Source organism: Pseudomonas floridensis (assembly GCF_002087235.1).
In the GTDB taxonomy this organism is placed as follows: Bacteria; Pseudomonadota; Gammaproteobacteria; order Pseudomonadales; family Pseudomonadaceae; genus Aquipseudomonas; species Aquipseudomonas floridensis.
On the sequence record NZ_MUIO01000096.1, the window covers coordinates 1 to 55,955 of the forward strand.

Genomic DNA, 55,955 nt, shown 5'->3' on the forward strand with positions numbered 1-55,955 from the left:
CAAACCAACCTGCTGGCGCTCAATGCGGCCATCGAGGCTGCGCGTGCGGGAGAGCAGGGCCGTGGTTTCGCCGTGGTCGCCGATGAAGTACGCAGCCTCTCGCAACGCACCCAGGCGTCGACGGCGCAGATTGCCGGCACCGTAGACAGCCTGCGCTCCACCGTGACCCAGGCCGTCGATCTGATGGAAGCCGCTTGCGGCCAGGCCGTCAACGATGCCCGCTCCGTGACCGGGCTCGGCGAACGACTCGGCGAGATCGCCACGGCGGTGCAGGGCGTGACTGACACCCTGGTGCAGATCTCGACCGCCGTCGAAGAACAGGCATCCACGGCCGACGAAGTCAGCAGCAACATCCAGCAGGTCGATCAGGCAGCGGGGCGCTTGCTTGAGGGGGCTCGAGCGGTGAATCGGGCGGCGGATACCTTGAGTCAGGGGAGCCAGGCGTTGAGCGGTAATACGGCGCGGTTTCGGTTGGGGTGAGTGCGCAGGTTCGTATGTGACACCTGTATTGGAGAGCCGGGCCCAAGACATTCAGCCCGGTTTTTCTATATGCGTCGCTGCTTGAAAACATGACAAGAACATGAAACTTCGATCAGCGGTGACACTGGGCGTAATCTATTGGCTGACGGAAGTCCGGGCAGAGCGTAAAATTCCGGGCTTTTGCAAGTGAAGATTTTTTTGAGAACCCAGTTTACCGAGAAAGACATGATCAGAAACGCAACTCAGGTTGAGGCACAGCTCTTTGAACAGGGTGCTGTCCGTCAGCCACACGTTGCGATCCTGATGTGCACCTACAACGGTGGCGCCTATCTCAAGGGGCAGTTGGACTCATTCAATGACCAGACCTTCCAGGACTGGACGCTGTACGTATCTGACGATGCGTCCACTGACGAAACGCGAAGTATATTGAGCGACTACCAGCGCCGCTGGGGGGCTGATCGCCTGATCATGTTCGACGGACCGTGCAAGGGCTTCGCGGAAAACTTCATCTCGCTGGTTCGCCGTCCGGAGCTCAAAGCCGACTACTTCGCTTTCAGTGATCAGGACGACATCTGGTTCAACGACAAGCTGACACGCAGTGTCGGTCGCCTCGAATCGCTCAGCGGAAAGAAGCCGGCGCTCTATTGCTCCACCACTCGACTGGTCGACGCTGACCTGAATGTGATCGGCGTGTCGAAGCTTTTCACCAGGCCCCCGTCCTTTCAAAATGCGCTGGTCCAGAGTATCGCGGGTGCCAACACCATGTTGATCAACCGTGCTGCCCGTCAGCTTCTCTTGCAACTGCCTGACCGAGCCCCCTTGATCGCCCATGACTGGCTGGCCTACCTTTTGGTCACAGGGTGTGGCGGCAAGGTGATCTACGAGGCTGAGCCGACCCTGGATTATCGCCAGCACAGTGGCAATCTGATCGGGGCCAATGCAAGCTCCCGGGACCGTTTGATCCGCCTGCGCAAGATGTTGTCTGGGCGCTTCGTCAAATGGAACGATGCCAACATCGTCATTCTCAAAAAAATGGAGCCATTGTTGACCGAGGAAAGCCGGGAGGTGCTTGCCTGTTTCGATCACGGCCGCAAACAGCGCTTTTTCAAACGCATGCGTATGCTTCGAAAGTCCGGTATCTATCGGCAGACGGTGCAGGGCAACTTGAGTCTCATTCTGGCGTCCTGCCTGGGAAAGGTTTGAGCTCGTCTGCCCCTTTGTTCTCATGAGTGCTGACGAGGTCGTACAGTGTGCGACCCCGTTTCGTCTGGGTGCTTTGTCTAGTCCGCTCCCTGCGCTCTGTAGATCTGGTAAGCAGGGTTGGGTGAGTTCGGGACCGCTATAAAGTGAGAGCGAATATAGTCATTGATCAACCGATGTGAGTTCGAAAATCTCAGCTCTTCCCGCCCGTCCATGGCCATGTCGAAGATGAGCACGAAGCCTGGGTCGGACTTTTTGATCCGTTCAATTTCTGCTCGTTGAAAATCGTCACTGCGCGGGGACAGCGCGTAAATTTCCCAAAGCGGTGCGTGGCGTTCCAGTAAAGGGTAAGCCCCGGGCCAGAAAGGCAATACCAGTACGGCTCTTCCATTCGGTGCATAGCTGTCGGTAAGGCTTCTCAAAAGATCCACCGCTTCGGCAGTGCTGGGGTCCATAGAGAGAGTCGAGCCGGAGACTGTGACCTGTTTCCAACCGTCCTGGGTCCGAGAAAGTACGCCAGGTTGCCAAGCAGCAAGAATGAACAGGCTGGCTGAAGCTGTAAGAATGCCTAGCGCCATTTTTGATGCTTGCGATCTGACAGTTGCCAAAATAACGAAGATACCGAGAAGTAACGGGTAGATACCTTGCGCCAGATGCCCCACATCCGGACGAGCGAAGGCAAAGTGAGCGTAAGGTAACGCAGCGCAGGCAACAGCCACTACTTCCGGGCGCGCTGTGCGGTTACAAAGACGTTCTCTGAACACCCAGGCGAGCGCCCCCACGCCGAATACCAAAATCGCGATGAAACAGATGCCTATCAAAAACCATCTTGTTTCGATCACTACGCCGGCGGTACCGAAGCCTACGGTCCAGGGCCACGGTACAGGCAGGGGCAGATTGGTATTGCCCTGCTCTAACATGAAAAGAATCGTGTCGATGAAGGCGGCAAAGTAACCCGGTATGATCAGGCACATTGCAAGTACTGGCAGATAACCTACCACCACACCGGCGACCCAAATTGCTATGCCTTTCCAACGGTAGTCGGATTCCGGGGCTTTTATCGCGAGCCATCCCATGGCTGTGCAACTGGCGGCTGCAGCATAAACGCCATGGTTTCGGCCAAAAACGGCTGCGAGGCCCACAAGAACACCGAGTAAGAAATACCGTTTTGCCGAAGGCTTAAGCAGAAGGCAGGTCACCCCGGCAACAACGATCATTGATATAGACATATCAATGATCTTGTGGCGCGGGTACATCCAAACCATGAGTGTGACGGCCGCAACACACAGATAAATGATATGCCTGGCAGCGGTTTGCTTCAACGCTATGGATATCGTCCACAGCCCGGCATAGATTCCCAGAAATTGAAACAGTGCCACTGATGCACGCAGGGCAATGATGCCTGAATCGCCCCATAATGAAAAAAAGCTTGCGGCCCAGTAGTACCGGCCAGGGTCATAAGCCATGAAATCTCGAATCGGAATTTCCCCAGCAGCGAGTTGCCTGGCACCGTACCAAAGATACCCCTCGTCCCACAGGTTGAAACCGTCATGGCCTTGCCATAAAAAATTAGCGATGACGAATAAGGCCGATATGACCAAGAGCACGAAGCTGTTGACCATTCGGTCTTTTTTAACATCATTCATGGTGTGTTCCGCATCGTATCCTGATGGCACGCCTATGCCTCTTAAAAAGCCTGGAGATAGGCATGCAGGTTCATGACCCTGGCCGGGTGTCAGCGTGCTGTTTGCTTTGCAGAGAAGGCCAGCTTTGACAGTAGAAAAGTCACCGGCAATGTGAGCGCGATGGCGACCAGCGGCGCGAGCCGGGCATCAAGTTCAAGCTTTTCGACCCAGCACCACAGAATAACCAGACTCAGGCCGTATTGAATGAGGTAAATCAGCGGAAGCATGATGACAGAGCGCAGGCCCTGGTGGCTCTTGAACACAAAGAATCTGTTCAGTACGTAAGCAAGCGCAATACCTGTTACATAGGAAATGGTGTAGCTGACGGTGTAAGACAGGAACGTCAACAAAACGAGATAAATGCCGTAGGTCAAGGCGGTATTGAAACCGCCTGACATCAGGAATCGCGCAAAGTCTAGCTTGAAGAATTTTGAGACACCCTGATTCATCATCGGATCACTGTTCAGTGTTTTCGATCAGTGATTTGAACTCTTCATAGTTACGTACGTAATCGGCAGCATCGTAATAATGAGAAGCGAACACCAGCAACACCGCGTCCTGGGAATAACGGTATTGAATGCCCCACGTCATGGGAGGTAGATGAATACCTTTGTTTGGCTTATCCAGAACGAACTCTTCCCGGTTGACACCATCATCAGCGACTACATGAACCGAGCCCTTGACGGCTATCAGAAACTGGTGGCACTGGCGGTGGGCATGCTCGCCTCGGGTTTCAGCCGTTGGTACGTCATAAACCAGAAAGTAGCGCTCGGACTTGAACGGAATCGAACGCTCGAATTCACCAGCAGACAAGCTTCCTCGAATGTCTGATACCTCATTCATGGTGTGTAGGGTAACGTTCTTCACCGAAGTAGTGGCGACGCCGATAACTGCTTTTTCTGCGCGTGCCTCACTACCGGCGTTGACCGGTTTGGCATCCACGTAACCGATGATCTTCGCCGGATTGCCCACCACTATGGCATTTGGCGGTACTGACCGGGTCACTACCGCACCCGCACCGACCATCGCATTGATCCCGATTGTGATACCAGGAAGAATCGTGCAGTTGGCACCCAGCGAAGCGCCCTTGCGAATGATGGTGCGAGCGAAACTTTGTGGATAGACCTTGCTGCGAGGGAACAGGTCATTGGTGAAGGTAGCGTTCGGGCCGATGAAAACATCGTCTTCTATAGTGATCCCATCCCACACCTGTACGCCGCATTTCAACGTGACCCGATCACCGATGATGACATCGTTTTCGATGAACACGTTGTCGCATACGTTGCATTCACTGCCCAGTCGGGCACCCGGCAGGATATGGGCGAAAGCCCATACACGGGAGTCCTTGCCGATGTTTTCCGACTCGCACAATGCGTGGCTGTGAACGAAAAAATCCTTACCGCTGCTCATTTGTCTCTCCAAATCCCTCTATCCGCATAGGAATAGCCAAGGGTCTGTTTTTTGTATTTTCGTAAGTGCGCCACGCGTAAGAGCCGACGATTCCCAAGCCCATAAGGTTAAGACAGCCGAGGAAGGTAATCGCCAGCATGATCATTGCGTAGCCGGGTACTTCAATCATGCCTTCAAGCTTCGCGATAAGCGTGAAGATGCCAAAAATAGCTGCCAGCCCCGCGCCAAAGGCTCCGACCCGCGTCAGTATCCTGATAGGCATGTCCGTGAACGAGAACACGCTGTCCATGAGGTAGTTGACTTTCTTGCGGAAGGTCCAGGCCGATGTGCCGTGGACGCGCTCCTGCCGGGTGTAGGTCACCACTTCACGACGATAGCCCATCCAGAAAATCTGCGCGATCAGTGAGCTGTGACGCTCCTCAAGGGTCAGAAGGGTATCTCTGAATGCCTTATTGCAGGCGAACATATCGACGCCACCCGGCGGAATCTCTGGGATGACGTAGCGCCTGTAGAAACCCCAAAACAGTTTCGATGCGGTGCGGGTGGCCCAAGGATCCTGACGACCCTCGCGTACACCTACCACCACATCGATATCACCGCGGGTCAGAACCTGATTCATTTCAAGAACCAGCTCAGGCGGTTCCTGCAAATCCGCCGCCATCACGGCATAGTGATCACCGGTGCCATGTTGCAGACCGGTACGAATGGCCATGAACGAACCAAAGTTTCTCGAAAGCAGAATCAGCTTTGAGGTGAAAGACTGCGAGGGCAGTTGTGCTCGCAGAATCTCGTAACAGCGGTCAGGACTACCGTCTACCACGAACACCACTTCGAGTGCATGCTCAAGCTGCACATCCAGTGCCGTCACAGCAGCAAGCAGGTCTGGAAGATTGCTCTCGTTGCGATAAACGGGAATGACCAACGTCAGCAAAATCATTGCTCCTTGGAAAAGTAAGCAGTCACCGCTTCGATGACGCGTTCGACTTCTTCAGCGGTGAGGCCGGGGAAGCATGGCAAGGAGATGACGGTATCACATGCGCGCTCGGTTACGTCCAGCGCCACCGACGGGGCGGCCTCGTAAGCCGGTTGCTTGTGGTCGGCGATTGGATAGTGAATATCGGTGCTGACCTGCCTTTCTTTTAGGGCGGCAGCGAATGCAGCCCTGTCTTTGACACGAACGACGTACAGATGGCCCACATAATCCTCAGCTACTGAACACGGCAGTTGCATGTCCAGACCCGCGAAGGCATCGCTGTAGCGCTTGGCAATCGAGCGGCGCTGTTCGTTCCAGTTGTCCAGGTGCGGCAGTTTTATGCGCAGTATCGCGGCCTGCATTTCATCGAGGCGGCTGTTGCGACCACCTGGGATGGCAACCCGGTATTTCTGATCCCAGCCGTACTGGCGCAGTTGACGAATGCGGGCCGCAAGTTGGTCGTCGTTGGTTGCCACCGCTCCGCCGTCACCCAGTGCACCCAGGTTCTTGGTCGGGTAAAAACTGAAGCAGGCAATCGTGCCGAAACTGCCTGCCTGCTTGCCATTGCGACGTGCGCCATGAGACTGCGCGCAATCTTCAAGAACAGGAATGCCTGCCGCGGTAGCAATTCGAACGATTTCTTCGATGTTCGCCAACTGACCGTAAAGGTGCGTCACGATGATGACCGATGGACTCGACTCGGCGAGTACAGCGGACAGCGACTTTGTGCATAGGGTAAGAGTGCCTGGATCGACGTCCGCATAAACAGGTTCTGCACCTACGGCATGGATCGCCGTGCTGCCGTAAAAGCCAGCGTTTGCGACAGCTACTACACGATCACCCTTGGAAACGCCCAGACCTCTGAGGGCCAGTTCAAGCGCGTCGGACCCATTGGCTACGCTGATGCAGTGCGAGACGCCAACGTACGTAGCAAACTCTTCCTCGAACAGTTTTACTTCGTTGCCCAGCACGTACCAATGGCTGTCCAGAACGGATTTCAGCGGGGTAGCGAAATCGAGCCCTGCGTTGGCTTTGACGGCGGAGAAGAGAGGAATGTTTTCCATGAGGGCTTCCATAATCAGTGAGGCGAACGATTGATAAGTTCGCACGCATTAGGCATCGCGAAAATTTTGAAGGTCGAACTGACAGTGTAAAGTTTCAAATCGCATTTTCCGGGCAGTGCGGTAGTCGCGATAGCGCCTTCGTAGCCGCTACGAAGAGCAGCTTTATCGCCAAGGGCTACAGCGACGTCCGGTCGCTTCACGTCAATGCTCATCGCACCTACGACTTTACCGGCTTCCACCGCAACCAGATACTGAGGTATGCCATTGGTGGGGTCGATATAGCTCCAGCCCCTGACTACCCAGCCATCGGTAGTCTTGCGCACTTCATCCAGGTTGCCGAGAGCAACTGTCTGGCTCTGCGGAGCCTTGAGCACAAACTCCCCCTTTTCCAAGAACAGGCGTTGAGTGAGCTCTTGAGCATCGACCATGGCAACGCGCGGGTCTTTAGCCGTCTCGCTGTTCTGTATCGCGTCAACAATCGGGCGTCCGATTGCCGACTTCTGGATGTTTGTCGAATTGAGCGTGTTTGCACTCCACGACACCGCATTGGTCCAGGCCATCCAGGCCGCGATCACGAGAAGACATTTCAGGTAGAACCGATCAGACTTCACGACTCGGGCAACCGAGGCCGACGTCTGTGCACTCGAATAGCGGGTCGTTGCGATGGCAATGAGCAAGGCCAGAAAAGGTATGGTCACGAACAGGTACCGGCCTTGCGGTTGCGGCATCGAGTTCTGAGAGGCGAGCAAACTAAGCAGGATAATGGACGGAAACAGCCCCAGAATCATGATCAGTGGCAACAGGTTTCTCAGCAGAAAACCCGATTTGTTGTCAGGCGAGTACACGCGCAGTGTCTGAATGATCGCTGCCAGTACAAGCCCCATGAACAGCAGGGCTGCTACCGTGTAGTAAGGCGGTGAGATGAACACATTCATCCACCCGGTCACCGAGAAATAGCTCATCAATGTAAGCGTGATCCACGGGGCAATATTGTCCATTTCCAGAAGCTTGCCAGAGCAGCCGATGTAGCAGGTTCCAAAACCTACCGCAGGATTGCTCTTGTGCATCGCCACAAACTGGAGCTGTCCGGAAATTCCCGTTATCTCTCCAAACTCAAGGTAGGTAAACATGAGCATAGGCGCAGAGACAATTACCGCGACGAGCAGGATGGTGGGAATGTGCTTGGTCAGCTTTCGGTTTCCGAACACTTGAGTCGCGGCAAACATCACGCCGGCAAAAACCAAGGCAGGTAATAAATACAGCTTTGCCATGAGCATCAGTCCGATGGACCCGCCCAGACAGATGGCCGTGTATTTCGCCGGCGTCTTCAGAAAACCCAGCAAGGCACTCACAAGCAAAGCTACGCTCATGACGCCATAGGCATCACTGTTGAAATAGGAGAAAGCAAAAGATACTTGAGGGATCAAAGCGACTGCGAGAGCGCCCAGTGCTGCGGCTTTTTTTGGCATTCCAGCCCTGTGACCAATACGAAACAGGGCACATATGAATACCGCACCTAATATCCAGTTGAAGCACCGCACCGCCAGGTAAGCGAACTCGGAAGGGAGCATCCAGCTCAAGCCATAGGAGCTAATCAGCGCGCCAATAACATGCGGAAAGGGCAAGCCGTGGTACCAGAAATCACCTGGCTGCCAAGTATGACCCGAAATCGTTCCCGTAAATGCTTTGACTGGCTCCGCCACGTCAGGCATTGAATGGTAAGCCTTCAAATATTCCAGCAAAAAGAAGTGCGTCGATTCATCAGGGGCGCCGTGGAAGGCTATTCCCAACGACCAGGCCGCCAAGATCAAAAAATAGGTCACGGCCAGCACCCGTTGGTAACGGGTGCTGGACCAACCTGTTTGATTGTCTGAATGAGTTGATTCAGGCACGCATATCCCCTACTACAGCCATCGTCTCAGTCATGCTGAAAGAAACCAGATTAATGAGATGAATCAATTCTTGATTCTCGGTGGCCAGGCCAGGCTGAAGTCTTCGTAATCGAGCGACAGATTAGGGCTATACGCATAATCCACTGAAATATTTGGCCAGCGCGACTTTACATACTCTATCTCTAGCGCAAATCGTGCCTGCTTTTGAGGCGTATCTTCCAAACCTCGAGTGGCAGACTCGTGGTGATAAAGCTCTGCAAAAGGCGTCCAAACATTCAAGTATCCAGCCTCCTGTACCCTTAAGCAAAAATCTACGTCATTAAACGCGATTTTTAGGTGTTCTTCGTTCAGTCCATTAACCTGGTTAAATATAGATTTTTTAACGATCAGGCAGGCTGCGGTTACCGCAGAGAACTCTTGAATAAGCTCAGCGCGGAAAAAGTAACCAGGTACCCCTTTAGGGAGATATTTATGTGAATGCCCCGCGACGCCACCGAGCCCAACAATAACGCCGCCATGTTGCAAGCGGTCGTCTGGATACCACAACCGTGCACCTACGCAACCGACTTTAGGTTGCAGAGCGATAGAAACCATTTCACTCAACCATTCAGGTGTAATGACTTCAATGTCGTTATTGATGAGGCCAATCAACTCGCCATTTGCAATGCGAACTGCACCGTTATTGAGGGCTGAGTAGTTGAACGGACCGTCGTCTCGCAAAACACGGATGTTTTCCTCTTGATCGATCTGAGCGAAATACTCAAGCGACTCAGGCTCGTCGGAACCATTATCGATAAGAATAATTTCGTAATTTTTATACGTAGTCAGACGCTTGATGCTGTCGATGCACTGTTTTACTAATGCGTGAGCATTTCGCGTGGGTATTACAAGCGTTACCAGCGGCAGTACGTCCGGTAGCTTGTAGTGGACGCGATACATACCTTGAGGCAGTAATTCAGTTGTGCCAATATCGCCCTTGCGCTTCAGGTGGTCATCCAGTGCTTTCACACCTGCAAGCGCTGCGTAAGGTTTTTCATCGCCTGCCATTGCGGTACTACCAGCGTGTATCCTCCAATGGTAAAGGACGCGAGGAATATGGATGATTTGGTTTCGCTCCAGTTTTTCTACGCAGCGTAGTGCCAAATCATAGTCCTGCGCACCTTCTAGTCCTACTCGGAACTTTCCGACCTCTTTGACAAGATCACGTCGATAGGCTGCCAAATGACAAATCATGTTTTGAGAGCGGAAGAGAAATTCGTTCCAATCGGATTTGAAATAAGGCGAGCTGCGGTTGCCTTCGGTGTCGATCTTGTCTTCGTCGGAGTAGATAAGTCCCGCGTCTGGGTTTTCACGGATAGTACGCGCGATCCAGTACAAGGCATGTGCGGGAAGCAGATCATCATTATCCATCAATGTAATGAACTGGCCTTTGGCGACATCCAGTGCCGAATTGCTGGCCTGCGAAATGTGACCGTTGCTGCCGCGGAAAACAACCTTAATACGTTTGTCACTTGCCTTAAGAGACTTCAGGTATTCGATGACGGCCGGATTAGTTGACGCGTCGTCGGCCAGGCAAAGTTCCCAGTTAGTATAAAGTTGCGCGCGAACGCTCTCCACGGCCTCCCGCAGAAAATCCAGTGGCGGATTATAGACCGGCATGATGATGGAAATGAGTGGGTATTCGACCCACCGCCCCATGTGCTCGGTAATACGTTGTACATCGGCTTCGCCTAATGTGTCGTAATACTGCACCCATCGAGCATAGTCGTGGCGATTAGGCACTTCGCGTGTTTCTGCACCTACAAAAGCATGCTGTGCCTCGCCACGCACCCAGCGTGCTTGCGCCATGACTCCGGCAAGTCCTCTCAGCCGCCAAACCTGATACGCCTTGACCGCCGTGCTCGAGACACCGCCGCCGCGTTGGATAACCGCTCTCAGTAATGCTGCCGCACGTTTTGCACGCTGCAATGATTTGCGAACCTTTCTTAGAGGGGCAGTCACTTTCCAGCTGTATGACGATTGCATGGCAATAATCTGCAGATTCAGGTTATGGACGTGCGTGTCCTTATCGACCAATTCAAGGCGGTGGCTTTCCTGAATCGAACGAGACGAGGTTTCGAACTCCGCCAGCGCCTGAGCATGGCTTTCCTGAGCAGCATGTTTGGCTGCTTCAAGTTCCTGAAGTGCGAGCCGATGGTTTTCCTGAGCAGCAAATTTGGCTGCCTCAAGTTCCTGAAGTGCGAGGCGGTGGCTTTCCTGAGCTTCCATATTTGCGGTCTCGAGTTCTTTGAACGCCTGACGGTGAGTTTCCTGGGCTTGAAGATTCGCGGCCTCAAGCTCTTGGATTGCGAGACGGTGGCTCTCTTGGCCACTTATGTTGGCCGCTTGAAGTTCTTGAAGCGCAAGACGATGGCTTTCCTGGGCCTCAAGATTCGCGTCGCCAAGTTCCTTGAGCGCTTGGCGATGACTTTCCTGTATCGCTAGTTTTGAGGCTTCAAGCTCCTCCATCGCTTGGCGATGACTTTCTTCAACCGCCAGGTTTGCCACTTCAACAGCCTCGAGAGCTGAGCGATCTTTGAGATTCAAATCCGATATAGACTCAAGCGCCAGCTTGAGCTCCTCTTCCTGTTGAAGGAGTCGTTCAGCGACCTGTCCTTCCGTGAATAAAGTAAATGCAATCTGTATTTTGAACGACTTTCCACCTAATAGCGAATTGAGATCAACCGGCAGCACAATGTGCGGATCGTCATCAAGGGCCATGAACATGGTGCTGTCATTGATCTCGTTACTGAACGCCGTCGTGCCGGCAGCCGTCAAAGGCGCCTCTGCACTGTCACGCCATGACCAGACCTTTGTATTGGCCACATATATCTTTATGCTGTCGATCGAGAACGATTGCCTTACATTGGTCGGGTCAAACCGAAGTTTCGCGCATCGCAGCGATGCTGGAATGGAAAACAGCAGCGTCTGACGACCGTCGTGGACAAACTGGCTTTTGGTGCGCTCTTCGGTGAAGGCACCGTCTTCTGCTCCAAGATAAAGCGTTGCCAATCTCTGTGCTGTATTTGCCAGCGAGCCCATCTTCTGGATGGTGACGTCCGGAGACCAGTTCATGAAGGTTGCTGCGTCCCGACCTGTCACCCTTTCCTGGAACATCGCTTCCAGAACGATATAGCGATTGAGCTCTTCTTCAGTCACCGCCAGGCCGACACTGCCCATCAACTCGATAATGAAATCGCGCCTGCTGATCATTGTCGGTGTCGGGTAAAACGGGGTAGAGCAGGCAATCAGCAACAGGAAGCCGCGCATCAGTAGATGGCCGAGTTCAACTCCCTCCTTCATCTCCCATTCGATGTCGATAAGGTGTGGCTTGCCCTCGGCATCGATAATGATGTTCTGTGGAACAGCGTCGATGTAGTGACCTGGAAGGCGGGCATCAACATGATCCAGTGCTGACAAGCTGCCTTCTGCTGCAACGAGCTGCCTGAGGCTGTCCAGATACTCGTTCAGGAACGGGGCGAATGTCTCAACAGTCCAGTTCTGGGTTGTGGTGGCTTCAAGAAAGCGTAGGCTGAGCAGGCTGCCTTTGGCATACCCGTGAGCCGCGGGGAGAATGAACCTGAACTGATCAGCGGAGTTGTCGACAGTCGTCGAGCTGCTCAGCCGTTGGTATTGAACTTCAATGCCATCGGGCGTGGTGACGAACACGGACGCTTTGCAGTACTCGGGATTACGACCTGTGCTGTAGTGATAAGCCAGCACATTTTCCGGGACGGACTGTTCTTGCGCGCAGGACGCGATAACCAGAAACGAGTTCGCCAGGTCCATACCTAGCTGATTATCGATAACGACAGGCCAGGCCTTTTCAAGGTTGAAGGTCGTATTTGAAGGCAGTTGTGGGTCTTTGCGAGTGTTTTGTGTCGCCAGCGCCGCCGCATCGAAATTTTTCGACTTGAAACCGTTTTCAGTGACCAGGGAGTTGGGGATCTTGTAGTCAGGGTAGGGCGACAAGAAGCTCGATGACGCAAAGCCTGCTCGGGCTACGAGCGCTTCCAGTTCTCTGCGGCCAAAGGTCTTGGGCTGGCGATCGGCATAGCGTCCTTCGATGCCGTACATGGCCACGCCGACATGATCTTCCGGAGCTCCGGCAAAGTACTTGAGGCCGAGCTGGTTCTCGATGGCGATGAACAGGTGCCCATCAGGCTTCAGCAGCTTGCGAACCCGCGCCAGCATGCCGTATGCCGGATCTGCGTCATTGCTGAACATGCTGGCGTATTCAAGCACACCTATCAGCGTGATCACATCGAACTGCTCATCGACCTTGAAGTCGTCGAACCTTTCCGCGAGCACTGTGACGTTATCCAGGCCCCGAGTCCGGCTGGCCGCTATCGCGGCGCGGCGCGGGCTGCCCTCCAATGAAAGTACAGTGGCCCCTGCCTCTCCGAGATAGCGGCTGATAGCTCCGCAACCTGCGCCTATTTCCAGAACCGATTTGCCTTTGAGCAAGTGTTCGAAAGGGCGGAACAGATTGCCGCGACTCGAACTCAGGTGATAAAGCTTGGCCCAGTCAGTGCAGTACAGTGGCAATTCGGTGGACAGCACCGAGACATCATTCGCTTCACGAACAATCGCAGCCAGTTCACTCTCAGCCTTGTCACCATCGCTATAGGCAATGCCTTGATAATCCGAGCGCACCCAAACTGCCGTGTCTGCGTCACGGGTATAGCCATATTTATCAAGCTCAAGCATTAGCGATTACCGAATCAATGGCCATAGAGGCGCCAAGGTCTATCAAACCCAGAAGCTTTGGAGTGGGTTCGACGATGAAATGTATGGAGTCATAACGCCTGTCGTGGGGTATGACGTCTTCACCTTCACGTGAGGCAATACCTACTGAGATGAAATAGTCGCCGGTCGCCAGGGCGTTTTTGAACCTGAGGCAAGCTTTTGCGCTGGAGTTAGCGCCACCGATTAATCCATTTGGCTCGCAGTCGATGATATAAGAGTTGGTGCCGTACACAGTCACCCCCTCTTTTGTCTTAATTGTGAAGCCGATAATCGGGCTTACGACCATACTGTGAAATCTCATAGATACATACAGCGTTATATCCTCACCAGACTCCACGCTTTTGGGAAACTCTCGGCCTGATGCGCTTATATGGAAATCAAGCAGCGTCGCAGCACCGTCACCCCAGCGGTATTCATGTGGGTTGTAGCCCGGTCGGCTGGCGTAGACGTCCTCGTCAAACCGCAGCGCTACGGTGTCGCTTTCAACCGGAGCAATCTCGACGCGCTCGGCTTCGGCCAGGTCCAGACTTTTGTCCGTGATCGGGCTCTTGTCACGTCCGAACAGCAGGTCGGTGTAGCGATTGATCACGGGGCGTGACTCGCCGATCATTTCGATCCTGCTCTGCTCCAGCAGAATGGCGCGGGAGCAGTGAGTGACGACTTGCTCACTGGAGTGCGTGACCAGAAGAATGCTGGTGCCGTTTTCCTTCAACTGGCGAAGACGTTCGAAGCATTTGGCCTGGAAACGGGCATCGCCAACGGACAATGCTTCGTCGACGACCAGAATTTCCGGGTCCACCTGGGCCTGAACCGCAAAGGCCAGGCGCACCGCCATACCGCTCGAGTAGGCCTTGACGGGCTGATCGAGGAATTCTCCGATGTCGGCAAAGCCTGCGATGGCATCGAATCGTTCATCGACCTCGTCACGCGTCAGACCCAGTACGGCTGCGTTCAGATATACGTTTTCACGGCCAGTGAATTCGGGGTTGAAGCCCGAGCCCAGTTCAAGCAAGGCCGCTACCCGGCCACGGGTCTGAATTTCACCGATGGTCGGGTTCAACGTCCCGCAGATGATCTGCAGCAGTGTCGACTTGCCAGAGCCGTTACGGCCAACAATACCGACGGTCTCGCCTTTATTGACCTCAAAGCTTATGTCTCGCAGCGCCCAGAACTCTTTACCGTACGTGGTGGTGGCTTGTTTGCCCGCCCAGCGTTGCAGTCTCGGCACCACGGCCTGCTTGAGACGCTCATGGGGTTTTTCGTAGGTGTAAAAACACTTGGAGACGTTTTTTACGCTGATAACCGGTTGATCAGATGACATCAGCGAATCCTTTACGTGTCTTTTGGAAGAACCAGAAACCAATGGCTGCCATAACGGCGCCGATCAGAATCGCTATGCCGAGGCTGTCCCAATGGGGGAGGTTACCGAACAGCAATACGCTGCGGCTTTCTTCGATGATGTAAGTCAGCGGGTTCAGTTGCAGCCACGGCCGATAGACTTCCGGCAGTGCCGCAACCGGATAGAGGACCGGAGACAGAAAAAGCAGAACCGTGGTCAGTACGGTGATCACATGGCCTACATCTCGCAAATACACCCCCAATGAAGCCAGCAACCAGCTGATCCCCAGTGTCCCGAGAATCAGCGGCACGAGAATCAAGGGAAACAGCAAAGCGGTCCAGTAGAGTGTGTGCGAAATCAACAACTGTGCGATCACCAGCACGACGAGGCTGATGCAGCTGTGGAAAAGCGCTGAGCCCAAGGTGATAACCGGCAGGATCTCCAGCGGGAAAACCACTTTCTTTACGTAGTTGCTGTTGCTCATCACCAGCGAAGGCGCCCGGTTTGCGCATTCGGCGAACAGGCCGTGCACAATCATGCCAACGAACAGAAGGATAGCGAAACCACCTTTGCCTGTGTCCACGCCAACCCAGCGTGCGCTGAAGATCTCGGAAAACACAAAGGTATACACCGCCAGCATCAACACAGGGTTGAAGAACGACCAGGCCAGTCCCATGACCGAGCCACGATAACGGCCGATCACTTCGCGCCGGGTCATCTGCGAAATCAATGAGCGGTTCGTCCAGAGGCTGTGCACCAGGCGCAACGGCCCGGCGGATGGCGTCATGTGAGGATTCATCAGGCAGATACCTCAGCGTTTCCTGAGCCCGGCACTTTTTGAGGCAGGCATTTGCTGAGAAAACCGAGATCATCACCAGGTGAATTTGGTTTGAAAACGATGACGTCGGTATAGGCGAGGCAAGGTGCGATCATGTGTAACGTATCTCCGAAATACTGACCAGAACCGGTTGACGCCGTCCTGGTTGAAAAAAGCGTCTGACGGAAAATGCCGCCAGTTGTCTGAGATGCGAAGGTGTGGAGCAAATGTGGTGGGGCGATGGTTTGCCCGCGCGTTGAAAAAGACACCGGCATTTGAGTCCGGCGAAAGGCTTCTGCACGGAGTGGAGGGCTGGCGCAATGGTCACTGCAGGGTACGTTGCACGCATCGTTGTTCTAGGTCTTTTCGATGTGATTCCGACGATGAGCAACACGAAGGTTTTCATGGCAGGACAATGGTTGCGAAAGAAACTCATCCAGTATTCATTGCCTCGGAAAACGGAGGTTCTGCAGTCCTTCCATCGCAGGTCAGGCCCGTAAATCTGTGCCTTTGACACTGCTTTTGTCTGGTCGTGCCGTACCGCGTGGTCGAGTTCTTTACGCTGTAAACAAAGGTGCGCACATTAACATAAGCAGCACTTGGAGAACATTCGGCAGCAGGGAATTTAACCGTTGTCAGGCTAACGGTTTTCCAGTGATGACTGTGCTTTTCCCGAACACATCAGCCTGCTCTGGATCGAAGGCGTCGCGTCCAGCCCTTATCTATCAAAGGGTTGCGTGGCTACATTGAAATGCAGGTCCCCGCGAAGGGCATTGCGTCACTTTCCTGCCAGCGCGGCTGCCAGGCACGCGATGATGAAAAGAGCTTTATCACGAGGGCGTCTGCGGCATTGCCGTGCCTTGAAGATCAGGCCAAGGAACAGCGCCTGGGTAGAAGCTGATTTTCGACGCGACAAGACCTGGCTACCGCCGATGAGCCGATCGATCAATAGCACCTGCTCCGGCCACCAGCCGTCAGTGATTTTATCCAGGCGGGTCTTGAGTGCCGTCAGCCCGGTATTGGCGCCGACTTGATTGCCTGCGTGCTGGCGATAATCCATGCTCGGAGCCGGATCGATGTGCCAGAGGAATCCATGACTGCGAGCGAAGGCGTAGCAATACCAGTCATGCAAGCCTGCCTGCTGTGCATCAGCCCAGTGGTCGATGAGTGAGGTTTTGAAGGCGTCAGCGAGCCTGCGGTTCATGACATACGTACAACCCGGCCCGGCCGCCTCGAACACATGATCCCATTTGACCTGAGGCTGAGCCTTGTCCAGCAGCATGCGTCTGCCATCAGGCCAGAACGCAGTTACATTACTGGAATAGGCGTCGTGGTTGCCCGCGTTCAGGTGCGATGTGGCGCGTTCGAGCTTGTCCGGATACCAGATATCGTCCTGGTCCGAGAACGCTACATAGTCGAAGGCCGAGAAATCGACATCCCTGATCAATCGAAAGAAGTTGCGTGACGCTCCACCAAACTTTCCGGCAGGAGGCAGCAGGGTGATAGGTGCATGACATTGTGCGTAGTTGGCACACCATGCTTCAGTGCCGTCCGTGGAAGGATCGACACTGATGAATACGCTGATACAAACGTTGGTCTGCTTGAGAATGGAGTCAAGCTGCTCCTGTATCCACTCCATACCGTTGTAAGCTGCCAGTAGCACGGCGACCTTGGGAAAAACAGACGACATACTGTTCACAGCCTTGCGGTATGGAGTGTGGTGACGCTCTACGGCTTAGAAAGAACCCAGGTCCAGCAGTTTCTGCAGGTACTGCCCGTAGCCGGTCTTCTTCAGTTTCTGAGCCTGTTCACCCAGTTGCTCCGAAGTGATCCAGCCGTTGGTGTACGCGATCTCTTCGAGGCAGGCCACTTTCCAGCCTTGACGCTGTTCGATGGTGTGCACGAAGTGGCTCGCTTCCAGCAGCGACTCGTGAGTGCCAGTGTCCAGCCAGGCGAAGCCACGGCCCAGAATTTCTACGGTCAGGCTCTTCTGTTCCAGGTAAGCACGGTTCACGTCAGTGATTTCCAGCTCGCCGCGTTCGGAAGGCTTGATGTTCTTGGCGATCTCGACGACCTGGTTGTCGTAGAAATACAGGCCGGTCACCGCGTAGCTCGACTTCGGTGCCGACGGTTTTTCTTCGATGCTCAGGGCGCGACCTGTCTCGTCGAACTCGACAACACCAAAGCGCTCGGGATCGGAAACGTGGTAGCCGAATACGGTTGCGCCGCTGGTCTGCTGGCTCGCGGAGCGCAGGTTTTCCGAGAAGTGCTGGCCGTAGAAAATGTTGTCACCCAGGATCAGGCAGCAAGGGTCCTTGCCGATGAACTCTTCACCAATGATGAATGCTTGCGCCAGACCATCCGGCGTTGGCTGTTCTGCATAAGTAAGCTGAATGCCGTATTGACTGCCGTCGCCCAGAAGCTTGCGGAAGGAAGGCAGGTCTTCCGGTGTCGAGATGATCAGGATTTCACGCATGCCAGCCAGCATCAGCACCGACAGCGGGTAGAAAATCATCGGCTTGTCGTAGATCGGCAACATTTGCTTGGACACACCGAGTGTCAGGGGGTGCAGACGAGTCCCCGAGCCGCCGGCCAGGATGATGCCTTTACGATTAGTCGTGGTCATTTATTCAGAGTTTCCATGAGCATACGGGTTACGCCGCTTTGCCAGTCCGGCAAATGCAGAGAAAAGTTGTGGCGCAGCTTGTCTGTATTCAGACGCGAATTCAGTGGACGTTGCGCAGGTGTCGGGTATTCGGTGGTGCCGATTGGATTGATCGTTTCCACAGCCAGCGGTTCCCCATTCGCACGCGCAAAATCGATGACGAATTGGGCATACGCATGCCAGGAGACTTCACCGGCCGGTGCCAGGTGATAAATGCCGCACAGTTCCGGACGCACCAGCGTCTGCTGCAACGCCGCGGTAGCAATATCTGCCAGAAGCTCCGCGCCTGTGGGCGCGCCGATCTGGTCGGCGATCACGTTCAGGCTTGGGCGATCCTTTGCAAGGCGCAACATCGTTTTGGCGAAGTTGTTGCCGCGTGCGGCATAGACCCAACTGGTACGGAAAATCAGATGCTTGCAGCCCGATGCAGCGATCAGTTGTTCGCCTTCGAGTTTGGTCGCGCCGTAGTAGTTGACCGGTGAAACGCTGTCGGTCTCTTTCCAGGCCTGGCTGCCCGTGCCGTTGAACACGTAGTCGGTCGAGTAATGAACCAGCAATGCATCCAGCTGGCGGGCTTCTTCTGCCAGGACCTGGCTGGCGAGGGCGTTGACCGTATGGGCAAGCTCTCGCTCGGTTTCGGCCTTGTCCACGGCGGTATAGGCTGCGGCGTTCACAATCACCTGAGGTTGAACGCGACGAATCGTGTCCCGCAGCCCGTCCGGATTGGAGAGGTCGCCCGACACATCACCATAGGGGGATGAGATCGTATGACGATCCAGGGCAATCACCTCGCCCAGAACGGCAAGCGAGCGTTGCAGCTCCCAGCCTACCTGACCGTTTTTACCCAGCAGAAGAATTTTCATCATTTATCGGCACGTGCTGTGTAGTTCTTGTCGATCCACTGCTGGTAGCTGCCACTTTTCACGTGAGCAACCCACTCAGGATTGTTGAGGTACCATTCGACGGTTTTGCGAATACCGGACTCGAAGCTTTCTTCCGGCACCCAGCCCAACTCGCGCTGGATCTTGCTGGCATCGATAGCGTAGCGCAGATCGTGGCCTGGGCGGTCCTGTACATAAGTGATCAGGCTGGCGTGCGGCAGATGGGCCGAGTCAGGACGCAACTGGTCGAGGAGGGCGCAGACGGTATGCACAACTTCGATGTTCTGCTTTTCGTTGTGACCGCCAATGTTGTAGGTCTCGCCAATCTCGCCCTCGGTCACGACTTTGTATAGCGCCCGGGCGTGATCTTCGACGTACAGCCAGTCACGAACCTGATCGCCCTTGCCATAGATCGGCAGTGGCTTGCCTTCCAGCGCGTTGAGAATGATCAGTGGGATCAGTTTCTCGGGGAAGTGGCACGGGCCATAGTTATTCGAGCAGTTGGTCACCAGTGTCGGCAGGCCGTAAGTTCGGCTCCAGGCGCGTACCAGGTGATCGGAACTTGCCTTGCTGGCGGAGTAGGGCGAGCTTGGCTGGTAAGGCGTGGTCTCGGTGAACAGATCTTCCGGGCCTTCAAGGTCGCCGTACACTTCATCGGTGGAAATGTGGTGGAAGCGGAAGTTGCTCTTGCGGGCTTCGTCCAGCTGGTTCCAATAGGCGCGTGCTGCCTCAAGCAGCGTGTAGGTGCCAATGATGTTGGTCTGGATGAACTCGGACGGACCGGTGATGGAGCGGTCTACGTGAGACTCGGCAGCCAGGTGCATGATCGCGTCCGGCTGGTGCTCCTGGAAGACCTTGTCGATTGCTTCCCGGTTGCAGATATCTACGTGCGCAAACGCATAGCGCTCGCTGTTTTCCACGGATTGAAGCGATTCAAGATTACCTGCGTAGGTAAGTTTGTCGACGTTGATGACCGAATCATTCGTGTTGGAAATGATATGGCGGATAACTGCCGAACCAATGAAACCTGCACCACCTGTTACTAAGATCTTCAAGAGAGTATTCACCTTGGGTTATGACAAGGCTCTGCCCGGTCCGTGGAGTTAATCGAGGATTATGTCGCAATCCTTGAACGGCTACCTGAGTATTGCGCACACAGGTCTGCGGATGGCGACAGTAAAGAGCGCATTTTACATAGAAAGATATGCCATCCCCATCAAATAATTCAGGGGCGGCAGAAATACAAAAGCCCCAGTGAATGGGGCTTTGCAGAAGACACTCGATTGAATGGATGAGGTCTTTGAATACCGGTCGCCGTTTACACGTTGAACCGGAAGTGCATCACATCACCGTCCTTGACGATGTATTCCTTGCCTTCCAGACGCCATTTGCCGGCTTCCTTGGCACCCGGCTCGCCCTTGTACTGGATGAAGTCGTCGTAGGCGATGACCTCGGCGCGGATAAAGCCTTTTTCGAAGTCGGTGTGAATCACGCCGGCAGCCTGAGGTGCGGTCGCGCCAACGCGGACGGTCCAGGCGCGGACTTCTTCGACACCGGCGGTGAAATAGGTCTGCAGGTGGAGCATTTCGTAGCCTGCACGAATCACACGGTTCAGGCCGGGTTCTTCCAGGCCCAGGGCTTCGAGGAACATGTCTTTCTCTTCGCCGTCATCCAGCTCGGCGATTTCCGCTTCGATCTTGTTGCAGACCGGCACCAGCATGGCGCCTTCTTCTTCGGCGATAGCGCGAACCACGTCCAGCAGCGGATTGTTCTCGAAACCGTCCTCAGCGACGTTGGCGATGTACATGACCGGCTTGGTGGTCAGCAGGTGGAAGCCGCGAATGACGGCTTTCTCGTCGTTGCTCATGGACTTCATCAGGCTGCGTGCCGGCTTGCCTTCGGTGAAGTGGCTGATCAGTTGTTCGAGCAGGCCTTTCTGGACCACTGCGTCCTTGTCGCCGCCTTTGGCGTTGCGCGTGACTTTCTGCAGCTGTTTTTCGCAGCTGTCGAGGTCGGCGAAGATCAGTTCCAGATCGATGATCTCGATATCGCGCTTGGGGTCGACGCTGTTGGAGACGTGAATCACGTTCTCGTCTTCGAAGCAGCGCACCACATGAGCGATGGCGTCGGTTTCGCGGATGTTGGCCAGGAACTTGTTGCCCAGGCCTTCACCTTTCGAGGCACCTGCCACCAGACCGGCGATGTCGACGAACTCCATGGTGGTTGGCAGGATGCGCTTCGGGTTGACGATGGCGGCCAGCGCTGCGAGGCGCGGGTCGGGCATTGCCACGATGCCGCTGTTCGGCTCGATGGTGCAGAAGGGGAAGTTCTCGGCCGCGATACCCGATTTGGTCAGGGCGTTGAACAGGGTGGACTTGCCGACGTTAGGCAGGCCGACGATGCCGCAATTGAATCCCATGGTGTTTCCCCTCGAGTGATGTCAGGCCTTCTGGCTGTGCAGGTTTTTCATCGCCCGGTTCCATTCACCGGCGAAGATATCCGGCAGCACGCCGAGGGCAAAGTCGATACTGGCGTCCAGCTTCTCCTGTTCGGCGCGCGGCGCTCGACCCAGGACAAAGCCGGACACTTTGCTGGCATCGCCCGGGTGGCCGATGCCAAGCCGCAAGCGATGAAATGTGTTCTGGTTGCCGAGCTGCGCGATGATGTCGCGCAGACCGTTATGGCCGCCATGGCCGCCGCCCACTTTGAGTTTGGCAACGCCCGGAGGCAGGTCCAGTTCGTCGTGCGCCACCAGTATCGAATCGACCGGGATGCGATAGAAGCCGACGAGTGCCGCCACGGCCTGGCCGCTGCGGTTCATGTACGTGGTGGGGATCAACAGACGAACATCCTGACCCTGATGCGAAAAGCGTCCGGTCAGGCCAAAGAATTTGCGCTCGGGAACGAGATTGACTCGTTGCGCCGCAGCAATACGCTCAACGAAAAGAGCCCCTGCGTTATGCCGGGTCTGTTCGTATTCAGCGCCTGGATTTCCCAGGCCAACGATCAGTTGTATGGCGGTCACGACAGGGGCCCTTCCTTTGGAGTTGTGGGTCAAACCGCTTGCGACAGCGGCAATGCGAACGAAAAATGCTCATTTACCATGATGTAAACTCCGCGATCCCGCCCGCTTTGCCTGCTATCGCTCGCGATGTTTCCTGAGCAACTCCGACGTTACCAAGTAATGAAATTACTCGGCAGCGCCATCTTCTGCTTCGGTGTCTTCTGCAACAACGCGCGGTGCGTGGACGTTGGCGATTGCCAGGTCGGTACCGTGTGCCAGTGCAACGAACTCAACGCCTTTAGGAGCTTTCAGCTCGGACAGGTGAACGTTCGAACCTACTTCCAGCGCGCCCAGGTCAACTTCGATGAACTCAGGCAGGTCTTTCGGCAGGCAGGTCACTTCCAGTTCAGTGGTAGTGTGCGAGATCTCGCCGCCTTTCTTGACCGGAGCTTCTTCGTTGATGAAGTGGATCGGCACGATGGCGGTCAGTTTCTGGCCGGCAATTACGCGCACGAAGTCAGCGTGCATCACGTGGCCTTTGGCCGGGTGACGCTGCAGCGCCTTGATCAGAACGTTTTGCTTTTTGCCAGCAACGTTCAGTTCGATGACGTGGCTGAAAGCAGCTTCGTTTTCGAGCAGCTTGGTCACTTCCTTGGCCAGCATGCTGATGGACTCAGGGGCTTTGTCGCCACCGTAGACAACAGCTGGAACCAGGCTCGCGATACGACGCAGGCGGCGGCTCGCACCTTTCCCCAGGTCGGAACGCAGTTCAGCATTCAGAGTAAAATCGTTCATGTTGTTTCTCCAAAATAACCACACTCGCAATGGCGTTTGCGACCAGCGCCAGAGCGATATGGGCAAAAAAGCCCCGCCCTGACCGAATGTCAGGGCGGGGCGCTTTTCGTCGACGAAATGCAGGCTTCGGGCGAACCCTTAGCGGAACATCGCGCTGATCGATTCTTCGTTGCTGATGCGGCGAACCGCTTCGGCGACTACCGGTGCAATATCCAGTTGGCGGATACGGCTACAGGCTTGTGCTGCAGCGGACAACGGGATGGTGTTGGTCACCACCAGTTCATCCAGCACGGAATTTTCAATGTTTTCGATCGCCCGACCCGACAGCACAGGGTGTGTGCAGTAGGCAAAGACCTTGGCAGCGCCATGCTCTTTCAGGGCCTTGGCCGCGTGGCACAGTGTGCCGGCGGTATCGACCATGTCATCGACCAGAATACAGGTACGCCCTTCGACATCACCGATGATATGCATCACTTCGGAGTGATTGGCTTTCTCGCGGCGTTTGTCGATGATCCCGAGGTCGACGCCCAAGGATTTGGCGACAGCACGTGCACGCACGACGCCGCCGATATCCGGGGAAACGATCATCAGGTTTTCAAAGCGCTGGTCTTCGATGTCATCCACCAGAACGGGGGAGCCGTAGATGTTATCTACCGGAATATCGAAGAATCCCTGAATCTGGTCAGCATGAAGATCAACCGTGAGAACACGATCGATACCCACCACGGTCAGCATATCGGCAACGACTTTCGCGCTGATCGCAACACGTGCGGAGCGCGGACGGCGATCCTGGCGGGCATAACCAAAGTAAGGAATCACAGCAGTGATTCGGGACGCTGAGGAGCGGCGGAAGGCATCAGCCATCACGACGAGTTCCATCAGGTTGTCATTTGTCGGAGCGCAGGTCGGCTGAATGATGAAGACGTCTTTACCGCGGACGTTTTCATTAATCTCAGTGCTGATTTCGCCGTCGGAGAACTTTCCAACAGAAACATCACCCAGTGGGATATGCAGCTGACGTACTACACGCCGAGCGAGATCGGGGTTAGCATTCCCCGTAAAGACCATCATCTTGGACACGCGCAGTACCTAGAGGCTGAGGGTAACCTGGATGAGTATAGAAAATGGCAGGGGCGGCTGGATTCGAACCAACGCATGGCAGGATCAAAACCTGCTGCCTTACCGCTTGGCGACGCCCCTGTATTGAATCAATCGAGTGCCTGGCACTCAATTCCTGCTACAGATTTTGAAGCTTGCGATGCAACATCGAGATGTTGCTTCCTTTCGCTACAAACCCTGTAAGGGTCTCTGTAAGAAGGGCCAAGACTTTATCAGCTTCAGCTTTGTTTGGGAAGGCCCCAAACACACAACTTCCAGTTCCGGTTAATTTTGCTTCGGTAAAATTACCTAGCAAATTCAAAGCGTTACGTACTTCTGGGTAACGCCTCTCTACAACCGCTTTACAGTCATTTCGACTGTTTCCCTTGGGAACGGGGCGCACTTTAATGGGAGGAGAGTCGCGTGTCAACAACGGATCTGAAAAAATTTCTGCTGTACTTACAGCGACTTGCGGAACAAGCACCAAATACCACGGTTCTTCCGGATTTACGGGGGTCAGAATTTCCCCGACGCCTTCGGCAAAAGCCGCGTGGCCATGGACGAAAACCGGAACATCGGCACCCAGCGATAAACCGAGCGCGGCCAGGCGATCTTCATTCCAGCCGAGATTCCACAAATGATTCAGGCCGAGGAGTGTGGTTGCGGCGTCCGAGCTACCGCCGCCGATACCGCCGCCCATGGGCAGGCGTTTTTCCAGCCAGATATCCATTCCCAGCCCGCAACCTGACTGTTCTTGCAGCGCGCGGGCTGCCTTGACGATCAGATTGCTGTCATGGGGGACGCCGGGCACTTCGGTCTGCAGGCGGATCTGGCCGTCTTCGCGAATGGCAAAACCCAGCTCGTCACCGTAGTCGAGAAACTGAAAGATCGTCTGCAGTTCGTGATAGCCGTCAGGCCGACGGCCCAGAATGTGCAGCATCAGGTTGAGTTTCGCCGGGGCAGGCAAGACCAGTTGAGGCGTATTCATGCTCACTGCCCCAGTTTGCGAGGCTGCCAGTCCTTGATGACCAGCGTCACATCGAGATCCTGGCCGTGCAACTTGACCCGCTCGGGCAGCCAATAGCCGTTCTGCTCCACATAACTGAGGTATTCGACCTGCCAGCCGTCCTGATCGAGGCTGGCCAGACGACTGTCGCCGTCCAGCGTGACCTTGCTCTTGCTGTCAGGGGCGGGCAGGCCGCGCACCCACCACACCAGGTGCGATACGGGAAGTCTCCAGCCTAATTGATCCTGCAACAGTTCTTCCGGCGTTTTGGCTTCGTAGCGGCCCTGATTGGCGACTTCCAGGGCCACCGCGCCGGGTCTGCCGGTCAGGCGTGCCGCGCCGCGTCCCAGAGGCCCGGACAGGCGGATATCATAATAATCCTGACGTTGCAGCCAGAACAGGGTGCCGCTGCCGGAGTCCTTCGGTGCCCGGATGCCCACCTTGCCGTTGATCTGCCAGCCATCGAGGCTGCTCAACTGTTGTTTGTGCTCGCGCCATTGCGCGGGATCGCCCTTGCCCTGAACCGCTTCGCGGGAGGTAAGACCGGCGCAGCCGGCGAGCAGGGCGATGAAGCTGAATACGATTACATGGCGCAAAAACATAACGTCAAAGGGTCTCTGATCCGGTCAAGCGCCGCAGGGTGCTGCGCAGAATAGGGCTGTCGGGTTGTTGTTCCAGGGCTTTGGCCCAGACCTTGCGGGCTTCGCTCTGCTCGCCTTTGGCCCAGAGCACTTCGCCAAGGTGAGCGGCGACTTCGTGGTCCGGGAAGCGTTGGAGGGCCTGGCGCAGCAGGCGTTCGGCTTCGTCGAGATTGCCCATGCGGTAGTTTACCCAGCCCAGGCTGTCGAGAACGGCCGGATCGTCAGGGGTAATGGTGTGGGCTTTCTCGATCAGTGCCTTGGCTTCGGCATAGCGCGTGGTGCGGTCGGACAGCGTGTAGCCGAGCGCATTCAGGGCCATGGCGTTTTCCGGCTCGCGCTTGATGATGGCGCGCAGGTCCTTCTCCATCTGCGCCAGATCGCCACGTTTTTCAGCGAGCATGGCGCGGGTGTACAACAGATTGATGTCGTCCGGGTATTGCTTGAGCGCCTGGCTCAGCACTTGCCAGCCGCGATCGGCGTGGTCATTGCTGGTCAGGGTTTCGGCTTCGATCAGGAACAGCTGAATCGCGTACTCCGGCTGGGCCTCACGAGCCTCTGCCAGGCGTTTTGACGCCTCAGCCGCATTACCGTTGCCGATCAGGATGTCGCTCTGACGCAATTGCGCGGTCAAAAAATCAGCACCAGGCCCGACCTGAGCGTATTCATCCAGCGCACTTTGCGGGTCATCGCGTTCTTCATGGATGCGGCCCAGATTCAAATGCGCCGAATCGACGTGAGCGCCACGGGCGATCAATTCTTCAAGATAACCTGCTGCTTCATCCCAGGCCTTGGCCTCCAGGCAGACCAGTGCCAGTGAGAAACGCAGGTCGTCATCGTCGGGATACTGCTGCAACAGGCTCGAAAACTGTACCTTGGCGTCGTTCATGCGGTTCTGTTCGACCAGCATGCGGGCGTAAGTCAGGCGCAGACGTTTGTCATCCGGGTATTTCTTGATGCTCTTTTCCAGAATCGGCAACGCTTCCTTGCCACGGCCCATGCTTTGCAGCAGACGGGTGCGCAGCAGGATCGGCGCAACTTCACCTTCCTTCGGCGGGTTGTCCTCAAGCAACTTGAGTGATTGCTCGGAATCGCCATTCTGTTGCAGCAGCAGGGCCTTGCCGAAGATCAGCTGACCATTGTTGGGGTATTTGCCCAGCAGTCGTTCGAAGCTCTTGAGCAGACCATTGCGCGTATCGGAATCGGTTTCCGCAGCGGACAGCGCCAGGAAATCGAAATGTGTGTCGCCCTGACCCTGCAAGACTTTTTCCATGTACCTCATGGAATCGTCATAACGACCTGCCCGCGCCAGTTGAATCGCGGCAGCGCGCTGCGCTTCGAGATTTTTCGTGTCATTTCTGGCCCAGATCAGCGCCGTATCCAGGGCCGACTGATCGGCGCCCATGTATTCGGCAATCCGATAGGCCCGCTCGGAAACACCCGGGTCCTGCGTCTTGATCGCCTGGGTCACGTAATTATCCAGGGCGATATCGAAACGGTTGCGCTGGCCAGCCAGTTCCGCGCTCAGCAGGCTGACGAAGGTGTCCTGAGTGAACGAACCATACACCTGCGGCTTTTCTGGCGGCGCAGGCGGGGTGTCTTTCTGCGCAGTGTCGGGCTGCGACGAAACGGGGGTCATGGACTGACAGCCGCCTAGAAAGGCAAGGGCGAGGAACAACGCGGAGAATCTATTCATATATAAGAAGGGCGGCTTACCTGCGGTTGGAGCATCATGACACAAGGCTGTTGGCAAACCCACAGCCGTCGGAAAAACTACTGCAATGCTTATTTTAGCTGTGCTGCGGGCCCGCGTATGCGGGCTGCGACGTGCGATTCTAGTGGGACAATAATATGCGGTGGTTGTTCTGAGCTTATTGAAGTAGGACAATTGTCGGCTTCACGTCACCACCAGCGACCCTGAATGGCCTTCCTTGCACTTGGTATCAACCATAAGACTGCCTCGGTCGACGTTCGCGAGCGCGTGGCATTTACGCCAGAACAGTTGGTTGAGGCCCTGCAGCAGCTGTGTCACCTCACCCACAGCCGTGAAGCCGCGATTCTTTCGACGTGCAACCGCAGCGAACTGTACATCGAGCATGACGAGCGCGTGGCCGACCAGATTCTGGCCTGGCTGGCCGATTATCATCATCTGAGCCTGGATGAACTGCGCGCCAGTGCCTATATCCATGAAGACGACGAGGCCGTGCGGCACATGATGCGCGTGGCGTCCGGTCTGGATTCGCTGGTATTGGGCGAGCCGCAGATTCTCGGCCAGATGAAATCGGCGTACGCTGTCGCCCGCGAGGCCGGTACGGTCGGTCCGTTGCTCGGTCGGCTGTTTCAAGCCACATTCAGTGCCGCCAAACAGGTGCGCACCGACACGGCCATTGGCGAGAACCCGGTGTCGGTGGCGTTTGCCGCCGTCAGCCTGGCCAAACAGATTTTCAGCGATCTGCAGCGCAGTCAGGCGTTGCTGATCGGCGCGGGCGAGACCATTACGCTGGTCGCCCGGCACCTGCACGACCTGGGTGTCAAACGTATCGTGGTTGCCAACCGCACGCTGGAACGTGCCAGTATTCTGGCCGCCGAGTTCGGTGCGCATGCGGTGCTGCTGTCGGACATCCCGGCCGAACTGGTCAACAGCGACATCGTGATCAGCTCCACGGCCAGCCAGTTGCCGATTCTGGGCAAGGGCGCCGTTGAAAGTGCGCTCAAGCTGCGCAAGCACAAGCCGATTTTCATGGTGGATATTGCCGTTCCACGGGATATCGAGCCGGAAGTCGGCGAGCTCGATGACGTCTACCTGTACAGCGTCGATGATCTGCACGAAGTCGTCGCCGAGAACCTCAAGAGTCGTCAGGGCGCAGCGCTGGCGGCCGAACAGCTGGTCAGCACCGGTGCCGAGGAATTCATGTCCCGGCTGCGAGAGCTGGCGGCGGTCGATGTCTTGCGTGCCTATCGTCAGCAAAGCGAGCGGCTGCGCGACGAAGAGCTGAGCAAGGCGCAACGTATGCTGGCCAACGGCAGCAACGCCGAAGAAGTGCTGGTCCAGCTGGCGCGTGGTCTGACCAACAAATTGCTGCACGCTCCAAGCGTGCAGCTCAAGAAGCTGTCTGCCGAAGGTCGCGTCGATGCGCTGGCCATGGCCCAGGAACTTTTTGCCCTCGGTGAGGGCTCGACGGATAAAACCCCGCAATGAAAGCTTCACTGCTCAACAAGCTGGATGTGCTCAGCGACCGCTTCGAGGAACTGACGGCGCTGCTGGGCGACGCAGAGGTCATCAGCGATCAGACCCGATTTCGTGCCTATTCCCGTGAATACGCCGAGGTAGAGCCGGTCATCGCGCTCTACAATCAGCGTATCAAGCTGGTGGCCGACCTGGACGGCGCGCAGGCGCTGCTCAAGGACAGCGATCCGGACATGCGTGAAATGGCGGTCGAGGAAGTCCGCGAGACCAAACTGCAACTGGTCGAGCTGGAAGCCCAACTGCAACGCATGCTGCTGCCGAAGGACCCGAACGATGGCCGTAACGTGTTTCTTGAAATCCGTGCGGGCACCGGCGGTGACGAGGCGGCGATTTTCTCCGGTGATCTGTTTCGCATGTACTCGCGCTACGCCGAGCGGCGCGGCTGGCGAGTCGAAGTGCTGTCCGAGAACGAAGGCGAGCATGGCGGCTACAAGGAAGTGATTGCCCGGGTCGAAGGCGAAAACGTCTACGGCAAGTTGAAGTTCGAGTCCGGCGCGCACCGTGTGCAGCGTGTGCCCGAAACCGAATCCCAGGGTCGCATCCACACCTCGGCCTGTACGGTGGCGGTATTGCCTGAGCCCGATGAGCAGCAGGCCATCGAAATCAACCCGGCGGATCTGCGTGTCGACACTTATCGCTCTTCCGGTGCCGGTGGTCAGCACGTCAACAAGACCGACTCGGCCATCCGCATCACGCACTTGCCGTCCGGTATTGTCGTGGAGTGCCAGGAAGAGCGTTCGCAGCACAAGAACAGGGCGCGTGCGATGTCCTGGTTATCTGCCAAACTCAATGACCAGCAGACCAGCGCCGCAGCCAATGCGATTGCCAGCGAGCGCAAACTGCTGGTGGGCTCTGGCGATCGTTCGGAGCGTATTCGTACCTACAATTTCCCTCAGGGGCGAGTGACGGATCACCGCGTGAATCTGACGTTGTATTCACTGGATGAAGTAATGGCCGGTGGAGTCGATGCAGTGATAGAGCCGCTACTCGCTGAATATCAGGCTGATCAACTTGCGGCACTGGGTGAGTAAATGACCATCATCGCCAGCTTGTTAAGAAGCGCTGAACTTCCCGATTCTCCAACTGCACGGCTCGACGCCGAGTTGCTGCTCGCGGCCGCTCTGGGCAAGCCGCGCAGTTTTCTGCACACCTGGCCCGAGCGCATCGTCAGCAGCGAAGCCGCGCTGGTGTTCTCCGATTACCTGCAACGCCGCCGCGCAGGCGAACCCGTTGCCTACATTCTGGGCCAGCAAGGGTTCTGGAAGCTCGACCTGGAAGTCGCTCCGCACACGCTCATTCCGCGTCCGGAAACCGAGATGCTGGTGGAAGCCGCTCTGGAACTGGTGCCGACGTTTGCACCCGCCCAGGTGCTGGACCTCGGCACGGGCACAGGGGCGATCGGGCTGGCGCTGGCCAGCGAGCGACCGCAGTGGAAGGTGACCGCCGTCGATCGTGTGCCTGACGCCGTGGCCCTGGCCGAGCGCAATCGCAGTCGTCTGCAACTGGACAATGCCACAGTCCTTGAAAGCCACTGGTTCAGCGCGCTGCAGGGTCGGCAGTTCGACCTGATCATCAGCAATCCTCCGTACATCGCCGAGGCAGATCCTCATCTGTCTGCCGGTGACGTGCGCTTCGAGCCAAGCAGCGCGCTGACCGCAGGCCCTGACGGTCTGGACGACTTGCGCACGATCATCGGTCAGGCACCTGCTCATCTGAGTCCAGGCGGCTGGCTGCTGCTGGAGCATGGTTACGATCAAGGGCCCGCCGTGCGCGAGTTACTGATTCGTCATGGTTTCGAGCGGATACAGACCCGCCGCGATCTGGGCGAGCACGAGCGTATTACCTTTGGATGCATGCCGTGCTGAGTGATCAGGAACTGCTGCGCTACAGCCGCCAGATTCTGCTGCAACACGTCGATATCGAAGGGCAGATGCGTCTCCGGCAAAGCCGCGTGCTGGTGGTCGGTCTCGGCGGTCTGGGCTCGCCGGTTGCGCTGTATCTGGCGGCTGCCGGTGTCGGCGAGTTGCATCTGGCGGATTTCGACACCGTCGACCTGACCAATCTGCAGCGCCAGATCATCCATGACACCCACAGCGTCGGCATGAGCAAAGTGGATTCGGCCCTTTCGCGGCTGAGCGCGATCAACCCTGAAGTGACGCTGGTTGCCCATCGCCAGGCGCTGGACGCCGACTCGTTGAGCGCTGCGGTAAAGGCCGTCGATCTGGTGCTCGACTGCTCCGATAATTTCTCCACCCGCGAGGCGGTCAATGCGGCGTGCGTGGCATACGGCAAGCCGCTGGTCAGCGGCGCGGCGATCCGGCTCGAAGGCCAGTTGTCGGTGTTCGATCCGCGTCGCGCCGAGAGTCCTTGTTACCACTGTTTGTACGGGCACGGCAGCGAAGCCGAACTGACTTGCAGCGAAGCGGGCGTCATCGGCCCGTTGGTGGGTCTGGTCGGCAGCCTGCAGGCACTTGAAGCCCTCAAACTGCTCGCCGGCTTTGGCGAACCCATGGTCGGACGCCTGCTGTTGATTGACGCTTTGGGCACGCGCTTTCGTGAATTGAAGGTCAAGCGTGATCCGGGGTGCACTGTGTGCGGTGTGGCGAAAGGGCAGGGCGAGCATGGCTGAGGTTCACATGAGCTACGGGAGCGACGCGCCGGTTGCGGTGTTCGATTCCGGCGTCGGCGGGTTGTCGGTACTCAGCGAAATTCACACGCTGCTGCCCAATGAATCACTGCTGTACCTGGCCGACTGTGGACACATTCCTTACGGCGAAAAAAGCCCCGAGTACATCGTCGAGCGGTGCCTGACCATTGCCGGTTTCTTTCGCGAGCAGGGCGCCAAGGCGCTGGTCGTCGCCTGTAACACCGCCACGGCGGCAGGCGTCGCGCACATTCGTGAACATTATCCTGACTGGCCTATCGTGGGCATGGAGCCCGCAGTCAAGCCAGCGGCAGAGGCGACCCGCAATGGCGTGGTTGGCGTGCTGGCCACCACTGGTACGTTGCAGAGTGCGCGGTTCGCAGCGCTGCTCGACCGGTTTGCCAATGACGTGCGCGTTGTCACCCAGCCTTGTCCGGGACTGGTCGAGCTGATCGAAAAAGGAGATCTGCACAGCCCGCAGATTCGCCAATTGCTGACCCGGTACGTCGAGCCTCTGTTGGCCGAGCGTTGTGACACCATCATTCTGGGCTGCACTCACTACCCGTTTCTCAAACCGCTGCTGCGGGAGATGATTCCGGAAACGGTGGTGTTGATCGATACCGGGGCCGCTGTAGCGCGCCAGTTGCAGCGTCTTTTGTCGCGTTCCAGTCTGCTCTCGCAAGGTCCGGCGCGTGAGACGTTGTATTGGTCCAGTGACGATCCGGACAATTTCAGAAAAATCCTACCAAGCCTATGGCAATCCCCCTCCAATGTGAGAAGCTTCCGTTTGTAAAAAAAACGTGAAAAAACGCGTTTTGGGGCTGAACTAACGCTTCGTTTTTGATTTCTATAAACGCGGCTGATGAATTTTCAACACTTTTCATAACTTTATACAATTTAGGACGTTTCTCATGAAGAGACTCTTTTGCCTGGCCGTGTTCTCGGCCATTTTGGCGGGGCAAGCTTCAATGGCGCAGGCTGACGGCGTCGAATTCTCGGTGGGGCAGACCGGCGAATCGACCATGACGTATCGTCTGGGCGTGCAATTCGATTGGGATAAAAGCTGGCTGCAAAGCGACGTGGGTCGTCTGACCGGTTACTGGGACGGCGCGTACACCTACTGGGATGGCAAGGATTACAAGGACAACCACAGTCTGTCGTTCTCCCCGGTTCTGGTTTACGAATTCGCGGGCGGCAGCGTGAAGCCTTACGTTGAAGCCGGTATCGGTGTCTCGGTGTTCTCCAACACTCAGGTTGAAGATCGCAAGTTCGGTTCTGCGTTCAACTTCGAAGACCGCATCGGTTTTGGTCTGCGTTTCGCGGGTGGTCATGAGGTCGGCATCCGTGCCACTCACTACTCCAACGCTGGCATCAAACAGCCGAACGATGGTATCGAAAGCTACGCTTTGCATTACAAGATGCCGTTCTAAGCTGTATCCAGTGAGAGTGGGCTCGCTCACGCAAGCCATGGCCCGATGCCGTGGCTTCGAGGCTTTCAAAGCCGGTTCGCAAGCTAGCCCACTCCCGCTTCAAGCACCCCAGCCTCATCAGAGATAGGCCGTCGCAATTCCCTTGCGTTCGTTCAGGCAATCTTCCGCTCCCGCTTCGAATTCCCTGCAGATCAACGGTCGCTTCTCATAGATCGTGCACATCATCGTGTTGCGATCGAGCGCGGCGCACCAGCCGTCGTCCAGGCGCAGCATGACTTCGCCGCCCCATTCATCGGTATCGATGTAACGTTCGGGCACGCCGGTATCGGTGATCAGCATCACCTCCAGCTGGCAGCAGCAAGCCGCGCAAGTGGAACAGGTGACCTGTGTCTCGCCAGAAAGGGCGACGACTGGAATGAGTGTGTCGTTCAGAGCGAAGCTCCCGTAGGTCTGGCACGAGGTGCGAGGCTGCGTGCCGCGAGCCATTGCAGCAGCGGGAAAACACCCGCCCAGACCAGGCCCAGCAACACCATGCTCGGCCATAACCCGAGAGGAAGATGGACTTGCGCCAGTTGCGAACCGGCATAGTAAGACATCGGCCCGCCAATAGCGCCCAATACCGCAGCTCGCCACAATGGCTTGGCCGTCCAGGCCAGGCAATGATTGAGCGTAGTGCCCAGCACTGCCCACAGCAGAATCAGCCACAGCGGGATCAGATAGCCGCCGGTTCCGAAATCGAAAACGCCCAGAGTCATCAGCGCACTGTCCAGCACGGTGCCCGCCAGTGTGACCATCAGCACCAGTCGGCCTTCGGCCCGCCATGAACTTGTCCATATAAAATGAACGAGCAGCACGCCGACGGCGATCAACAGCCAGTAACTGTCGCTGCCCAGCACGCAGGCGAACCAGCCCGCCTGGAACAGCAGCGCGTTGATCAGCGGCTTAAGCATTGAAGCGCCCGAGCAGGGGATCGCGCAGCGCTTCGGGCTTGGCCAGCAACAGTTGCGCGGTGCCGATGGTGCGCTCCAGAAAGCCACCTTCGCAGTAACACAGGTAGAACTCCCACAACCGCAGGAAGTAGTCGTCGTAACCCAGTTCGCTCAGCTTGACGTGCGCGTGCCTGAAATTGTCGTACCACAGGCGCAGGGTGCGCGCGTAATGCAGGCCGAAATCTTCCATGTGCAGCAGGTTCATGTCCGTGTCGCTGCCGACGATGTCGAGCATTTTTGCGACCGAAGGCAAGGCACCGCCGGGGAAGATGTACCGCTGGATAAAGTCCACGTTGCGTCTGGCCTGGGCATAACGCTGCTCGCGAATAGTGATCGCTTGTAGCAGCATCAGCCCGTCGCTTTTGAGCAGGCTGGCGCATTGCTTGAAATAGGTCGGCAGGAACCGGTGTCCCACGGCTTCGATCATCTCGATGGACACCAGCTTGTCGTATTCGCCGGTCAGGTCGCGGTAGTCGGTCATCAGCAGCGTGACGCGGTCCTTCAGCCCCAACTCGCTCAGGCGTCGCTCGGTGTAGGCGAATTGCTCGGCAGACAATGTGGTCGTGGTCACCCGGCAACCGTAATGCTGCGCTGCATAGATCGCCATGCTGCCCCAGCCGGTGCCGATTTCCAGTAGATGATCGGTGGGTTTGAGCGCCAGCTTCTGACAGATGCGCTCCAGCTTGTTCAACTGCGCCTGTTCCAGCGTATCGTCGTCGCTCAGGAACTGAGCGGCGGAGTACATCATCGTCGGGTCCAGAAATTGCTCGAACAGCGTATTGCCCAGGTCGTAATGGGCTGCGATGTTTTTCTGCGAGCCCTTGCGCGTATTGCGGTTGAGCCAGTGCAGGCTGTGGATGAGCGGACGGGTCAGTCGGGCGAACCCTCCTTCCATCGCGTCCAGGACATCCATATTGCTGACGAAAATCCGCACCACCGCGGTCAGGTCCGGCGTGGTCCAGTAGCCGTGGATGAACGCCTCGCCCGCGCCAATCGAGCCGCTGCTGGCGATCATGCCCCAGGCAGCCGAGTCAAGAACATGAACTTCGCCCTGAATCTGCGCGCCAGCCTTGCCGAACACATGACGCTCGCCACCTTCAATGACGACCAGATGACCGTTGCGCAAGCCTGCCAGTTGTCGCAGTACACCGCGACGCAGGATGTTGGCGGTCAGGCCGTTGGTCCCCAGATTGGCAGAAAAACTGCTGCTACTGCTTTTCATGGCGTGAATCCTTGGGTTGCGCGGCGGCAGCACGGTACTCGCCGTCGGCGGCCTGATGGGAAAAGATCGGAATGCGTTTGACCAGCAGGCGTATGGCCTGCCAATAAATAGCCAGACAGGTTTTTGCGGTCATCCATGGAAATGTGATCAGGTAGCGGTGCAGCGTCTGTCGACTCAGCGTCTGGCGCGTCAGATTGAGCGTGGCGTCGAACATTTTCAGCTCGCCTTGCCAGTCCGCCATGTGCACGCCAATGCGTTCGGCAGGCTGGCTGAAACTCATGCGGTATTCGAGATCGCGAGGCAGAAACGGCGAAACATGAAACGCCTTGGCCACGGCAAAATGCTGATGCCCTTCGCCATTGGCGGGCAGCACATAGCTGTATCGCTCGCCCCACGGCGTGTTGGTGACCTCACACAGAATGGCGGCCAGCGTGCCGTCGCTCTCGTGGCAGTAGAAGAAACTGACCGGGTTGAATGACAGGCCCCAACTGCGCGCCTGGGTCAGCAGGCAGACTGCGCCCGTGGGCGTGCGCCCCAGCGCGGCATTGACCCGCTCGCGCACCGCGTCAATCAGCGACAGACCGCGTCCGGTCAGTTCCGGCAGGTAGTCGCGCTCGCGAAACGAGAAGGGCGCGAAGCGTTTGCTTCCGGCAAGCGGCGACAAGCCGAGCACACCGGCCTGTTCGTCCAGATCCAGGTACAGAAGGCCTATCCGGTACGTGAACTCATGCGAACGCGGCGCAAATCTGCGATGGGAGATCCAGCCGCTGTAAAGCGCGCTGTTCACAGGGCTTCCCCGAAGGCCTGGGCCACACGCAATCCGCTGACCACGCCGTCTTCATGAAAGCCATTGGCCCAGTACGCACCGCAGTACCAGGTGTGATCGACGCCATTGATCTCTTCCCAGCGCGCCTGTGCGGCAATGGCTGGCAGGCTGTATTGCGGGTGGGCGTAGCGGTAGCGGCCGATGATTTTTTCAGGATCGATGGCGGCAGTCTGATTCAGGCTGACGCAGAACGTGGTGTCGCTTTCGATGCCTTGCAGGATGTTCATGTCATAGGTGACGGCGGCCAGTTGCTGCTCGCCGCCGCCCAGCCGATAGTTCCAGCTGGCCCACGCCAGCCGACGGTCGGGCAGCAGGCGTGTATCGGTGTGTAGCACCACGTCGTTTTCGGCATAGCGCAAGGCACCGAGCACGGACCTTTCAGCGCTCGACGGCTCGGCCAACAGGGCCAGCGCCTGGTCGCTGTGGCAGGCGAAGACCACCTTGTCGAAGCGTTCGCTGCCCAGCGCGCTGTGCACGGTAACACCGTCAGCGTCCCGATCGACACGCGTCACCGGGCAGGACAGGCGAATCCTGTCGCGAAATGAAGCTGTCAGCGGCTCGATATAGCCTCTGGAGCCGCCTTCGATCACGCACCATTGTGGCCGGTGGGTGACCGACAGCAGGCCGTGGTTCTTAAAGAAGCGCACGAAAAATTGCAGCGGAAACGCGAGCATGTCCGCCAGTGACATCGACCAGATCGCGGCGCCCATCGGCACGATGTAATGATCGATGAAACGCTGGCCGTACCCGCCGTTCCTGAGGTAATCACCCAAAGTGGTATCTGCGGCAATGCGCTGGTTTTCCAGGTCATCGATGGACTGGCGATTGAACCGCAGGATATCGCGCAGCATGCCCCAGAATCCGGGTGACAACAGGTTGCTGCGTTGAGCGAACAGGCTGTTGAGGTTGTTGCCGTTGTACTCGACGCCGCTGCGCGGGTCGTGCACGGAAAAGCTCATCTCGGTCGGTTTGAACGCTACACCCAACTGGCTGAGCAGGCGCAGGAAGTTGGGATAGGTCCAGTCGTTGAACACGATGAATCCGGTGTCGATGGCGTAATGGCGCCCGTCGACCTGCACATCGACGGTGTGCGTATGCCCGCCGATCCAGTCGGACGATTCGAAGACCGTCACCTCATGGGCGCGGTTGAGCAGGTAAGCACTGGTGAGTCCGGCAATCCCGCTGCCGACGACGACAATTTTCATTGAATGTCCTTGCTCGAGGTCGCACTCGGCTCCGAGGACCTGGCCATGCGTCGGCCGATGGCGAGTCGGGCACGCGCCGGAAGCATGGCCAGCAGCCGCATGCTAAGGATGAACGCGGCCGGAAAAGCGATTTCCAGAGGGCGTTTGTCACGCGCAAGATTTTGCGCAATGTGCCTGGCAGCTTTGTTGACTGGCCAGCGCATCGGCATCGGGAAGTCGTTCTTTTCGGTCAGCGGCGTGTCGACGAAGCCCGGGCTGACCACGGTCACGTCAATGTTTTCGCTGGCCAGGTCCAGGCGCAAGGCTTCGAACAGGTAGCGCAGGCCCGCCTTCGACGCACCGTAGGCTTCAGCGCGGGGCAATGCCAGGAAGGTGACGGCGCTCGCCACGCCCACCAGATGAGGCCGCCGTCCCTTGCGCAACAGTGGCAAGGCTTCCTGAATGCAGAAGCTGCTGGCCAGCAGATTGGTCCGCACCACGCGCTCGACCATCGCCGCTTCGAACTGGCTGGAGTCGATATATTCGCAGGTGCCCGCATTGAGAATCGCCGTGTCCAGTGCGCCCCATTCCTGAGCGATGAGGTCTGCAATGGCCGTGACCTGCAGCCCGTCGGTGATATCGCCTGTCGCCAGCAGCACCTGGCTGGGGAACTGAGTTGCCAGGTTCTGCAGCGGCTCCAGCGTGCGGGCAGTCAACGCCACGCGATGCCCCGCCTTGAGCAGTTCGACGGCCAGCGCAAGGCCAATACCGCTGCTTGCACCGGTCAGCCAGATACGTCGTGCGACAGGAGTGTTCATGCCAACCTCTTCTTGAGCCAATTGATCACCCGACCCATGACGGGCAAATGCTCATAGAGCAGTGCGCCAGCGTCGAAATAGTCCCGGTGCCGATAAACCTTGTCGTCGCGCCACTTCAGGTGCGAACAGCCTTCAACAGCGAGGATGCGGCCATTGGCCAGACGCGGGTGTGAGTAATAGAGGGTCCAGACCAGATACCCTTCGCCAGGCCTGACTTCGTCGAAGGCGTGGAAATCGAATCTCAGGTCGTTCACGTTGGCATACAGCTGCGCGAAATAATGCCGCATGGCTGCCAGACCCTGAATATCGTGCATCGGATCGCTGAACGACACGTCGTCGCTGTACAGGGCACCCACCTGATCGAGGTTGTCCTTGTTCAGCGCCGCGAAACCTTCGGCGAACCGGTGCAGAAAATCAGTCATCGGCGTGCTCCGTCGCGGACACGCGGCCGGGCAGGGCCTTGAAAGCCGCCAGTGCGCGGGCGCGGCTCTTGCTCAGGTCAACGATGGGTGGTGGATAATCCGCAGCGCCAAACAGGCCGCCTGCCGAAGCCGGGTTATGGACCTGTTTCTTGTTCAGGTCGGCCAGTTCCGGTAGCCAGCGCTTGAGGAATACGCCTTCAGGGTCGAATCGCTCCGACTGTGACAGCGGGTTGAAGATGCGGAAGTAGGGCGCCGAATCCGTCCCGGTGGACGAACTCCATTGCCAGCCGCCATTGTTGGCGGCCAGATCGCCGTCGATCAGGTGGCGCATGAAAAAGCGCTCGCCTTCCCGCCAGTCGATCAGCAGATTCTTGGTGAGGAACATCGCAACGACCATCCTTAGTCGGTTATGCATCCAGCCGGTTTCCAGCAATTGGCGCATGGCTGCGTCAATGATGGGCAGCCCCGTGCGGGCCTCCTGCCAGGCTAGCAGCTCTTGCGGCGCATCACGCCATTTCAGCGCCTCGGTCTCCGGACGGAAAGCGCGATGACGTGAAACACGTGGGTAGCCGACCAGCGTGTGTTTATAGAACTCTCGCCAGAGTAGTTCGTTGATCCAGGTCACACTTCCTTCATCGCCGGTTTCGAATTCGCCGTGGTTGCTGGTCAGGGCCGCATGCAGACACTGGCGCGGCGATACCACGCCCGCCGCGAGATACGCTGAAAGCTGACTGGTGCCAGGCTTGGCGGGCAGGTCGCGTTCGCTCTTGTAGTAACTGATCTGCTCATCAGTGAATGCAGAGAGACGTCTGTGCGCTTCGTCCTCGCCTGCAGGCCAGAGGTCACGCAGTGTTTGCGAAGGTGCCTTGAAACCTTTGACGTGGTCCGGCACCGGGTCACTCTCGATCGACAAAGGTTTTTGCGCAGCGGGGGTGCGCACGGTGCGCGGCATGGCCTCGTGCAGGCGCGAGTAACAGACCTTTCGGAACTGGCTGTAGACCTGAAAATAATTACCGGTCTTGGTCAGAATGCTGCCCGGCTTGAACAGCAATTGGTCCAGATGGCTGTGAAAGTGGATGCCGACGTCTTCCAGCTTTTTCTGCACGGCCTGATCGCGGCGGGTTTCGTTGATGCCGTATTCCTGATTGGCGTGCACGCCTTCTATCTTCAGCTCATTGCACAGCTTGAGCAGAACGTCAGGTGCCTTGTCCCATGTATCGGCAGTGCGGATAAGCAATGGCACATGGAGCTTGCCGAGTGCCTTTTGCAGTTCAACCAGGTTGCGCAGCCAGAAATCCACCTTGCAGTCGGCATCGTCGTGGCTCTGCCACTGGGCCGGGCTGATCAGGTAGACAGCCAGCGTCGGGCCGCGCTCCATGGCGGCGCTCAGGGCGGTATTGTCGTGAACGCGCAGGTCGGTGCGCAGCCAAAGCAGTTGCATGTTGAGTCCTTAGATAATGCCGAGCTTGCCAAGCTCGATCTGAGCACTTAGCGGGTCATCGAAGAGGGTCAGACCTGCAACCTCGTCTGCACTTACGAGCAACTCGGCGCTGTGGATCTTTACCGTTGGTCCACCGAGCACCACCGGGCAGGCAATATTGGCCAGCAAACGCGGCAGTTGGGCCAGGTTCATGGCCTTGCTCGAATACAGCACGATGCCGCGTGGCTGCAGGTATTCCGCCGCCAGGGCCAGTTCACCTACCGGCAATGGCCAATCGAATACTTCAACCGGACAGTCGGCGCTGCTGACCAGCCAGGCGGTCAGCCATAGATGCGGTTCGAGCGGTAGATCGGACTGGTTCACCAGCAGAACCGGCTTGCCACTGAGCTGCCGGTTGTTGTGGTAGATGCGTGCGCCGAACTTGCTGCGCAGCCAGGAATAAAAGAAGGTGCGTTCCAATTGCGCGCCGAACTTGCCCTGCCAGCGTTGTTCCAGCTCGGCGAGCAACGGCATCAGCAGCTGTTCGCACAAGGTGCGCGGCGGGTACAGCGACATCGCCTGATTGAACACATCGTCGACACGACGCTCGGCCAGTTCGCCAATGGCGACCAGCAGCGTCTGGCGCAATGCATCCCAGTCACTGGACGGGTTGGGCGCTTCCTGGCGGTCGTCATCGAGCAGGGCTTTGACCTGGCTGACCGACACGCCACGGTTGAGCCAGGTCAGGATCATCATCACCCGCTGCACATGTTCCTGAGAATACAGGCGATGGCCCTTGGCCGTGCGGTGCGGGACGATCAGGCCGTAACGCCGTTCCCAGGCGCGCAGCGTGACTGCGTTGACGCCGGTCTGGCGTGCGACCTCACGGATTGGCAGCCAGTCGCCCGGAACGTCGGTATCCATTTCATTCATATTCAAATCGCATTACGCAGGCTGAGGTTTTCCGGGTGGGGCTGCATGTACACCTGCAAGGCCACATACGGATCCGGGTGTTGGCGGAAATGGTGTTTGAGCAGGGTCAGTGGCACGATCAATGGCACGATGCCTTGATGGTACTGGGCGATAAGCTGTTGGATTTCCTGCTTGTCCTCGGCACTGATGGTCTGTTTGAGGTAGCCGCTCAAGTGCTGGAGCACGTTGGTGTGGGTACGGCGCGTCGCGCATTTCTTCAGGGCGGTCATCAGCTCGCTGAAGTACTGCGGGGCGATTTCGTTCGGATCACTGCGGCCCATGCTGCCGAGCATCTTGCCCAGCGCCTTGTACTGCACTGGGTCGTTGGCCATCAGTTGGTACTTGTAGCGCGAGTGAAATTCGGTCAGGGCACGGCGCGTCACGCCTGCTTTCAACAACTGCTGCCATGCGGCATAAGCGAACACACGGGTCACGAAATTCTCGCGCAGCACGGCGTCGTTCAGGCGGCCGTCTTCTTCGACCGGCAGATTGGGATGACGCTCACAGAACGCTTGTGCGTAGATACCGCGACCGCCGCCATCGACCGGCGCGCCGTTCTCGCGGTACACCTTGACCCGCTCAAGCCCGCACGACGGCGATTTCTGCATGAAGATATAGCCACAGATATCGTCCAGTTCGTCCGCCATCTGGATGCCGTAGTCGGCGAGGGCGTCGGTGACATCCAGTTCACGATTGACCGTGCCCAGCGCTCGCGGATGTTGCGCATCACCGACCAGTCGAATGGGTTCGCGGGGAATGCCCATGCCGATGGCAACTTCCGGGCAGGCCTGGACGAAATCGAAGTATTCGCTCAGGGCACGGGTGCACAGATGAGATTCCTTGTGGCCGCCATTGAAGCGAACCTCGGCGCCCATCAGGCAGGCACTGATACCGAGTTTTGGCTTTTCGATTAAGGGCGTGGACATCACCAACCTCTACAGAAGACTTGTACAGACAAAATGCTCTGTACAACTTGTCCTCATCATAGGTGCATAGCTGTACAAGTCAAATTGTTTGTAGAAGATTCACAAGAGGTTGTGGAGGGCGAGGATGAGGGGCGTGCGGCTGGCAGGCACGCCCTGTTTCGCGGACCGAAAACTATTTCCAGCCCATGCGCCAGAGGGTGTCCGACTGCAGCACTTGCCAAGGCAGACGTTCGCTGCGCTGGGTGAGCACCGCCTGCAACTCGATCTCCAGCACCGTGCCTTCTTCGTTCTTGAACAACTCGGTCACCAGAAAATGTTTTTCACGATTCACGGGGCTGGCTGCCGTCCATTTCGACAGCAGCAGTTTGCGTGGGTTGATCTGATTCATTGCACATGTTCCAGCAGACGGCGTGCGGCTTCCTGGCCACTGAGCCAGGCGCCTTCGACGCGGCCCGACAGGCACCAGTCGCCGCAGACATAGATGCCCAGGTCGGCATCGGACAGCGCGCCCCATTCATGGGAGCCCGCCGGTCTTGCATATAGCCAGCGATGGGCGAGGGTGAACACCGGCTCGGGCATGGGGCAATCGATCAGTTCGGCGAATGCACCGTGCAGATGGTCAATGACATCTTCCTTGGGCATGTCCAGATGCTGGCGACTCCAGGCGCTGGTCGCGTGCAGCACCCACGTATCGAGGGTGTCATCGCGTTCCGGCTTGCTGCGATTGCGTGCCAGCCAGTCGATGGGGCTGTCCTGCACGAAACATCCTTGCATGGGGGTTTGCAGTGGTGTGCTGAAGGCCAGCGCGATGGCCCAGGTCGGGTCCATCTTGACCCCGGCCACGACGCTGGCCAGCTTCGGCGCGGCGGCCAGTAACGGGGTGGCCTGAGGCGCCGGCGTGGCGATGATCACGTGGCTGAACGGACCGTGGCTTTCACCGTCGGCGTCGAGCAGGTTCCAGTGCTGTTCACCGCGAAACACATCGGTGATGCGGCACGAAAACGACACCGGCAAGTCGCCGCGCATGGCCCGGGTAATGGCGCTCATGCCCGGTGTGCCGACCCAGCGCACCTGTTCGTCGGGCGACGGGCTGAGCCTGTTGCCATGGAAGTTATAGAGCGAAGGTGTCCACTCGGCGACGTGACCCTGGGCCTGCCATTGTTTGACGGCGGCAGCAAAGCGCCGGTCGCGAGCGGTGAAATATTGCGCACCCATGTCCAGCGAGCCAGCTTCGCTGCGTTTGCTGGACATCCGACCGCCGCTGCCGCGGCTTTTGTCGAACAGGTGCACGGAGTGCCCGGCTGCCGTAAGAGCCTGGGCCGCTGAAAGTCCGGCGATACCGGTACCGATGATTGCGATAGGAACAGTCATAGGGGCCTCGTTACCTTGTCTGCACAGACTACGCCGTAGTTAAAACCTGTACAATCTTCTTGTCTGGTATAACTTGCAGTGGTTCTCGATTTTGCTGTGAGTCACTTTGCAACCCTTAAGGTCGAAGACGTTCAGTCTGCTGCCAATCGACAATGGGCCAACTACCCGGGCAGGGCAGTAAAGCGCCAGTCCGTTCAGGTGTGGCCTATGGTTGAGCAAACAGTTTCGTTGTCTGGATAAGCGTCACCTGTAAAAAATAGACTACTCAATTGCCACGAACGCCACGCGAGGGAACCTGCCATGCACATATTGCTGACCGGCGGTACTGGTTTGATAGGACGAGCGCTCTGCCGACACTGGTCGGCTCAAGGCCATCAACTGACCGTCTGGAGCAGAAGCCCCGCTGACGTTTCCAGGTTATGCGGCCCTTCGGTGAAGGGCATCGCCCGTCTCGACGAGCTTGGCAATCAATCGGTCGATGCCGTGGTCAATCTGGCCGGCGCCCCCATTGCCGACAGGCCCTGGACCCGCAAGCGTCGACTGATGCTGTGGGAAAGCCGCATCGGTCTGACCGAGCAGTTGCTCGCCTGGATGGACAGGCAGGCTCAGAAACCCGGCTTGATGATCTCAGGCTCCGCCGTTGGCTGGTATGGCGACAGTGGCGAGCGGGAACTGGACGAGACTTCGCATCCCGCCAAGGAAGATTTCGCCAGTCAACTGTGTGGTGCCTGGGAAGAAACCGCACAGCGCGCCGAGGCACTGGGTGTGCGCGTGGTGGTGTTACGCACCGGGCTGGTGTTGTCCGATCATGGCGGTTTCCTGCAACGACTGCTGCTGCCGTTCAAGCTGGGCATGGGTGGTCCGATCGGCAATGGCAGGCAGTGGATGCCTTGGGTGCATATCGAGGATCAAATCGCCGCGATTGATTTTCTGTTGAATCTTGCTGACGCACGCGGCCCGTATAATCTTTGCGCGCCGGCAGCGGTGCGCAATCGCGAGTTCGCCAAGACCCTGGCCGGCGTGTTGCACCGGCCGGCATTCATGCCGATGCCGGCGCTGGCATTGAAGGCGCTGCTGGGTGAACTGTCGGTGCTGCTGCTGGGTGGCCAGCGGGCTCGACCCGAACGCCTGCAACAAGCTGGCTTTACCTTTCGCTTCACCGATCTTAAAACCGCCCTGCAGGATTTGCTGGGTCGACACTGAAAGCCATTGAATTAGGATGTTGCATGACCGATCACGCGTTGTTGCTGGTCAACCTGGGTTCGCCTGCTTCTACCCAAGTGGCAGATGTGCGCAGTTACCTCAATCAGTTCCTGATGGACCCTTACGTTATCGACCTGCCGTGGCCGGTGCGCAGGTTGTTGGTGTCGCTGATCCTGATCAAGCGCCCGGAGCAGTCGGCGCATGCCTATGCATCGATCTGGTGGGACGAGGGCTCGCCATTGGTGGTACTGAGCAAGCGTTTGCAGCAGGCGATGAAAAAGGAGTGGGATCACGGCCCGGTCGAGCTGGCGATGCGTTACGGCGAGCCATCCATTGAAACCGTGCTGACGCGTCTGGCAGAGCAGGGCTTCAAGAAGGTCACCCTCGCGCCACTTTATCCACAGTTCGCCGACAGCACCGTCACCACGGTGATCGAAGAAGCCAAGCGCGTGGTGCGGGCCAAATCCTTAAGGATGCAGTTCTCACTGTTGCAGCCATTTTTCGACCAGCCTGAATACCTGAACGCACTGGTGGAAAACGTGCGTCCGCATCTGGAGCAGCCGCATGATCATCTGCTGCTGAGCTTCCACGGTCTGCCGGAGCGGCATCTGCACAAGCTCGACCCGACCGGCAAGCATTGCTTCAAGGAAGACTGCTGCATGACCGCGCCGGCGGAAGTGCTCGCCACCTGTTACCGCGCCCAGTGCCTGCAATCGGCAGCGGCCTTTGCCAAGCGCATGGGCATCCCGGATGGCAAATGGTCAGTGTCGTTCCAGTCGCGGCTGGGCCGCGCCAAGTGGATCGAACCCTACACCGAGGCACGTCTGGAAGAACTCGCGGCTCAGGACGTGAAGAAGCTGCTGGTGATGTGCCCGGCCTTTGTCGCCGACTGTATCGAGACGCTGGAAGAGATCGGCGATCGGGGCGCCGAACAGTTCAAGGAAGCGGGCGGTGAGGAACTGGTCCTGGTGCCGTGTCTGAATGACGACCCGAACTGGGCGAAGGCGTTGAACAAGCTCTGCGAGCGGGCGCCGTTGATGCTGTAAAGAGGGCCAGTATGACCCGGGACTGGCGCCCGGGTCGCTGAAGGTTTACGGCAATTGATCATCCAGTTGCTTGTTCTTCCAGCTGTCGTTGCCTGGCAAGATCAGGTTCAGCAGGATGGCGGTCACGGCGCACAGGGCGATGCCTTTCATGCCGAAATCATCCGGGCCAGTGCCTGTGCCGATCAGCACGCCGCCGATACCGAACACCAGTGTCACCGAGACGATCACCAGATTCCGCGCTTCGGCCAGGTCGACCTTGTGACGGATCAGGGTGTTCATGCCCACCGCCGCAATCGAACCGAACAGCAGGCACAGAATCCCGCCCATCACCGGCACCGGAATGCTCTGCAGCAGCGCGCCGAACTTGCCGATGAACGCCAGGCTGATGGCGAAGATCGACGCCCAGGTCATGATTTTCGGGTTGTAGTTTTTGGTCAACATCACCGCGCCCGTTACTTCGGCGTAGGTGGTGTTGGGTGGACCGCCGAACAGCCCGGCTGCGGTGGTGGCGATGCCATCACCGAACAGCGTGCGATGCAGGCCTGGCTTCTTCAGGTAGTCACGACCGGTGACGCTGCCCACGGCAATCACGCCGCCGATGTGCTCGATGGCCGGGGCCAGCGCCACCGGTACGATGAACAGAATCGCCTGCCAGTTGAACTCCGGCGCGGTGAAGTGCGGAATGGCCAGCCACGGTGCGGCGGCAATCTTCGCCGTGTCGACCACACCGAAGTAAAACGACAGCGCAAAACCCACCAGTACGCCGGAGATGATCGGCACCAGACGGAAGATACCCTTGCCGAACACCGCCACGATCAGCGTGGTCAGCAGGGCGGGCATCGAGATCAGCATGGCGGTCTGGTAGTGAATCAGTTCGGCACCATCACCGGACTTGCCCATCGCCATGTTCGCGGCAATCGGCGCCATGGCCAGACCGATGGAGATGATCACCGGACCGATCACCACCGGCGGCAGCAGGCGGTCGATGAAACCGGTGCCTTTGATCTTCACCGCCAGGCCCAGAAAGGTGTACACAAAGCCCGCCGCCATTACGCCGCCCATGGTCGCGGCCAGGCCGAACTGGCCCTTGGCAAGAATGATCGGGGTGATGAAGGCGAAACTCGAGGCCAGAAACACAGGCACCTGGCGACCGGTCACGATCTGGAACAACAGCGTGCCCAGGCCTGCGGTAAACAATGCAACGTTGGGATCGAGTCCGGTGATCAGCGGCATCAAGACCAGCGCGCCAAAAGCCACGAACAGCATTTGCGCACCGGAAAGAACCGTACGCCACAGTGGATCATTGAACTCGGACTGCGTCATCGGGTTATGCGTCCTTCTGTTTGGTGCCGAAAATCTTGTCGCCGGCATCGCCCAGGCCCGGGATGATGTAGCCGTGTTCGTTGAGACGCTCGTCGATGGACGCGGTGTAGATCATCACATCCGGGTGCGCGTTTTCTACAGCGGCAATGCCTTCGGGTGCGGCGACCAAAACCATGGCACGAATTTCCTTGCAGCCGGCCTTCTTCAGCAGGTCGATGGTCGCGACCATGGAGCTGCCGGTGGCCAGCATCGGATCGATGATCATCGCCAGACGCTCGTCGATTTCCGGCACCAGCTTTTCAAGGTAGGTGTGGGCCTGCAGAGTCTCTTCATTACGGGCCACGCCGACGGCGCTGACCTTGGCGCCCGGAATCAGGCTGAGCACGCCATCGAGCATGCCGATACCGGCGCGCAGGATCGGCACGACGGTGATTTTCTTGCCGGCGATCTTCTCGACCGATACGGTTCCGGCCCAGCCCTGGATGTCGTAGTTTTCCAGGGTCAGGTCGGCAGTGGCTTCATAAGTAAGCAGAGCGCCCACTTCCTGCGCCAGCTCCCGGAAATTCTTGGTGCTGATGTCTGCACGGCGCATCAGGCCGAGCTTGTGGCGGATCAGCGGATGACGGATCTCACGAATGGGCATAAGGAAAGGCTCCAGCGGGGGCAAAAAAACGGCCTAGATTAATCTATTCAGCAGATACTGTCTTACGATGTGTGCAGTATTGTTCTGTTGCTTGGACGTTCGAAGCTTTTAGAAGACACTCGCAACGTTAGTCCAGAATCGCTTGCCCTGAGTCGAACGTATGCGTACCTTTGCCCGCTTTTCTTACACTGCCCACACCTGGAGAGCGCTTCATGTCTGCTGATCTCGAGCATATCCGTCAAATCATGCGCGAGGCTGACTGCCTGTACACAGAGGCTGAAGTCGATGCTGCCATCGCCCGCGTCGGCGCGCAGATCAATGCCGAACTGGCTGAACGCAACCCGGTTGTGTTTTGCGTGATGAACGGCGGTCTGATTTTCTCGGGCAAGCTGTTGACCCACCTGAACTTCCCGCTGGAGGCGTCCTATCTGCACGCTACCCGTTATCGCAATGAAACCACAGGTGGCGACCTGTTCTGGAAAGCCAAGCCGGAAGTGTCGTTCATCGACCGCGACGTGCTGATCATCGATGACATTCTCGATGAAGGCCACACGCTGGGCGCGATCATCGACTTCTGCAAGCATGCCGGTGCCCGCGCCGTGCACACCGCGGTGCTGATCGACAAGGACCATGACCGCAAGGCTCGCCCGGACCTTAAAGCCAACTACGTCGGTCTGCCGTGCATCGACCGTTACATCTTCGGCTTCGGCATGGACTACAAAGGCTACTGGCGCAACGCTGCCGGTATCTACGCCGTCAAAGGCATGTAACGCAGCTTGACCGCTGCCTTGGCACACGCCGGGGCAGCGTCTGTCCGTTTCTCTCGGGGAAAACTGCATGAAGCTACTGATTCCCGGCGCGCTCGCGCTGGCGTTGTTGTCGGGGTTGCCATTCGTGACATCGGTGTCGGCCAGTCCCATGCATGAGCAATACCTGCCACCTGACGAGCAGGGCCTGCGTGTCGGGGAGCCCGAGCAGCAACAATTGATGCGGGTCACCGAGTTCACCATCGTCGCCGGTAATCAACGACTTTCCAGTCAGCAGCCGATTCCGGTCACGTCGCCGCTGCTATTACGTCTGAAGGGCAAGTCGCTGAACAAGGGCGCGTCCATCTCGCAGGTTCTGGTTCATTTCGATGCGGGCGATAGCAAAAGCCTCAAAAAACCGACTTACGACGAGTCTTCGCGCACCCTGACGCTCTACTATCCGCTGGCCCAATACCGGGTGCTGGTGGACCTGCTGCGCAATGAAAAGGTGTATTGCCAGTTCCTCAGCTACGCCAACGGCCACATCTGGGCCGATCTGCACACAACGCCCACACGCGCGCGTTGAGCCGCAGGCGCGCAGGGGGGTAAACTGCCCGCCCGTGAAAGTGTGCGACAAGCTGGAGCCTGCAATGCGTAAAGACAAAAAGCAGTTGATTGGCGATGAGATCGGTGACGAGCAGATCAAGCTGTTCCTCAACTTCGAACCCTACGACGCCACTTCGCCGTCGCTGCACAAGCTGATCAAGGCCTATCGCGGCCTGCGGATCAACGATTTCGAGCGCTTTCTGGTGTTCTTCAAGGAAGCCGGTCACGACTTCGACGGTAAGGACGAGCACGGCAATGACTTCATCGCTCTGATCAAGGATCAGCGCAACGCCGACGAGTACATCGAACTGATCGAACAGGCGCGCAGCTGAGCGCTCGCACCTTGAGCATGCCCACGCGGTGTGGGCATGCCGCCATGACGTGCTGCGTCGCCTTTCCAGACGCGTACGCAGGCGCGATCGCTGTCAGGCCTTACTTGCGGGCCTTGTAGGCTTTGCCGTAATGCCGTTCCAGGCGAGACTGCAACAGCTCGAGCCCGATCGACATGATCCAGTACAGCACCGCTGCGGTGGTCAGCATTTCGATGTAGCGATAGCTGGACCGGCCGTAGGATTGCGCCAGAAACATCACTTCCCAGACCCCCATCACTGAAATCAGCGACGAATCCTTGAGCATCGAGATGAACTGATTGGTTGTCGGCGGGATGATGGTGCGCATGGCCTGAGGCAGGGTTATACGCCAGAAGATCTGCGTCGGGCGCAGACCCAGTGCCAGCGCAGCCTCGCTTTGACCCGCGGCGACACCGATGATGCCGGCGCGAAAGATCTCGCTCAGGTACGCCCCGTAGTTCAGCGACAGGGCAATCACGCCGGCCATGATCGCGCCCGGCACGATCCCCACCTGCGGCAGGCCCAGGTAAATCAGCAGGATCTGAATCAGCAACGGCGTGCCGCGAAAGAACGACGCGTAGAAGCTGGCAATGCCGAACGCCACGGCGCTGCTGGACAGTCGCGCCAGCGCAGTGACGAAACCCAGCACCACCGAGACCACGATCGAGCACGCCGACACGAACAGCGTCAGGGCCGCACCTTGCAAAAAGCCATTGGGTGCCAGGTGCAGACCGATCAGGTTGGGCAGCTTGTCGAGGATGATCGACAGCTTGAGGTCGAAGCTCAGGAAAAAGCCCGCGAACAACAGGAACATGACCAGCCAGGTCAGGTACAGCCGTGTGCGGAAGCCGAAGACTCGTTTGAGCAGGCTTTGATCAGCCTGCTCGGGTGGACGCGGGAAAGAAGTCATTTACTGATATCGGCGCCGATCCATTTCTGCGACAACTTGCTCAGCGTGCCGTCCTTTTTCAGTTCTGCGAAGACTTCGCGAACCTTGGCGTCCCACTCGGGATCGTTCTTCTCGATGGCCACGAAGTTGGGCTCTTCGTACAGCGACTCGCCCGCCAGCTTGAAACGCTTGTCCTGATCAAGCCGTGGTTTGGCGGTCACCAGATTGGTGAGCACCGCGTCCAGTCGCACACCCGCGCCAAGTCCCAGGTCCTGGAACGCGACGTTGTCGTTATCGTACGGAGCGATCTGCACGTTTTCGAACGGATACTGCAACGGTGTGTCTTCCGCACCTTCGATCACCAGGTTTTTGTTCAGGTAACTTTCGTAACTCGATGCGCTGGTCAGGCCGACTTTCTTGTCGCTCAGGTCCTTGGCCGAATGAATGCGGTCATCCTTGGCGTTGACCACGATCACGGCAGGCGATGCGTAGTATTCGACCGGGAAGTTGAACACTTCGGCGCGGGCCTTGCTCGGGGTCATCGAGCAGACGCAGATGTCGTAACGACCGCTCCAGCGGCCTGCGGCGATCACATCCCACGAAGGCGTTTCGAAGCGCACCTTCACGCCCAGCTTCTGTGCCACGGCCTTGGCAACATCGACGTCAAAGCCGTCCAGCTCGTTTTTGTCATTCAGAAACGAGAAGGGCGGATAGCTCTCCATGAGGACATTGACCAGCTCTTTGTTCTTCTGCACGCGGTCCAGTGTGGCGCCGGCCAGGGCTTGAGTGGAGGCAGCCAGAGTAACCAGGCCAATGCCCAGCAAAGCGCTAAGTTTCACAGATGTCCCCTGAGAAAGTATTTGTAGTTTGATGAAAGTGCCGTATTAAATACGTTATACAAGACTGACTCATAATGAGTTTTTTTCATATACATATAAGTAGATCACCTATGACCCAAGGCACAACTGTAATTCTCGACGGCGGCATGGGCCGCGAACTACAGCGTCGCGGCGCGCCATTCCGCCAGCCAGAGTGGTCTGCGCTGGCCTTGAGTGAAGCGCCTGAAGCCGTCAGTGACGTGCATGCCGCTTATATCGAAAGTGGCGCTCAGGTGATTACCAGCAACAGTTACGCCGTGGTGCCGTTTCACATCGGCGAAGCGCGTTTCGCTGCTGAAGGTCAGGCGCTGGCTGCACTGGCCGGCCAACTGGCGCGGGCATCGGCCGATGCGTCGGGTGGTCGTACGCGAGTAGCGGGCTCCATTCCGCCGTTGTTCGGCTCTTACCGTCCCGACTTGTACAAGCCGGAGCGGGCTGCCGAAATCCTGCAACCTCTGGTCGCCGGTCTGACGCCTTATGTGGACCTGTGGCTGGCCGAAACGCAGAGCTGCATCCTTGAAGCGCAGACCATTCGAGCCGGGCTGCCAGCCGATGGCAAACCCTTCTGGCTGTCGTTCACCTTGCAGGACGAGGACACTGATGAGGTTCCGCGTTTGCGTTCCGGCGAGCCGGTGGCGGACGCGGCCAAGGCAGCCGCTGAAATGGGCGTCGCGACCCTGCTGTTCAACTGCAGTCAGCCGGAAGTGATTGGCGGCGCAATCGATGCTGCGCGTGAGGTGTTCAAATCGTTGAACGTAGACATCGCGATTGGCGCCTACGCCAACGCCTTCCCGCCGCAGCCTAAAGACGCTACCGCCAACGACGGTCTGGATGAATTGCGTGAGGACCTCGATCCTCAGGGTTATCAGCAATGGGCGGCAGACTGGGTCAAGCGCGGTGCCACGCACATCGGCGGCTGCTGCGGCATCGGTCCCGAACACATCGCAGTGTTGTCACGCAGTCTCTAATCGATCACTTTTGGCGCGCTAAAAGAAAAACCCCGTGGCTCTTGCGAGTCCACGGGGTTTTTCATTCACGCGTTGAAGCGAAGCAGATCAGGCGAAGCTCTGTTCCTGATTGGTCTTTTCAGCCAGTTCCAGGCTTTCGTCGCTCTGGCTGCTGATGCGCTCGTACAGCTGCGCGTCGGTTTCCAGGGCTTTTTCCCGCGCCGGGAAAATCTCGTTGAGCTTGGCAGCCCACTCGGTGCGGGTTTTTTCCGGGAAGCAGCGCTCGAGCAATTCCAGCATGATCGAGACCGTCACGGAGGCACCGGGCGAGGCGCCAAGCAATGCCGCCAGTGAGCCGTCCTTCGCCGACACCAGTTCGGTGCCGAATTGCAGCACGCCGCCTTTCTTGGCGTCCTTTTTGATGATCTGCACGCGCTGACCGGCGACTTCAAGACGCCAGTCCTCGGCCTTGGCCTCCGGGTAGAAGCGACGCAGGGATTCCAGACGCTGCTCCATCGACTGCATGACTTCGCTGACCAGGTATTTGGTCAGGTCCATGTTGTCGCGGGCCACGGCCAGCATCGGCTTGATGTTGGCCACGCGCACCGACAGCGGCAGATCGAGGAACGAGCCGTGTTTCAGAAACTTGGTGGTGAAGCCGGCATAAGGTCCGAACAGCAAGGATTTCTTGCCATCGACCACCCGGGTATCCAGATGCGGCACCGACATCGGCGGCGATCCGACGGCGGCCTGGCTGTACACCTTGGCCTGATGATGCTTGACCACTTCCGGATTGTCGCAACGCAGCCACTGGCCACTGACCGGGAAGCCGCCAAAGCCTTTGCTTTCTTCGATGCCGGACATTTGCAGCAAGGGCAGCGCCGCACCGCCCGCGCCGAGGAACACGAATTTCGCGTCGATCTGCCGGGTTCCGCCGCTGTTCACGTCCTTGATGGTCACGGTCCAGCCGTCACCCTTGCGGGTCAGGTCGGTTACGCGCTTGCAGTATTTGACCTGAGCATCCGGGGCGCTGGAGAGGTGCTTGAGCAACTGATTGGTCAGCGCGCCGAAATTGACGTCGGTGCCGTTCATCATGCGTGTCGCGGCAATCTTCTCGTCCGCCGGACGGCCCGGCATCATCAGCGGCATCCACTCGGCAAGCGTCGTCTTGTCTTCGGTGTATTCCATCGACGAGAACGCGTGGTGCTTGCGCATGGCCTCAAAACGGGTCTTGAGGAAGGAAATGCCGTTTTCGCCCTGAACGAAACTCAGGTGCGGGACCGGATTGATGAACGACTTCGCAGAGCCGAAGGTGCCTTTGCGGGCCAGGTAAGCCCAGAACTGCTTGGACACTTCGAACTGGGTGTTGATGTGCACCGCTTTCTTGATGTCGATGGAGCCATCGGCGGCGGGCGGGGTGTAGTTCAGTTCGCACAGGCCGGCGTGGCCGGTGCCTGCGTTGTTCCAGGGGTTGGAACTCTCTGCAGCACCTGAGTCCATGAGCTCAACGACTTCCAGCTTGAGGCCGGGGTCGAGCTCTTTGAGCAGTACGGCCAGCGTGGCACTCATGATGCCCGCTCCGACCAGTACTACATCGACTGCTTCGTTATGCGCCATTAACGCGTCTCCAAAATCTGCAGCACCAAATTGACGGCATACGATCCTGAGGCTGTGTGCCGGGATGTCGGGGCAAGGGTCTGGGTTGTGCCCATCGCTTCCCGGCCAGGATCGCCTGTCCGATTCTTCGCAATTTTTTGCATCTCAAGCGCAGGTCCCGGTCAGGCTCAATCGAGGTTCATCGTAAGGCATGAACGCACGTTCGAACCTGCTCGGCCATTCGACCATCGTCAAGGTGTCGGTCACTTGAGTGACCGGTTCCCGACGATCGTCTTCAGGCTCCGGTGATGGAGGCGCAGTCGCGGTCAGTCCTGTTCAAAAGGGCCGGTTCAGACGCTGATGGTGCCTTTACAAACGCGTACCTATTCATTGCTCGCCACACTCTTGTGAAGTAGTGAAACCGTTTTTCACGTTCTTTTGGAAACGCGAACCAAACCTCAAAAATGGCTGCGATGGCAGCTCTGGCAGATCGATGCATACAAGGTGAGGCGCTGATAGGCCAGAAAGGTTCGATGGGATTCGAGCGTTTCTGCACCATTCATCGAGCACACCGGTCTGCAATGACCTGTGTGGGCGGCTCTCTGTGGGCAGAACGGAGGCGCTAATACGGTGATTAGCCATGCTGCGAGGCCCGATCAGGAGACGTCCTTATAATCGGGGGGAGATTATAGCGATGAAACGACAGGAATTGATCGGTTTAAGTGACTTTTATTCGCGATCGGGTCAGGCGGTGATTAACTGACGGCGTGTCGCCCGCACGCTGCGTTGCGCTACTCGTGCGCTGGCGGGCAATGGGCGATTCAGCCAGGTGAGTTTCTGTTCGTGGACTTCGACCCACTCATGACCCGAAGGATGCTCGGCACATTGCTTGAACGCACGGCAGATGCCGGTGTGATCCACGCGAGCGTAGTGGCGGTGCTGTGGGCGTGAGGTGAACAGAGACCAGAACGGATTCATGGCGCAGCTCCTTTCATGAGTGAGCGTCGGGGCAGTGAAGGCAAGTCTGCCGCCCTGATATGACGCCCTGATTACATGAGCCGGGCCTGAACCATCCGGTGTTCCGGGCGGTCCCAGCCTTACTGGTTGGCGGACACTGTTAGCCGGTGTTGCACGCCGCTATACTGCGGCACATTCAGTGCCTGGCCCATGGAGAAATGAGCATGCTGCGTCGCCTTTTGTTCGGTTTGCTTGCTGTAAGCAGTTTGACCCTGGTGGGCTGTGCCCACAGTCCGCAACAACTCAGCCCGCAACCCAAGCTGAATGCACAACTGGCCCCTGTCGGGCGTGGTCAGCCGGTCATCGTGCGCGTAGTGGACGGCCGCCCTGGCCCGACGCTGGGTACTCGTGGCGGTATGTACCCGGAAACCAGCTCCATCAGCGTCAGTGGCAATGACATCGTGCCCAAGCTGCAGGCCCAGGCCGAAGCAGCCGTGCGCCTGTTGGGTTTCACGCCGACTCAGGGCGGCGGCAACGCTCCGCAGCTGACCGTGACCCTGGCAGATCTCAAGTATCAGTCGCCCAAGGAAGGTCTGTACGTGACCGAAGCCACCATCAGCTCTACCTTCCGTGCCGATGTACGCAACAATGGTCGTAACTACAGTGGCCGTTATGCGGCGTCGCTGGATCAGCGTTTCGGCATGGCACCCAACCAGGAAACGAACACCAAGCTGGTCAGTGATGTCCTGAGCGACGCCCTGACCCGTGTGTTCCAGGACCCGACCATCGGTTCGACCCTGTCGCAGTAAATCACGGCGAACAAAAAGCCCGGCCCTCGATGAGAGGGCCGGGCTTTTTTACATCTGCAGGATTCAGAGCGGGTCAGGCTGCCTGCTGATAGAAGTCCAGAAAGCTGAAGCCGGTGTCCTGATCCAGGTCGGGCAGATCGTGATGAACATGGCCGCCCAACGCGCAGTAGACAAGCCAGTGACGGTCCTGGACATTGAACGCCAGCGCGTCGATCAGCTCCTGCTGTTCATCGCTCTGGGCAATCAGATAAAGGCGATCCTGGTTTTTTGCATGCAGCATGACAAGCTCCAAAAAGAGGGAAGTCCGTTTCTTGAGGAGCCACACAATGCCGGGGGTGCGTTACGGTTAGGTGACAGCGGCCAGGGAAATTTCTTACAAGATACTTCGAAATCGGGTCGTGTCCGCGGTAAGCATGCCGAGCCATTCTTGATCCTTCGGCTGCATGCCAATGCGGGGCATTGGCATGCTCGGTCGCCGTTCATTTAAAGTGGCAGCCCGGCCTTTACCCGATATTGATTACGTACCGGCGTCGCGTATTGCTGAATCAGGTAAGGCCGATGCTCGGCAGGCGTGCCGGCCAGTCGGCTTTCCCACTCATCCTTTGCCCGGTTGAGTTCTTCGGTGGGAAACAGATCGGCAGCCAGCGGCACGTTCAGGCTCGGGTCTGCATCAGCCCACTGGGCGTAAGCCAGGTAATGCACCGGGAACAGGCGATAGCCCCCGAGAATCTGCCGATCCATTTCGATGGCCAATTG

At 57.6% G+C, this 55,955-nt stretch carries 56 protein-coding genes and 1 tRNA gene (1 of these 57 running past the window's edge); 15 read left to right on the plus strand and 42 right to left on the minus strand.

What is annotated here, in order from left to right:
* The coding region (locus BZK31_RS22205; RefSeq protein WP_244182718.1) for a methyl-accepting chemotaxis protein at window positions 1-480 on the plus strand (480 nt) is incomplete at its 5' end.
* A gap of 303 nt (window positions 481-783) precedes the next feature.
* A complete protein-coding gene (locus tag BZK31_RS22210; protein ID WP_083185535.1) occupies window positions 784-1,683 on the plus strand; it encodes a glycosyltransferase family 2 protein in 900 nt (299 codons plus the stop codon).
* 77 nt (window positions 1,684-1,760) lie between these two features.
* Here the strand turns inward: BZK31_RS22210 and BZK31_RS22215 are convergent, their stop codons facing one another.
* The 22 genes from BZK31_RS22215 to BZK31_RS22320 form a co-directional block, all read right to left on the minus strand.
* Window positions 1,761-3,326, minus strand: a complete 1,566-nt coding sequence (locus tag BZK31_RS22215) for a hypothetical protein (RefSeq protein ID WP_083185457.1) — start codon at window positions 3,324-3,326, stop codon at window positions 1,761-1,763.
* A gap of 89 nt (window positions 3,327-3,415) precedes the next feature.
* On the minus strand, window positions 3,416-3,817 hold the full coding sequence (locus tag BZK31_RS22220; protein ID WP_167378082.1) for a GtrA family protein: 402 nt from the start codon (window positions 3,815-3,817) through the stop codon (window positions 3,416-3,418).
* A 4-nt stretch (window positions 3,818-3,821) separates the two neighbouring features.
* Window positions 3,822-4,775: a WxcM-like domain-containing protein gene (locus BZK31_RS30305; RefSeq protein WP_083185458.1), complete on the minus strand. Its 954-nt coding sequence runs from the start codon at window positions 4,773-4,775 to the stop codon at window positions 3,822-3,824.
* On the minus strand, window positions 4,762-5,712 hold the full coding sequence (locus BZK31_RS22230) for a glycosyltransferase family 2 protein (RefSeq protein ID WP_083185459.1): 951 nt from the start codon (window positions 5,710-5,712) through the stop codon (window positions 4,762-4,764). Before BZK31_RS22230 ends, BZK31_RS30305 begins: the two co-directional genes overlap by 14 nt.
* Entirely contained in the window at window positions 5,709-6,812 is a 1,104-nt protein-coding gene (locus BZK31_RS22235; RefSeq protein WP_208617223.1) for a DegT/DnrJ/EryC1/StrS family aminotransferase, read from the minus strand. Before BZK31_RS22235 ends, BZK31_RS22230 begins: the two co-directional genes overlap by 4 nt.
* Before the next feature lie 14 nt (window positions 6,813-6,826).
* A complete protein-coding gene (locus BZK31_RS22240) occupies window positions 6,827-8,704 on the minus strand; it encodes a glycosyltransferase family 39 protein (RefSeq protein ID WP_083185461.1) in 1,878 nt (625 codons plus the stop codon).
* Between the two features lie 63 nt (window positions 8,705-8,767).
* On the minus strand, window positions 8,768-13,453 hold the full coding sequence (locus BZK31_RS22245; protein WP_083185462.1) for a glycosyltransferase: 4,686 nt from the start codon (window positions 13,451-13,453) through the stop codon (window positions 8,768-8,770).
* Window positions 13,446-14,813 carry an ABC transporter ATP-binding protein gene (locus BZK31_RS22250; RefSeq protein WP_083185463.1) on the minus strand — a complete coding sequence of 456 codons (1,368 nt, stop codon included), beginning with the start codon at window positions 14,811-14,813 and terminating at the stop codon, window positions 13,446-13,448. Before BZK31_RS22250 ends, BZK31_RS22245 begins: the two co-directional genes overlap by 8 nt.
* Complete coding sequence (locus tag BZK31_RS22255; protein WP_083185464.1) at window positions 14,803-15,630, minus strand: ABC transporter permease; 828 nt, start codon at window positions 15,628-15,630, stop codon at window positions 14,803-14,805. The genes BZK31_RS22250 and BZK31_RS22255 overlap by 11 nt, the downstream gene beginning before the upstream one ends.
* Entirely contained in the window at window positions 15,630-15,923 is a 294-nt protein-coding gene (locus tag BZK31_RS29535; protein ID WP_157900778.1) for a hypothetical protein, read from the minus strand. Before BZK31_RS29535 ends, BZK31_RS22255 begins: the two co-directional genes overlap by 1 nt.
* A 503-nt stretch (window positions 15,924-16,426) precedes the next feature.
* Window positions 16,427-17,338: a glycosyltransferase family 2 protein gene (locus BZK31_RS22265; protein WP_083185466.1), complete on the minus strand. Its 912-nt coding sequence runs from the start codon at window positions 17,336-17,338 to the stop codon at window positions 16,427-16,429.
* 45 nt (window positions 17,339-17,383) lie between these two features.
* Window positions 17,384-18,274 (minus strand): glucose-1-phosphate thymidylyltransferase RfbA, encoded by an 891-nt coding sequence (gene rfbA, locus BZK31_RS22270; protein WP_083185467.1) that lies wholly within the window; start codon window positions 18,272-18,274, stop codon window positions 17,384-17,386.
* The gene (rfbD, locus tag BZK31_RS22275) at window positions 18,271-19,176 is read right to left on the minus strand and encodes a dTDP-4-dehydrorhamnose reductase (RefSeq protein WP_083185468.1); all 906 of its coding nucleotides are present in this window, start codon (window positions 19,174-19,176) and stop codon (window positions 18,271-18,273) included. Before rfbD ends, rfbA begins: the two co-directional genes overlap by 4 nt.
* On the minus strand, window positions 19,176-20,249 hold the full coding sequence (gene rfbB, locus BZK31_RS22280) for a dTDP-glucose 4,6-dehydratase (protein ID WP_083185469.1): 1,074 nt from the start codon (window positions 20,247-20,249) through the stop codon (window positions 19,176-19,178). Before rfbB ends, rfbD begins: the two co-directional genes overlap by 1 nt.
* Window positions 20,250-20,512: 263 nt before the next feature.
* Window positions 20,513-21,613 (minus strand): redox-regulated ATPase YchF, encoded by a 1,101-nt coding sequence (gene ychF / locus BZK31_RS22285; protein ID WP_083185470.1) that lies wholly within the window; start codon window positions 21,611-21,613, stop codon window positions 20,513-20,515.
* Between the two features lie 21 nt (window positions 21,614-21,634).
* Window positions 21,635-22,219, minus strand: coding sequence for an aminoacyl-tRNA hydrolase (gene pth, locus BZK31_RS22290; protein WP_083185471.1), 585 nt, complete (start codon window positions 22,217-22,219; stop codon window positions 21,635-21,637).
* A 165-nt stretch (window positions 22,220-22,384) separates the two neighbouring features.
* Window positions 22,385-22,993, minus strand: a complete 609-nt coding sequence (locus BZK31_RS22295) for a 50S ribosomal protein L25/general stress protein Ctc (RefSeq protein ID WP_083185472.1) — start codon at window positions 22,991-22,993, stop codon at window positions 22,385-22,387.
* Window positions 22,994-23,131: 138 nt separating this feature from the next.
* Window positions 23,132-24,073 carry a ribose-phosphate pyrophosphokinase gene (locus BZK31_RS22300; protein WP_002552145.1) on the minus strand — a complete coding sequence of 314 codons (942 nt, stop codon included), beginning with the start codon at window positions 24,071-24,073 and terminating at the stop codon, window positions 23,132-23,134.
* A 45-nt stretch (window positions 24,074-24,118) separates the two neighbouring features.
* Window positions 24,119-24,193 (minus strand) — tRNA-Gln (locus BZK31_RS22305).
* 37 nt (window positions 24,194-24,230) lie between these two features.
* A complete protein-coding gene (gene ispE / locus BZK31_RS22310) occupies window positions 24,231-25,079 on the minus strand; it encodes a 4-(cytidine 5'-diphospho)-2-C-methyl-D-erythritol kinase (protein ID WP_083185473.1) in 849 nt (282 codons plus the stop codon).
* A 2-nt stretch (window positions 25,080-25,081) separates the two neighbouring features.
* On the minus strand, window positions 25,082-25,699 hold the full coding sequence (gene lolB / locus BZK31_RS22315) for a lipoprotein insertase outer membrane protein LolB (RefSeq protein ID WP_083185474.1): 618 nt from the start codon (window positions 25,697-25,699) through the stop codon (window positions 25,082-25,084).
* A gap of 4 nt (window positions 25,700-25,703) precedes the next feature.
* Entirely contained in the window at window positions 25,704-27,431 is a 1,728-nt protein-coding gene (locus BZK31_RS22320; RefSeq protein WP_083185475.1) for a tetratricopeptide repeat protein, read from the minus strand.
* 225 nt (window positions 27,432-27,656) lie between these two features.
* Here BZK31_RS22320 and hemA point away from each other — a divergent pair, with 225 nt between their 5' ends.
* The 6 genes from hemA to BZK31_RS22350 all read left to right on the plus strand — a co-directional run bounded on the left by hemA (window position 27,657) and on the right by BZK31_RS22350 (window position 33,056).
* The gene (gene hemA, locus BZK31_RS22325) at window positions 27,657-28,934 is read left to right on the plus strand and encodes a glutamyl-tRNA reductase (protein ID WP_083185476.1); all 1,278 of its coding nucleotides are present in this window, start codon (window positions 27,657-27,659) and stop codon (window positions 28,932-28,934) included.
* Window positions 28,931-30,013 (plus strand): peptide chain release factor 1, encoded by a 1,083-nt coding sequence (prfA, locus tag BZK31_RS22330; protein WP_083185477.1) that lies wholly within the window; start codon window positions 28,931-28,933, stop codon window positions 30,011-30,013. Before hemA ends, prfA begins: the two co-directional genes overlap by 4 nt.
* Window positions 30,014-30,847, plus strand: coding sequence for a peptide chain release factor N(5)-glutamine methyltransferase (prmC, locus tag BZK31_RS22335; protein ID WP_083185478.1), 834 nt, complete (start codon window positions 30,014-30,016; stop codon window positions 30,845-30,847).
* Window positions 30,841-31,611: a molybdopterin-synthase adenylyltransferase MoeB gene (locus tag BZK31_RS22340; protein ID WP_167378083.1), complete on the plus strand. Its 771-nt coding sequence runs from the start codon at window positions 30,841-30,843 to the stop codon at window positions 31,609-31,611. Before prmC ends, BZK31_RS22340 begins: the two co-directional genes overlap by 7 nt.
* The gene (gene murI / locus BZK31_RS22345) at window positions 31,604-32,419 is read left to right on the plus strand and encodes a glutamate racemase (protein ID WP_083185480.1); all 816 of its coding nucleotides are present in this window, start codon (window positions 31,604-31,606) and stop codon (window positions 32,417-32,419) included. Before BZK31_RS22340 ends, murI begins: the two co-directional genes overlap by 8 nt.
* Before the next feature lie 118 nt (window positions 32,420-32,537).
* Window positions 32,538-33,056, plus strand: coding sequence for an acyloxyacyl hydrolase (locus tag BZK31_RS22350; RefSeq protein WP_083185481.1), 519 nt, complete (start codon window positions 32,538-32,540; stop codon window positions 33,054-33,056).
* 117 nt (window positions 33,057-33,173) lie between these two features.
* Here the strand turns inward: BZK31_RS22350 and BZK31_RS22355 are convergent, their stop codons facing one another.
* The 12 genes from BZK31_RS22355 to BZK31_RS22410 all read right to left on the minus strand — a co-directional run bounded on the left by BZK31_RS22355 (window position 33,174) and on the right by BZK31_RS22410 (window position 43,206).
* Window positions 33,174-33,488 (minus strand): YkgJ family cysteine cluster protein, encoded by a 315-nt coding sequence (locus tag BZK31_RS22355; RefSeq protein ID WP_083185537.1) that lies wholly within the window; start codon window positions 33,486-33,488, stop codon window positions 33,174-33,176.
* Window positions 33,485-34,006 (minus strand): DUF2878 domain-containing protein, encoded by a 522-nt coding sequence (locus tag BZK31_RS22360; protein WP_083185482.1) that lies wholly within the window; start codon window positions 34,004-34,006, stop codon window positions 33,485-33,487. Before BZK31_RS22360 ends, BZK31_RS22355 begins: the two co-directional genes overlap by 4 nt.
* Window positions 33,999-35,267, minus strand: a complete 1,269-nt coding sequence (locus BZK31_RS22365) for an SAM-dependent methyltransferase (protein WP_083185483.1) — start codon at window positions 35,265-35,267, stop codon at window positions 33,999-34,001. The genes BZK31_RS22360 and BZK31_RS22365 overlap by 8 nt, the downstream gene beginning before the upstream one ends.
* Window positions 35,254-36,054 carry a DUF1365 domain-containing protein gene (locus BZK31_RS22370; protein WP_083185484.1) on the minus strand — a complete coding sequence of 267 codons (801 nt, stop codon included), beginning with the start codon at window positions 36,052-36,054 and terminating at the stop codon, window positions 35,254-35,256. Before BZK31_RS22370 ends, BZK31_RS22365 begins: the two co-directional genes overlap by 14 nt.
* Window positions 36,051-37,298 (minus strand): NAD(P)/FAD-dependent oxidoreductase, encoded by a 1,248-nt coding sequence (locus BZK31_RS22375; RefSeq protein ID WP_083185485.1) that lies wholly within the window; start codon window positions 37,296-37,298, stop codon window positions 36,051-36,053. The genes BZK31_RS22370 and BZK31_RS22375 overlap by 4 nt, the downstream gene beginning before the upstream one ends.
* Window positions 37,295-38,095: an SDR family NAD(P)-dependent oxidoreductase gene (locus BZK31_RS22380; RefSeq protein ID WP_083185486.1), complete on the minus strand. Its 801-nt coding sequence runs from the start codon at window positions 38,093-38,095 to the stop codon at window positions 37,295-37,297. The genes BZK31_RS22375 and BZK31_RS22380 overlap by 4 nt, the downstream gene beginning before the upstream one ends.
* Entirely contained in the window at window positions 38,092-38,517 is a 426-nt protein-coding gene (locus tag BZK31_RS22385) for a nuclear transport factor 2 family protein (RefSeq protein WP_083185487.1), read from the minus strand. Before BZK31_RS22385 ends, BZK31_RS22380 begins: the two co-directional genes overlap by 4 nt.
* Entirely contained in the window at window positions 38,510-39,958 is a 1,449-nt protein-coding gene (gene phrB / locus BZK31_RS22390; protein WP_083185488.1) for a deoxyribodipyrimidine photo-lyase, read from the minus strand. The genes BZK31_RS22385 and phrB overlap by 8 nt, the downstream gene beginning before the upstream one ends.
* Before the next feature lie 9 nt (window positions 39,959-39,967).
* Window positions 39,968-40,870 carry a MerR family transcriptional regulator gene (locus tag BZK31_RS22395; RefSeq protein ID WP_083185489.1) on the minus strand — a complete coding sequence of 301 codons (903 nt, stop codon included), beginning with the start codon at window positions 40,868-40,870 and terminating at the stop codon, window positions 39,968-39,970.
* Window positions 40,871-40,872: 2 nt separating this feature from the next.
* Window positions 40,873-41,835, minus strand: coding sequence for a YbgA family protein (locus tag BZK31_RS22400; RefSeq protein WP_083185490.1), 963 nt, complete (start codon window positions 41,833-41,835; stop codon window positions 40,873-40,875).
* Window positions 41,836-42,007: 172 nt separating this feature from the next.
* On the minus strand, window positions 42,008-42,223 hold the full coding sequence (locus tag BZK31_RS22405; RefSeq protein ID WP_083185491.1) for a TIGR02450 family Trp-rich protein: 216 nt from the start codon (window positions 42,221-42,223) through the stop codon (window positions 42,008-42,010).
* Window positions 42,220-43,206, minus strand: a complete 987-nt coding sequence (locus BZK31_RS22410; protein ID WP_083185492.1) for an NAD(P)/FAD-dependent oxidoreductase — start codon at window positions 43,204-43,206, stop codon at window positions 42,220-42,222. The genes BZK31_RS22405 and BZK31_RS22410 overlap by 4 nt, the downstream gene beginning before the upstream one ends.
* Before the next feature lie 300 nt (window positions 43,207-43,506).
* On the opposite strand from BZK31_RS22410, the gene BZK31_RS22415 reads away from it, so the two are divergent.
* Together BZK31_RS22415 and hemH are read left to right on the plus strand one after the other, a co-directional pair.
* Window positions 43,507-44,409: a TIGR01777 family oxidoreductase gene (locus BZK31_RS22415; RefSeq protein WP_083185493.1), complete on the plus strand. Its 903-nt coding sequence runs from the start codon at window positions 43,507-43,509 to the stop codon at window positions 44,407-44,409.
* Between the two features lie 23 nt (window positions 44,410-44,432).
* Window positions 44,433-45,455, plus strand: coding sequence for a ferrochelatase (gene hemH, locus BZK31_RS22420; RefSeq protein WP_083185494.1), 1,023 nt, complete (start codon window positions 44,433-44,435; stop codon window positions 45,453-45,455).
* Window positions 45,456-45,500: 45 nt separating this feature from the next.
* Here the strand turns inward: hemH and BZK31_RS22425 are convergent, their stop codons facing one another.
* Entirely contained in the window at window positions 45,501-46,778 is a 1,278-nt protein-coding gene (locus BZK31_RS22425) for a uracil-xanthine permease family protein (RefSeq protein ID WP_083185495.1), read from the minus strand.
* 4 nt (window positions 46,779-46,782) lie between these two features.
* Window positions 46,783-47,421 carry a uracil phosphoribosyltransferase gene (upp, locus tag BZK31_RS22430; RefSeq protein WP_083185496.1) on the minus strand — a complete coding sequence of 213 codons (639 nt, stop codon included), beginning with the start codon at window positions 47,419-47,421 and terminating at the stop codon, window positions 46,783-46,785.
* A 212-nt stretch (window positions 47,422-47,633) separates the two neighbouring features.
* On the opposite strand from upp, the gene BZK31_RS22435 reads away from it, so the two are divergent.
* From BZK31_RS22435 to BZK31_RS22445, 3 genes are all read left to right on the plus strand, one after another.
* Window positions 47,634-48,191, plus strand: a complete 558-nt coding sequence (locus BZK31_RS22435; RefSeq protein ID WP_004879756.1) for a hypoxanthine-guanine phosphoribosyltransferase — start codon at window positions 47,634-47,636, stop codon at window positions 48,189-48,191.
* 67 nt (window positions 48,192-48,258) lie between these two features.
* Window positions 48,259-48,753: a hypothetical protein gene (locus tag BZK31_RS22440; RefSeq protein WP_083185497.1), complete on the plus strand. Its 495-nt coding sequence runs from the start codon at window positions 48,259-48,261 to the stop codon at window positions 48,751-48,753.
* A gap of 64 nt (window positions 48,754-48,817) precedes the next feature.
* On the plus strand, window positions 48,818-49,105 hold the full coding sequence (locus tag BZK31_RS22445) for a PA4642 family protein (protein WP_083185498.1): 288 nt from the start codon (window positions 48,818-48,820) through the stop codon (window positions 49,103-49,105).
* 100 nt (window positions 49,106-49,205) lie between these two features.
* On the opposite strand, the gene BZK31_RS22450 is transcribed toward BZK31_RS22445, so the two are convergent.
* Both BZK31_RS22450 and BZK31_RS22455 read right to left on the minus strand, forming a co-directional pair.
* Window positions 49,206-50,033: an amino acid ABC transporter permease gene (locus tag BZK31_RS22450; protein ID WP_083185499.1), complete on the minus strand. Its 828-nt coding sequence runs from the start codon at window positions 50,031-50,033 to the stop codon at window positions 49,206-49,208.
* Window positions 50,030-50,851, minus strand: a complete 822-nt coding sequence (locus BZK31_RS22455) for an ABC transporter substrate-binding protein (RefSeq protein ID WP_083185500.1) — start codon at window positions 50,849-50,851, stop codon at window positions 50,030-50,032. Before BZK31_RS22455 ends, BZK31_RS22450 begins: the two co-directional genes overlap by 4 nt.
* A 110-nt stretch (window positions 50,852-50,961) precedes the next feature.
* On the opposite strand from BZK31_RS22455, the gene BZK31_RS22460 reads away from it, so the two are divergent.
* Entirely contained in the window at window positions 50,962-51,858 is an 897-nt protein-coding gene (locus BZK31_RS22460) for a homocysteine S-methyltransferase family protein (RefSeq protein WP_167378084.1), read from the plus strand.
* An 87-nt stretch (window positions 51,859-51,945) separates the two neighbouring features.
* On the opposite strand, the gene mqo is transcribed toward BZK31_RS22460, so the two are convergent.
* Window positions 51,946-53,454 (minus strand): malate dehydrogenase (quinone), encoded by a 1,509-nt coding sequence (gene mqo, locus BZK31_RS22465; RefSeq protein ID WP_083185502.1) that lies wholly within the window; start codon window positions 53,452-53,454, stop codon window positions 51,946-51,948.
* A 723-nt stretch (window positions 53,455-54,177) separates the two neighbouring features.
* Window positions 54,178-54,411 (minus strand): hypothetical protein, encoded by a 234-nt coding sequence (locus BZK31_RS22470; protein ID WP_083185503.1) that lies wholly within the window; start codon window positions 54,409-54,411, stop codon window positions 54,178-54,180.
* Window positions 54,412-54,614: 203 nt separating this feature from the next.
* Between BZK31_RS22470 and BZK31_RS22475 the strand changes: the two genes are divergently transcribed.
* Window positions 54,615-55,199, plus strand: coding sequence for a YajG family lipoprotein (locus BZK31_RS22475; protein ID WP_025993200.1), 585 nt, complete (start codon window positions 54,615-54,617; stop codon window positions 55,197-55,199).
* A 73-nt stretch (window positions 55,200-55,272) separates the two neighbouring features.
* Here BZK31_RS22475 and BZK31_RS22480 read toward each other — a convergent pair whose 3' ends face one another.
* Window positions 55,273-55,479: a hypothetical protein gene (locus tag BZK31_RS22480; protein ID WP_083185504.1), complete on the minus strand. Its 207-nt coding sequence runs from the start codon at window positions 55,477-55,479 to the stop codon at window positions 55,273-55,275.
* Window positions 55,480-55,682: 203 nt separating this feature from the next.
* A protein-coding gene (locus tag BZK31_RS22485) for a 1-acyl-sn-glycerol-3-phosphate acyltransferase (RefSeq protein WP_083185505.1) crosses the window boundary here: on the minus strand, window positions 55,683-55,955 show its 3' end. It continues 891 nt past the right edge of the window; the window shows 273 of its 1,164 coding nt (coding positions 892-1,164); the start codon falls outside the window, past its right edge; the stop codon is at window positions 55,683-55,685.

What these genes read in the sequence shown, in the direction of transcription:
- rfbD (WP_083185468.1), bottom strand. Translation starts at nt 19,176, where the DNA reads ATGAAAATTCTTCTGCTGGGTAAAAACGGTCAGGTAGGCTGGGAGCTG.
- BZK31_RS22360 (WP_083185482.1), bottom strand. Translation starts at nt 34,006, where the DNA reads ATGCTTAAGCCGCTGATCAACGCGCTGCTGTTCCAGGCGGGCTGGTTC.
- phrB (WP_083185488.1), bottom strand. Translation starts at nt 39,958, where the DNA reads ATGCAACTGCTTTGGCTGCGCACCGACCTGCGCGTTCACGACAATACC.
- hemH (WP_083185494.1), top strand. Translation starts at nt 44,433, where the DNA reads ATGACCGATCACGCGTTGTTGCTGGTCAACCTGGGTTCGCCTGCTTCT.
- BZK31_RS22215 (WP_083185457.1), bottom strand. Translation starts at nt 3,326, where the DNA reads ATGAATGATGTTAAAAAAGACCGAATGGTCAACAGCTTCGTGCTCTTG.
- prmC (WP_083185478.1), top strand. Translation starts at nt 30,014, where the DNA reads ATGACCATCATCGCCAGCTTGTTAAGAAGCGCTGAACTTCCCGATTCT.
- BZK31_RS22235 (WP_208617223.1), bottom strand. Translation starts at nt 6,812, where the DNA reads ATGGAAAACATTCCTCTCTTCTCCGCCGTCAAAGCCAACGCAGGGCTC.
- BZK31_RS22380 (WP_083185486.1), bottom strand. Translation starts at nt 38,095, where the DNA reads ATGAACACTCCTGTCGCACGACGTATCTGGCTGACCGGTGCAAGCAGC.
- BZK31_RS22320 (WP_083185475.1), bottom strand. Translation starts at nt 27,431, where the DNA reads ATGAATAGATTCTCCGCGTTGTTCCTCGCCCTTGCCTTTCTAGGCGGC.
- BZK31_RS22410 (WP_083185492.1), bottom strand. Translation starts at nt 43,206, where the DNA reads ATGACTGTTCCTATCGCAATCATCGGTACCGGTATCGCCGGACTTTCA.
- BZK31_RS22245 (WP_083185462.1), bottom strand. Translation starts at nt 13,453, where the DNA reads ATGCTTGAGCTTGATAAATATGGCTATACCCGTGACGCAGACACGGCA.
- BZK31_RS22480 (WP_083185504.1), bottom strand. Translation starts at nt 55,479, where the DNA reads ATGCTGCATGCAAAAAACCAGGATCGCCTTTATCTGATTGCCCAGAGC.
- lolB (WP_083185474.1), bottom strand. Translation starts at nt 25,699, where the DNA reads ATGTTTTTGCGCCATGTAATCGTATTCAGCTTCATCGCCCTGCTCGCC.
- hemA (WP_083185476.1), top strand. Translation starts at nt 27,657, where the DNA reads ATGGCCTTCCTTGCACTTGGTATCAACCATAAGACTGCCTCGGTCGAC.
- BZK31_RS22265 (WP_083185466.1), bottom strand. Translation starts at nt 17,338, where the DNA reads ATGTCGTCTGTTTTTCCCAAGGTCGCCGTGCTACTGGCAGCTTACAAC.
- BZK31_RS22210 (WP_083185535.1), top strand. Translation starts at nt 784, where the DNA reads ATGTGCACCTACAACGGTGGCGCCTATCTCAAGGGGCAGTTGGACTCA.
- BZK31_RS22435 (WP_004879756.1), top strand. Translation starts at nt 47,634, where the DNA reads ATGTCTGCTGATCTCGAGCATATCCGTCAAATCATGCGCGAGGCTGAC.
- rfbA (WP_083185467.1), bottom strand. Translation starts at nt 18,274, where the DNA reads ATGACCACGACTAATCGTAAAGGCATCATCCTGGCCGGCGGCTCGGGG.
- BZK31_RS22425 (WP_083185495.1), bottom strand. Translation starts at nt 46,778, where the DNA reads ATGACGCAGTCCGAGTTCAATGATCCACTGTGGCGTACGGTTCTTTCC.
- BZK31_RS22475 (WP_025993200.1), top strand. Translation starts at nt 54,615, where the DNA reads ATGCTGCGTCGCCTTTTGTTCGGTTTGCTTGCTGTAAGCAGTTTGACC.
- BZK31_RS22350 (WP_083185481.1), top strand. Translation starts at nt 32,538, where the DNA reads ATGAAGAGACTCTTTTGCCTGGCCGTGTTCTCGGCCATTTTGGCGGGG.
- upp (WP_083185496.1), bottom strand. Translation starts at nt 47,421, where the DNA reads ATGCCCATTCGTGAGATCCGTCATCCGCTGATCCGCCACAAGCTCGGC.
- BZK31_RS22415 (WP_083185493.1), top strand. Translation starts at nt 43,507, where the DNA reads ATGCACATATTGCTGACCGGCGGTACTGGTTTGATAGGACGAGCGCTC.
- BZK31_RS22385 (WP_083185487.1), bottom strand. Translation starts at nt 38,517, where the DNA reads ATGACTGATTTTCTGCACCGGTTCGCCGAAGGTTTCGCGGCGCTGAAC.
- BZK31_RS22450 (WP_083185499.1), bottom strand. Translation starts at nt 50,033, where the DNA reads ATGACTTCTTTCCCGCGTCCACCCGAGCAGGCTGATCAAAGCCTGCTC.
- BZK31_RS30305 (WP_083185458.1), bottom strand. Translation starts at nt 4,775, where the DNA reads ATGAGCAGCGGTAAGGATTTTTTCGTTCACAGCCACGCATTGTGCGAG.
- ychF (WP_083185470.1), bottom strand. Translation starts at nt 21,613, where the DNA reads ATGGGATTCAATTGCGGCATCGTCGGCCTGCCTAACGTCGGCAAGTCC.
- murI (WP_083185480.1), top strand. Translation starts at nt 31,604, where the DNA reads ATGGCTGAGGTTCACATGAGCTACGGGAGCGACGCGCCGGTTGCGGTG.
- BZK31_RS22440 (WP_083185497.1), top strand. Translation starts at nt 48,259, where the DNA reads ATGAAGCTACTGATTCCCGGCGCGCTCGCGCTGGCGTTGTTGTCGGGG.
- BZK31_RS22400 (WP_083185490.1), bottom strand. Translation starts at nt 41,835, where the DNA reads ATGTCCACGCCCTTAATCGAAAAGCCAAAACTCGGTATCAGTGCCTGC.
- BZK31_RS22445 (WP_083185498.1), top strand. Translation starts at nt 48,818, where the DNA reads ATGCGTAAAGACAAAAAGCAGTTGATTGGCGATGAGATCGGTGACGAG.
- BZK31_RS22220 (WP_167378082.1), bottom strand. Translation starts at nt 3,817, where the DNA reads ATGATGAATCAGGGTGTCTCAAAATTCTTCAAGCTAGACTTTGCGCGA.
- BZK31_RS22395 (WP_083185489.1), bottom strand. Translation starts at nt 40,870, where the DNA reads ATGAATGAAATGGATACCGACGTTCCGGGCGACTGGCTGCCAATCCGT.
- BZK31_RS22250 (WP_083185463.1), bottom strand. Translation starts at nt 14,813, where the DNA reads ATGTCATCTGATCAACCGGTTATCAGCGTAAAAAACGTCTCCAAGTGT.
- BZK31_RS22295 (WP_083185472.1), bottom strand. Translation starts at nt 22,993, where the DNA reads ATGAACGATTTTACTCTGAATGCTGAACTGCGTTCCGACCTGGGGAAA.
- BZK31_RS22405 (WP_083185491.1), bottom strand. Translation starts at nt 42,223, where the DNA reads ATGAATCAGATCAACCCACGCAAACTGCTGCTGTCGAAATGGACGGCA.
- BZK31_RS22365 (WP_083185483.1), bottom strand. Translation starts at nt 35,267, where the DNA reads ATGAAAAGCAGTAGCAGCAGTTTTTCTGCCAATCTGGGGACCAACGGC.
- BZK31_RS22230 (WP_083185459.1), bottom strand. Translation starts at nt 5,712, where the DNA reads ATGATTTTGCTGACGTTGGTCATTCCCGTTTATCGCAACGAGAGCAAT.
- BZK31_RS22470 (WP_083185503.1), bottom strand. Translation starts at nt 54,411, where the DNA reads ATGAATCCGTTCTGGTCTCTGTTCACCTCACGCCCACAGCACCGCCAC.
- BZK31_RS22255 (WP_083185464.1), bottom strand. Translation starts at nt 15,630, where the DNA reads ATGAATCCTCACATGACGCCATCCGCCGGGCCGTTGCGCCTGGTGCAC.
- prfA (WP_083185477.1), top strand. Translation starts at nt 28,931, where the DNA reads ATGAAAGCTTCACTGCTCAACAAGCTGGATGTGCTCAGCGACCGCTTC.
- ispE (WP_083185473.1), bottom strand. Translation starts at nt 25,079, where the DNA reads ATGAATACGCCTCAACTGGTCTTGCCTGCCCCGGCGAAACTCAACCTG.
- BZK31_RS22375 (WP_083185485.1), bottom strand. Translation starts at nt 37,298, where the DNA reads ATGAAAATTGTCGTCGTCGGCAGCGGGATTGCCGGACTCACCAGTGCT.
- BZK31_RS22460 (WP_167378084.1), top strand. Translation starts at nt 50,962, where the DNA reads ATGACCCAAGGCACAACTGTAATTCTCGACGGCGGCATGGGCCGCGAA.
- mqo (WP_083185502.1), bottom strand. Translation starts at nt 53,454, where the DNA reads ATGGCGCATAACGAAGCAGTCGATGTAGTACTGGTCGGAGCGGGCATC.
- BZK31_RS29535 (WP_157900778.1), bottom strand. Translation starts at nt 15,923, where the DNA reads ATGCCGGTGTCTTTTTCAACGCGCGGGCAAACCATCGCCCCACCACAT.